We start from the raw sequence: 56420 nt of genomic DNA, 5'->3' as shown, positions 1-56420 counted from the left end.
CCGAACTGTGGCGGTCGTCGGCGCCGGCACCATGGGACAGGGCATCGCCCAGGTCGCCCTCCTCGCAGGTCACCGGGTGCTGATCTACGACATCAACGGCACGCTCGCCGCCGGCGGCGTCGGCATCGTCCAGGACCGCGTCGACCGCATGGCCGCCAAGGGCCGCCTCGATCGCACCGAGGCCGAGGACGCGATCGGCCGGATCGAAGCGGCTTCCGCCCTCGCCGACCTCGCGGGCGCCGCGCTCGTCATCGAGGCCGTCGTCGAGGACGTCGCCGTCAAGCGCGCGCTCTTCGAAGCCCTCGAAGAGGTGGTTTCGCCGGACGCCCTGCTGGCCACCAACACCTCCTCCCTCTCCGTGACCGAGCTCGCCGCCGGCCTCGCGCACCCCGGCCGCTTCCTCGGCCTGCACTTCTTCAACCCGGCCCCGCTGCTCCCGCTCGTCGAGGTGGTCAGCGGTTTCGCGACCGACCCGGCCGCCGCCGAGCGCGCGTACGCCACCGTGCTGGGCTGGGGGAAGACGCCGGTCCGCTGCGCCGACACCCCCGGCTTCATCGTCAACCGGATCGCCCGCCCCTTCTACGCCGAGGCCTTCGCGGTGTACGAGGAGCAGGGCGCCGACCCGGCCACCATCGACGCCGTGCTCCGCGAGAGCGGCGGCTTCAAGATGGGCCCGTTCCAGCTGACCGACCTGATCGGCCAGGACGTCAACGAGGCCGTCACCCGCTCCGTGTGGGAGTCGTTCTTCCGGAGCCCCAAGTTCACCCCGTCCCTCGCGCAGCGCCGGCTGGTCCAGTCGGGCCGCCTGGGCCGCAAGTCGGGGCACGGCTGGTTCCCGTACGGCCCGGACGCCGAGGTTCCGGCCCCGCACACCGCCGCTTCCGAGGAGGCCCCGGAGAAGGTCACCGTGGTCGGCGACCTCGGTCCCGCCGCCGGGCTCGTCGAGCTGCTGGAGGAGGCCGGGATCGCGGTCACCTCCACCGAGCACGGGGGCCCGTACATCCAGCTGCCCGGTGAGGGCCAGCTGGTGCTCGCGGACGGCAAGACCTCGATCGAGTTCGCCGACGTCGTCTACTTCGACCTCGCGCTCGACTACCGCGGGGCCACCCGGATCGCGCTCTCCGCCGGCGAGGACACCAGCGAGCGGACCCTCGCCGAGGCGGTCGGCCTGTTCCAGAAGCTCGGCAAGAAGGTCTCCGTCATCGGCGACGTGCCCGGCATGATCGTGGCCCGTACCGTCGCGATGCTGATCGACCTGACCGCCGACGCCGTCGCGCGCGGCGCGGCCACCGCCGAGGACATCGACACGGCGATGCGGCTCGGCGTCAACTACCCGCTGGGCCCGTCCGAATGGCACGACCGGCTCGGCCGCGACTGGGCGTACGACCTGCTGCACCACCTCGACGAGCGCTGTCCCGGCGGCCGCTACGCGCCCTCGCTGGCGCTGTTCAAACTCGGCTACACAGAGGACGAAGAAGGCGAAGAGGGCGAAGACGGCGCGGCGGAGGAGACTGCATGACCACCGCCAAGCGGGACACCTACACCCCCGAGACGCTCCTGTCCGTCGCCGTCCAGGTATTCAACGAGCGCGGGTACGACGGCACCTCCATGGAGCACCTCTCCAAGGCGGCGGGCATCTCGAAGTCCTCGATCTACCACCACGTGGCGGGCAAGGAGGAGCTCTTGCAGCGCGCCGTCAGCCGCGCGCTCGACGGGCTCTTCGCCGTACTGGAGGAGCCGGGCGCGGTACGCGGCCGGGCGGTCGAGCGGGTCGAGTACGTCACGCGCCGCACGGTCGAGGTCCTGGTCGCGGAGCTCCCGTACGTGACGCTGCTGCTGCGGGTACGGGGCAACACCCGGACCGAGCGCTGGGCCCTGGAGCGCCGCCGCGAGTTCGACCACCAGGTCGCGGAACTGCTGAAGGCCGCGGCGGCGGACGGGGACCTGCGGGCGGACGTGGACATCCGGCTGGCCACCCGCCTGCTGTTCGGCATGGTGAACTCGCTGGTGGAGTGGTACCGCCCGCACCCCGGTACGACCGCGGACCAACTGGCCGACGCGGTGGTCCACATGGCCCTGGACGGCCTGCGGACGGTGCGCGGCTAGCTCCCCGCCATGATCCGTACGATCAGGCCGCATATTTTCTGATGAATTGCTGTGCGAACTCTGTACGATGAGCGAGCTTTCGAACGCGTTCAAGCAGTAACAGAAAATGGGGGGCCGGTGCGCAGTCGCCGTCTTGTAGTTTCCGCTGCCGTTGTCGTCGCGGCCAGCGTTGGTTTCATCCCGGGTCTGGCCCAGGCGGCCGGTCCGGCCGGGGGGCCGTCCGCGCCGGTGGCCAAGGGGGTGTCCGCTCCCGGAGCGGACCTGGCCAAGCTCGGTGCGTCCGACGTCAAGACCTTCCACAGCCCGGTCGAGCGCTCGGTCCGCAAGACCCTGCCGGCCACGCAGGGCAAGAACAAGGCCGCCGCGACCGCGCAGGGCGCGGAGACCGCCGCCGCCGGCAATCCGGAGCTGGGCCTCGTCCTCGACGCGAAGAGCGTCTCCGCGCACGGCATCGAGCTGCGGGCCCAGGTCGTCAGCGCCGCGGGCGCCACGCTCAAGATCACCTACGACTGGGGCGACGGCACGACCGACGGCTCCGACGGCTACCCGGGCCAGGAGGTGTCGCTCAAGCACAGCTACGCCGAGCTCGGTGAGTACAAGGTCAAGGTCACCGTGACGGACTCGGTGAACCAGGCCGAGTCCGTCAACGAGCTGCCGCTCTCCACGGTCGGCTCGGACTTCACCCCGTACGCCCCGACCCGCCTCCTGGACACCCGGGAAGGCATCGGAGCCCCGCGGGGCATGGCCCAGGCGTACTCCTCGACCAAGGTGAAGATCGCCGGCAACGGCAAGATCCCGGCGGGCGTCACGGCCGTCGCCCTGAACGTCACCGCGACCAACACCTCGAACCCCGGTCACGTGACGGTGTTCCCCGGTGGCACCACGCGTCCGACGACGTCCAACGTCAACTTCGTGGCCGCGCAGACCGTCCCGAACATGGTGATCGTGCCGGTCGGCAAGGACGGCACCGTCGAGCTCTACAACGGCAGCTGGACGGCGATCGACCTGATCGCGGACATCACGGGCTACTTCACCCGCACCGCGGCCAGCGGCTACACGCCGATGAACCCGGTCCGCGCCGTGGACACCCGCTCCGGCCAGGGCGCGCCCCAGGGCCAGCTCGGCGGCCGCAAGTCCATGGGCGTGCAGCTGGGCGGCTGGTACGTGCCGGGCAACGCCACCGCCGTGGCGCTGAACGTGACCGCCACCAACCCGCGCGAGGACGGCCACCTCACGGCCTACCCGAGCGGTCAGCAGGCCCCGAACACGTCCAACGTGAACTTCAAGGCCAAGCAGACCGTCGCCAACTCGGTGATCGTCCCCGTCGGTGCCGACGGCAAGGTCAACATCTTCAACGGCGCCTGGGCGGGCACCGACGTCATCGTCGACGTCGTCGGCTACTACAGCCCGGACAGCTCCGGGGCCTTCATGCCCCTCGCGCCGCGCCGCAAGCTCGACACCCGCGCCTGGGGCCACGGCCCGATGTACGCCCGCGGCTACATCTGGATGCCGATCTCCACGGACGAGGAGGGCATCGCGGGGTACGTCCTGAACACGACGGTGACCAACACGAAGCAGGACGGGTTCCTGTCGGTCGCCCCGGACCCGAACCACCCGGAGCAGTACGGCAACGACACCGCGGTCACCCCGGCGCGGCCCACGTCGTCGACCCTCAACTGGACGGCCGGCCAGACCGTCCCGAACCTGGTCCAGGCGAGCTCCGGCGGCGTCAACGGCGTCGTCGACTTCTGGAACCAGAGCTGGGACACCACGGACCTGATCGTCGACATGTTCGGCTACTACGAGACCAAGTAACCGCTTAACCGGCCTCGTACGGAGCCCCGGGACGGCCCTCACGGCCCCTCCCGGGGCTCTTCCGTGCCCGGCGGGGTCCGGGGCGGTTTCCGGGCGGTTCCGGGCCCGCTACTCCTCGGAGATCGCCGGGGAGCCGTTCGGGCCGGGAGCGGAATCGAGCAGATCCGTTTCCTCGAACACCAGCAGGGTGCGGGTCGACAGGACCTCCGGGATGGACTGGAGGCGGGTCAGGACCAGCTCGCGCAGCGTCCGGTTGTCCGGGGTGTGAACCAGCAGCAGGACGTCGAAATCACCGCTGACCAGGGCGATGTGGGCCGCTCCCGGGAGCTCGCGGAGCTTCTCGCGGACCGTGCGCCAGGAGTTCTGGACGATCTTCAGGGTGATGTACGCGGAGGCGCCCTGGCCCGCTCTTTCATGGTTGACGCGGGCCGTGAACCCGCGGATCACGCCATCGTCGATCAGCCGGTTGATCCGGGCGTAGGCGTTCGCGCGCGAGACGTGGACCTGCTCGGCCACCGACCGTATCGACGCGCGGCCGTCCGCCTGGAGCAGACGCATGATCGAACGGTCGATGGGATCAAGGGGGCGCGGCGGGGTCGGAGGGGTCTGTGGGGCCGAAGGCGCACCGCCCGGCGGCACCGGCGCGGAACCCGGCGTGGAACCCGGTGCGGCCATTTGTTCATCCGGCATTGCCCACTGCCTCCCTCTCCTGGACGTCCTGCACCCATCCCAGGGCCCCGGCGCCACTTTGTCCACAGCCTGGAGCCGCCTGTAGCCAAATTGCGCCATCGACCGAACAATCGGTTGGTGAGGCGCCTCACAGCCGAGTCGCCCTGCCCGCTTCCCACGAGGAGGTGTACGCCGCCATGACGGTCCAAGAGCTGCCCGGTGCCGGTGCATCCCACCGCTCCACCCCGCCGCCCGCCTGGAGGCCCCGTACGGATGCCGCCCCGCTGCTCCCGGACCCCGAGCCGTACCGGGTGCTGGGCACGCCGGCCGCCGAGAAGCTCGACCCCGAGCTGATGCGCCGCTGCTACGCCGAGCTGGTGCGCGGCCGCCGGTACAACGCCCAGGCCACCGCCCTCACCCGGCAGGGCCGACTGGCCGTGTACCCCTCCACCGTCGGCCAGGAGGCCTGCGAGATCGCGGCCGCCCTGGTCCTGGAGGAGCAGGACTGGCTCTTCCCGAGCTACCGCGACACCCTCGCGGCCGTGGCACGAGGGCTGGACCCCGTCCAGGCGCTCACCCTGCTGCGCGGCGACTGGCACACCGGGTACGACCCGCGCGAGTACCGGATCGCCCCGCTGAGCACCCCGCTCGCCACCCAGCTGCCGCACGCGGTCGGCCTGGCGCACGCGGCCCGCCTGCGCGGCGACGACGTGGTCGCACTCGCCCTGGTGGGCGACGGCGGCACCAGCGAGGGCGATTTCCACGAGGCGCTGAACTTCGCGGCCGTCTGGCAGGCCCCGGTGGTCTTCCTCGTCCAGAACAACGGCTTCGCGATATCGGTACCGCTGGCCAAGCAGACCGCCGCCCCCACCCTGGCCCACAAGGCCGTCGGGTACGGGATGCCCGGCCGCCTCGTCGACGGCAACGACATCGCCGCCGTGCACGAGGTGCTGTCCGAGGCCGTCCGGCGGGCCCGGGCCGGCGGCGGACCGACGCTGATCGAGGCGGTCACGTACCGCATCGAGGCCCACACGAACGCCGACGACGCGACCCGCTACCGCGGTGACGCCGAGGTCGAGGCATGGAAGGCACACGACCCGGTGGATCTGCTGGAGCGCGAGCTGACCGCCCGCGGAATGCTGGACGAGGCGGGCATCCAGGAGGCCAAGGACGCCGCCGAGGCGATGGCCGCGACCCTGCGCGAGCGGATGAACGCCGAGCCCGTGCTCGACCCGATGGACCTGTTCGAAAACGTCTACGCGGAGCAGACCGGCCGGCTCCGCGAGCAGGCGGAGATGCTGCGCGCCGAGCTCGACGCGGAGGAGCAGTCGTGACCACGGTGGCCGTGAAGCCGGCGACGATGGCGCAGGCCCTGCAGCGGGCCATGCGCGACGCGATGGCGGAGGACCCGACGGTCCACGTCATGGGCGAGGACGTCGGCACGCTGGGCGGGGTCTTCCGGATCACGGACGGCCTCGCGAAGGAGTTCGGCGAGGAGCGCTGCACGGACACCCCGCTCGCGGAGGCCGGGATCCTGGGCGCCGCGGTCGGCATGGCCATGTACGGGCTGCGGCCGGTCGTGGAGATGCAGTTCGACGCGTTCGCGTACCCGGCGTTCGAGCAGCTGATCTCGCACGTGGCGAAGATGCGCAACCGGACGCGCGGCGCGATGCCGCTCCCGATCACCATCCGGGTGCCGTACGGCGGCGGGATCGGCGGGGTGGAGCACCACAGCGACTCCTCCGAGGCGTACTACGTGGCCACCCCCGGCCTGCACGTGGTGACCCCGGCGACCGTCGAGGACGCGTACGGGCTGCTGCGCGCGTCGATCGCGAGCGACGACCCGGTGGTCTTCCTGGAGCCGAAGCGGCTGTACTGGTCGAAGGCGGAGTGGAACCCGGCGACGCCGGCCGCCGTGCCGGGGATCGGGAAGGCACTCGTCCGGCGTACCGGCACGAGCGCCACGCTGATCACGTACGGGCCCTCGCTGCCGGTGTGCCTGGAGGCGGCCGAGGCGGCGCGCGAGGAGGGCTGGGACCTGGAGGTCGTGGACCTGCGCTCGCTCGTCCCGTTCGACGAGGAGACGGTCGTGGCGTCCGTACGCCGCACGGGGCGCGCGGTGGTGGTCCACGAGGCGAACGGCTTCGGCGGACCGGGCGCGGAGCTCGTCGCCCGCATCCAGGAGAAGTGCTTCCACCACCTGGAGGCGCCGGTGCTGCGGGTGACGGGCTTCGACATCCCGTACCCGCCGCCGATGCTGGAGAAGCACCATCTGCCCGGTGTGGACCGGATCCTGGACACCGTGGCCCGCCTGCAGTGGGAGAACTGATGCCGCAGGTAATGGAGTTCAAGCTCCCCGACCTCGGGGAGGGACTGACCGAGGCCGAGATCGTCCGCTGGCTGGTGGCGGTGGGCGACGTCGTCGCCATCGACCAGCCGGTGGTCGAGGTCGAGACGGCCAAGGCGATGGTGGAGGTGCCGTGCCCGTACGGCGGTGTGGTCACCGCCAGGTTCGGGGAGGAGGGCACGGAACTCCCCGTCGGAGCACCGCTGATCACGGTGGCGGTGGGTGCGGGGGCGGCCCCGGAGGCGGAGCCCGAGGATTCCGGCTCGGGCAACGTCCTGGTCGGCTACGGGACGGACCACTCGCGTACGGCGCGTCGGAGGCGGGTGCGACCTGGCTCCGCAGCGCCGGCTGGTGCCGCTGCTCCCGCACCCGCTCCCATCGCGACCGCTCCCCCGGCGACCGCTCCCGTCGCCACCGCTCCCCTTGCGACCGGTCCCGTCGCCGTGATCTCGCCGCTCGTGCGCAAGCTGGCGCGGGACCACGGGATCGACCTGCGCGGGCTGAGCGGATCCGGACCCGAGGGGCTGATCCTGCGCTCGGACGTGGAGGCGGCGCTCCGGGCGCCGGAGCCGGCTCCCGTCGCCGCCCCTGGCGCCCTTGGCGCCCCCGCGGCGGCCGCGCCGGCGGGCGAGCGGGTGCCGCTGAAGGGCCTGCGGGGCGTGGTGGCCGAGAAGCTGTCGCGCAGCCGCCGGGAGATCCCGGACGCCACGTGCTGGGTCGACGCCGATGCGACCGAGCTGATGGCGGCCCGGGCCGCGATGAACGCCGTGGGCGGCCCGAAGATCTCGGTGCTGGCGCTGCTGGCCCGGATCTGCACGGCCGCGCTGGCGAAGTACCCCGAGCTCAACTCGACCGTGGACCTCGCGGCGAACGAGATCGTACGGCTGCCGTCCGTGCACCTGGGCTTCGCGGCGCAGACGGAGCGCGGGCTGGTGGTCCCGGTGGTCCGGGACGCGCAGGCCCGCAACCCGGAGTCGCTGTCGGCGGAGTTCGCCCGTCTGACCGAGCTCGCCCGGGCCGGGAAACTGGCCCCGGCCGACCTCACCGGGGGCACGTTCACCCTGAACAACTACGGGGTGTTCGGTGTGGACGGCTCGACGCCGATCATCAACCACCCGGAGGCGGCCATGCTCGGCGTCGGCCGGATCATGGCGAAGCCGTGGGTCCACCAGGGTGAGCTGGCGGTCCGCCAGGTCGTCCAGCTGTCCCTGACGTTCGACCACCGGGTCTGCGACGGCGGTACGGCGGGCGGCTTCCTCCGCTACGTGGCGGACTGCGTCGAGTCCCCGGCCGTGCTGCTGCGTTCGCTGTAACGGGTGCCGGTCGGGCCTCCCTCCCCGGGTGGGGAGGGAGGCCCGATGAGCGGGGACCGGCCGTTCAGGTGGTCAGCAGGAGCTTGCCCACGTGGGTGCTGGATTCCATCGTGCGGTGGGCCTCGGGCGCTTCGTGCATCGGGAACGACCCGTGGACCACCGGGTTCACCCGGCCCGTGGCCACCAGCGGCCAGACGTGTTCCCGTACGGCGGCGACGATGGCCGCCTTCTCCTCCAGCGGGCGCGCCCGCAGGGAGGTGGCGGTGATGGCCGCCCGCTTCGCCAGCAGCGCGCCCAGGTTGAGCTCCGCCTTCACCCCGCCCTGGAGCCCGATCACCGCGAGCCGGCCGTTCACGGCCAGCGCGTCCAGGTTCCGTGCCAGGTACTTCGCGCCCATGATGTCCAGGATCACGTCCGCCCCGGCGCCGCCCGTCGCGGCCCGCAGCTCCGCCACGAAGTCCTGCTCGCGGTAGTCGATCAGGATGTCCGCGCCCAGCTCCTTGCAGCGGGCCAGTTTCTCCGGGCCGCCCGCGGTCACCGCCACCGTGGCGCCCACCGCCTTCGCCAGCTGGATCGCCATCGTGCCGATGCCGCTGGAGCCGCCGTGCACCAGCAGCGTCTCGCCGGGGCGCAGGCCCGCCACCATGAACACGTTCGACCACACCGTGCAGACCACCTCGGGCAGTGCCGCCGCCGTGACCAGGTCCACGCCGGCCGGGACCGGCAGCAGCTGGCCCGCCGGGACGGCCACGCGCTCCGCGTACCCGCCGCCGCCGAGCAGGGCGCACACCTCGTCGCCCACCGCCCAGCCGGACACCCCCGGGCCGAGGGCGGCGATCCGCCCCGAGCACTCCAGGCCGGGGTAGGGGGAGGCGCCGGGCGGGGGATCGTAGAACCCCTGGCGCTGGAGGATGTCGGCGCGGTTCACGGCGCTCGCCGCGACGTCGACGAGGACCTCGCCCTCGCCGGCCACCGGATCGGGTACCTCGGCCCAGACGAGGGCCTCGGGGCCGCCGGGCTGTTCGATGGTGATCGCATGCATGGCCCGGAGGGTACGCCAACTCCGCGGCGGGTTCGCCAGGCCGTCTCTTCCGGGCCTAGTCCGCCGGCCCCAGCGTCACCTTCGGCGAAGAGGGCGGCGCCGCCCGCACGATGGTGATGAGACGGTCCGTCAGCTGGAGCGGGCTCGCGTGCGGGTCGTCGTACCCGAGCAGCCGGTGGCCGCGCAACACGCTCACCACCAGGTCCTCCATCTCCCGTACGCCCTTGCCGACCTCGGCCTTGCGCACGGGCCGCTCGATCAGGTCCAGTCCGCTGCCCTGGTGGATCAGGTCCTCCATCACCGTGCCCGCGCTCGGGCTCAGCACCGAGAGTCCCAGCAGCCGGCCGGCGGCGCTCGCGCTCGTGATGACGGCATCCGCGCCGGACTGGCGCAGCAGCGGCGCGTTCTCCTCCTCGCGGACCGCCGCGACGATCTTCGCTCCGCGGTTCATCTGCCGCGCCGTCAGCGTGACCAGTACGGCCGTGTCGTCCCGCTGCGTGGCGATGACGATCTGACGGGCCTTCTGGAGCTCGGCGCGGAGCAGGACATCGGAGCGCGTGGCATCGCCGACCACTCCGGTGAAGCCCTCCGCGTTGGCCGTGTCGATCACCTTGGCGCTCGGGTCCACGATGACGACCTGGTCCTTGTGGAGGCCGGTGGCCAGCAGCGTCTGCAGGGCGGAGCGGCCCTTGGTGCCGAAGCCGACGACGACCGTGTGCTCACGCAAGTTCTTCCTCCAGCGGTTCAGCCGCCACTCTTCCCGGGTCTTCTCGGTCAGGACCTCCAGTGTGGTTCCGACCAGGATGATCAGGAACAGCACGCGCAGGGGAGTGATCAGCAGGATGTTGGTCAGTCGTGCGCTGTCGCTGTAGGGGACGATGTCGCCGTAGCCGGTCGTCGACAGGGTCACCGTGGCGTAGTAGACGCAGTCGAGGAAGTCGACCTGCTCGTTGGCGTTGTCGTGGTACCCGTCGCGGTCGAGCCACACGATCAGGACCGTCAGGAACAGCACGAACAGGGCCATCAGCAGGCGTTTGCCGACCTGCCGGAGCGGCTTCTCCACGACGCGCCTGGGCAGTTTGATGCGCCGTGAGACGAGTTTCTCGTCGGCGCCGCGGGCCATCGCGTCGTGGCCGTGAAGTTTCACGTGAAACATCCCCCGGAGACCCACGGCAGATCCAGGATCTCCAGGTCCTGTCCGTCGCGCGCGCCGTGCGGCGGTACGACGGCCAGCCCGTCGGCGGCGGCCACGCCGCGCAGCATCGCGGGACCGTTGTAGCGCAGCGGTACGGCGTGCTCGTCGGTCAGCAGGACGGGCACGAGCCGGGTGTCGTACGGGTGGCCGGGTACGTCGCCCTGCACCGGGACCGTGTACCGGGGCCGCTGGCGGCGGCCGGCCAGGGCGCGCAGCAGCGGTTCGGCGAGGGTCAGCAGCCCGGAGACGGCGGCGAGCGGGTTGCCGGGCAGGCCGACCAGGTGGCGGCCGTCCGTGCGGTCGCCGAGCCGGGCCAGCAGCATGGGGTGCCCGGGGCGTACGGCGACCCCGTCGACCAGCAGCTCGGCGCCGGCCTCCCGCAGGACGGGATGGACGTGGTCGACGGGGCCGGAGGCGGTGCCGCCGGTGGTGATGACCAGGTCGGCGTCCGAGTCGGTGACGGCGGCCAGCAGGGCCTTGGCTCCGGCCGGGTCGTCGCCGAGCCGCCGGGTGGCGGTGACCTCGGCGCCGAGCCGGGTGAGCCAGGGGCCGAGCATGGGGCTGAGGGCGTCCCGGATCAGGCCGTCGTGCGGGCGGCCTTCGGTGAGCAGCTCGTCCCCGAGTACCAGGATCTCGACGCGGGGCCGGGGCCGGGTGGTGAGCTCGTCGTACCCGGCGGCCGCCGCGAGGCCCAGGACGGCGGGGGTGACGAGGGAGCCGGCGGGCAGCAGCAGGTCGCCGGAGCGGCATTCCTGGCCGCGCGGGCGGATGTCCTGGCCGGTGAGGACGGCCCGGTCGGCATGGAGCTGGGTGCCGGACTCGCGCGAGTGCTCGCTGCGGATCACGGCGGTGGTGTCGGCGGGGACCCGGGCGCCGGTGGCGATCCGTACGGCCTCGCCGTCGGCCAGCGGCTCGGGGCGGTCGGAGCCGGCCAGCACCCCGCCGCCGGGGCGGACGGTCCAGGGGCCGGGGCCGGCGACGGCCCAGCCGTCCATGGCGGAACTGTCGAAGGACGGCAGGTCGGTGAGCGCGTCCAGGGACTGGGCCAGCACCTCGCCGAGCGCGTCGGCGAGGGGGACCCGGTGGGTGCGGGGCCGGATGCCGGAGCCCGCGTGGACGGCGGCCTCCCGGGCCTTGGGCCAGGAGGCGGCGCGGTGGCCGCCGCCGGAGGCCTCGGCGGAGCGGGGGTCGCGGCTGACCAGGGCCAGGGCCTCGTCGAGGGCCCGGAGGGCGTGGTCGGCGTCGGTGGGGGTCATCCTGAGCCGTTCTCTCGGGCCTCGGCCTCGGCTTCGGCGGCCCAGCGCAGGGCCAGGTCGGCGGCCTTGCGGGAGGCCTCGGCTACTGCGGTGGCGGGGTCGGCACCGGTGGCTTCGGCCCGGGCGGCCGCGTAGCCGACCAGGAAGGTGGTCAGGGGGGCGGCGGGCCGGGCGACGCCGTGTGCGGCGTCACGGGCGAGGTCGAGCAGGATCTTGGTGTCGACGGGGAGGTCGATGCCCAGCTCGGTCTTGACGGCGGTGATCCATTGGTCCAGCACGCTTCCATGCTCCCTGATCCGGGCTCGGGCGACCGCGAGATCCTCCCAGGTGTCGCAGTCGAAGGAGGCGAGTGGCGCGGAATCCGTCACTTTGGCCAGGTCGAGATCGGCGGTGAGGGCGCGCAGGGGGAGGCCGGAGAGGGTGCCGTGCTCGGTCGCCAGGAGCGCGATCTCGCGGCGCAGGGGTTCGGCCCGGTAGGCGGCGACGAGGGGCTGGTCGCGGCCGGTGGGGTCGCGCAGCAGGGCGCCGTCGCCTCCGGTGGAGTCCAGCAGCGTCCGGACCGTGGCCCGGTCGAGGAACGGCAGGTCGGCGGAGAGGACGAGGACCAGCTCGGCGGTGGTCGCGCGCAGGCCGGCGTCCAGGGCGGCGACGGGTCCGGCGCCGGGCGGGTCCTCCCGGGTCCAGCGGACCGGGCGGGCGGTGGGGCGGCGGCCGCCGACCACGACGGTGGTGGCGGCGTCGGCGCAGGCGTCCAGGACGCGGTCGAGGAGCGCGCGCCCGCCGACGTGGAGGGCGGGTTTGTCCGCGCCGCCGAGTCGTCTCGCGGCGCCGCCGGCCAGGACGATCGCGTCGTAGGTCATACCCCCGAGTATGCGCGGCCCATGTCCCCTGGGGGGAGCTGCACTTACCAGGTGCTCAAACGGGACCGGGGTCCCGGGGCTCGTGCCCCCGGGACCCCGGGTCTCATGTCACATCGGCGCTTACAGGTACGGTCCGGAGCGGATGGCGCCGTGGCCGTCTTCCTCGTCCGTCGGGGCGCCCGGCGGGAGGGCGCGGCGCATCTGTTCCAGCTGGGCCCGCGCGGCCATCTGCTGCGCGAACAACGCCGTCTGGATGCCGTGGAACAGGCCCTCCAGCCAGCCCACCAACTGGGCCTGGGCGATCCGCAGTTCCGCCTCGGAAGGGATCGCCTCCTCGGTGAAGGGGAGCGACAGGCGCTCCAGTTCCTCCACCAGTTCGGGAGCCAGACCGTCCTCCAGCTCCTTCACGGACGCTGCGTGGATGTCCTTCAGACGGACCCGGCTGGCCTCGTCCAGAGGTGCGGCGCGGACCTCTTCCAGAAGTTGCTTGATCATGCTGCCGATCCGCATGACCTTGGCGGGCTGTTCGACCATCTCCGTCACCGGGACCTCGCGCGACTCGTCATCGGCGCCGCCGACCGGCATCCCGTCCTGTCCCACGATCAGGCCGTGCGGGGGGCTGTCCTGCGACCGTTCACTCCTCGGCATCTCCATGCCGTCATTCTCTCGCACACCGTCTTACTCACACGGTGTGCCCCCGTACGGGCGTGATCCACCCTGTACGGGGGCGAGAACGCACAGTGACCGTCAGCCCGCCTCGCGCCGCGCCATGGCGCCGCTGGACTTGGTGACCAGGGCGGCCAACAGGGCCGCGCCCAGCGGGACCACGACGAGCAGCCCGCCGAGGGTCTCCCACGGCACCGCGATCGGCACGTACAGCGCGTCTTTCGCGTCGCCGGCCATCTCCATGAGGTGTTCCGTCTCCCGCCGCTGGACCATCCGCAGGCCGACCGCCGGCAGGATGCCCGCCGCCGAGCCCAGGACCACGCCCATCAGGGCCACCACCCCGCACTGGAAGCCGCTGAGTGTGCGCCGCACCCGCGGAGGGGCGCCGACCGCCGCCAGGGTCTTCAGATCGGCCTCGGCATCGGCCTGCGCGAGTCCGGTGGCGATGCCGGCCGCGCCGATGGTGACCAGGCCCGCGAAGAGGGTCAGAGCCAGCATCGTGATGTCGGCCTGGGCCTGGTAGCCGGCCTCGATGGTGACGGGGGCCTCCACCCCGATCTGGTCGATCCGCGCGGCCACCCGCTGCTTCTGCCGGCTGGTGGCCGTGCCGTCCAGGGTGAAGTACGAGGCGAACGGCAGGGTGGTCAGTCCGGCGCTCTTGGCCGTGCCGGGCGGCAGGACGAGCTCCAGGCCGTACCCCTCGGCGGTGTCGGGAGTCTGATGGACGGCGAAGACCTTGTCCTCCCCCTTCGGGTCGACCCCCGGCTCGAAGACGTCTTGCTTGTTGTCGATCAGGCGGACGGTGACCTTGCCGTCCTTGACGTTGCGCTTGTCGAAGGAGACGCCCTTGCCCTCCTTCAGGGCGGACACCGCGCCCGGATCGGTGACCGCGAGCGCCGCCATCAGCTTCTCGTCGGCGACGACCACGGCGAACTGCACGGAGTGCCGGTTGTACGTGCACCGCGGGTCCTTGCGCAGCGTCTTCTTCTCCGCGGGGCTGAACGAGTCGATCCCGTCCTTGGCCTCGTAGAGCGGGCAGCGCTGCTCCTTGGGCCGCATGATCTCGGCCCGGCCGCAGCCTTCGGGGCCGGTGAAGCGCTCGCAGCCGGGCTTGCCGTACGAGATGTAGTCCACGTCCGCCCGTACGGAGAGCGGGAGTTCCTGTGTCAGGGCCTCGCGGACGGCGGGCATGTCCTTGCTGCGGCCGAGCTCGTGGATCGACACCACCCCGGCGCCGTCCGGGAGATCGGCGATGTACTCGTGGCGGGCCTGGATCTCCGCACTGTGCTGGTACGTGGCCACCGCGACGGTTCCGGCGACGGCGGCCAGTACGGCGGCCACGGCGGGAGCCGTACGGCCCCGGTTGCGTACGGCGTCGCGCAGCGCGAGCCGCGGCGACAGCGGCAGCCAGCGCCCGAGCCGCCCGAACAGGCCGACCAGCACCGGGGTGAGGGCGACGATGCCGAGCTCGGCGATGGCGCTGCCGCCCGCGACGACGGTGGAGCCCATCCGGGAGGCCGTGCCGTAGAGGGCGATCGCGGCGCCGGCGGCGAGGGCGATCAGGCCGAGGACGGGCAGCACCCGGTTGGCCCGGCGGACCCCGCGACGGCCGGTCAGCGAGGCCAGCACGGTCTGCCGGGAGGCCGTGACGGCCGGGGCGACCGCGGCCAGCAGGCCGGTCACGACGGCGAGCAGGGCGATGCCGAGGATCTCCAGGGGGCGCAGCGTGAAGCCGCCGAAGCGGGCGCCGAGATACTCCTCCAGCACCGGCCGCAGCCCCACGGTGAGGGCGATGCCGATGACGGTGCCGGTGACGGCGGCCGCGGCCCCGATGACGAGGCCGCCGGAGAGCACGATGGCCCGGATGTGGCGCCGGTCGCCGCCGTTGGCGCCGACCAGGCCGAGCTGGCGGCGCGAGCGCCGGGCGCCGACCGCGAACGCGGGTCCGGCCAGCAGGCAGATCTCCAGCATCGCGAGGCCGACGACCGTGGCCAGGACGGCCACTTCGGTGGCCGGGAGCCCGTTGTCCGGCTGGTAGTAGCCGAGTTCTTTCTGCTGGACGATGTACGGCACGTCGGACTCGGCGGGCGGGTCGAGCTGCACGGCGCGGGAGACGACCTGCACGCTCTTCGTATTGAGCGCCTTGACCATGTTCCACGTGAAACCATCGCCGCCGATCTTCACCAGGTAGGTGTCGGTGGCGACCACTCCGGGGACCCCGGCGGCCTGGAAGGCCTTGTCGAGCGGGGCCAGCAGGGTGCCGGGCGGGGCGAGGATCTCGGTCTTGTTGAGGTCGGAGGGCAGCTCGTACGCGCCCACGATCCGGTACCAGGTGTCCGAGCCGCGCGCGCGGAACTCGGAGCCCACGAAGAACCCGGACTCCTTCAGGAAGGCGGTCGTGGTGACGACCTCGCCCGCCTCCTGGGCCAGCCGGCCGCGCTTCATCTCGATCATGCCCTTGACCAGCGGGCTGGCCGCGTCGATCTCCCGCAGATCGGTTTCCAACAGGCCGTACCGCGTACGGATCTTGCTGTGCGCCGTACTGTCCTTGAGGGACTGGGCGCCCGCCGGGATCGCGGAGGTCAGGAGCCGGGGATCCTTCTCGGACCGGGGGTTGTACTTGTCGTAGCCGCCGACGGGCGTGGAGTTCCTGCCCTCGACGTCCTGGTAGACGGGCCCGCTCAGCTCCGAGTCCTTCAGCCGGGCGTCGGCCGCGCCGATCGCACGGGAGACCTTCTGCTCGGGGGAGAGCTGGGCGCTGCGCGTGGTGAGGTCGGCGGCGCTCACGCCGACGATCGGCAGGGCGATCATCGCGAGGACGAGGGCGCTGCGGCCCTTGGCGCGCCAGGCGTCGCGGCGGGCGATCCGGATGGCCGCGATCCACCCGTGGTACGAGGACTTCACCGGCCGGCCTGCCCGGAGAGCAGGGAATCGGCCTCGCTGCGCAGGGTCTCGTCGACCACGCTGCCGTCGCGCAGGAAGACCACGCGGTCCGCCCAGGCGGCGAACCGCGGTTCGTGGGTGACGAGGATGCCGGCGGCGCCCGCGTCGCAGCGCGAGCGCAGCAGGGCGAGGACGGATTCGCCGGTCTCGGAGTCGAGCGCGCCGGTGGGCTCGTCCGCGAGGACCAGGCGGCGGTCGCCGACAAGGGCGCGGGCGATGGCCACGCGCTGCTGCTGGCCGCCGGACATCTCGTCGGGGAAGCGGTCGGCGAGCTGCCCGAGGCCCATCTCCTCCAGGGCGGCCAGCGCCGAGACGCGGGCCTTGCGGGCGGAGGTCCCGTCGAGTTCCCGGGGCAGTGCCACGTTCTCGGCGGCGGTGAGGGCCGGGATCAGGTTGTAGTCCTGGAAGACGTACCCGATGCTGCGGCGGCGCAGCGCGGCCAGCTGCTTGCGGCTCGCGGTGGTGATGTCGGTGCCCTCGACGATGACGTGGCCGCTGGTGGGCGTGTCGAGCCCGCCGGCCAGGGTCAGCAGCGTGGACTTGCCGGAACCGGAGGGGCCCATGACGGCGACGAGTTCGCCGGGGTAGACGGACAGGTCGATGCCGCGCAGGGCGTGCACCTCGGTGGCGCCGCTGCCGTGCGTGCGGACGAGCTTTTGGAGCTGGAGCACCGGCCGTTCGGACGGTATGTGGGGTGCGGACTGCTGGTCGGGCATGGAGGTCCCCCCTGGGACGGTGGTGGCTTCAGCCCCGCGGCGTGCGGAAGGCGTGGGACTTCGGTGCGGCGGCGGCCGCGGGGTCGGCGGCGGCGCCGCCGTCTGTGGCCTGGGGCGGGTCGGGAGCGGCTCTCCGGTCGGCCGGCAGGGAGAGCCGTATGAGGCGGGCTTCCGAGTGGTCGAGCCAGCGGGCTTCGGCCTCGGTCTGGAAGATCAGCTGCTCCAGGACCAGCAGCCAGGCCACGTCGTCGCGTTCGCGGGACTTCCCGCTCTCGATCGCGGCGAGCGCCTGCGCCTTGAGCCGGGTGTAGTCCTGCATCGCCTTGATCGTGGCGTGCCGCTGGGCCTGGATGACGGCGCGGATGTCCACGCCGGGGGCGCCCACGGCCATGGCGAGCTTGATGGACAGCTCGTCACGGGGCGGGTTGGTGCGGTCGACGGGGCGCTCGTACCACTGGTGCAGTTCGGCGCGTCCGGAATCGGTGATGGCGTAGAGGGTGTGCCCGGCGGCGTCTTCGCCGCCGGGTGCGACGAGGCCGTCGCGTTCCAGGCGGGCGAGGGTGGTGTACACCTGCCCGACGTTGAGCGGCCAGGTGGAGCCGGTGCGGGATTCGAACTCGGTACGCAGCTGAGAGCCGTACCGAGGACCCCTTTCCAGCAGGGCGAGGAGGCCGTGGCGGATCGACATACTCAGTATGTATACCGAGTATGCAGGCCCGCGCAACCGTCCTGAGGTGTAGGCCGGAAGGGGGACGGGCGGCCCGGCCTCCGGCTGGGGACGGGGGTGCGGGGACGTCAGAGGCCCTTGCGCAGCCGCATCCCGAGGTAGCCCAGACCCAGTCCCATCAGGGCGAATCCGGTGCCGAGCGGCAGTATGTGCGCGGCCAGGTCGGCGGCGCGCTCGTTCGGCCCGGTGCCGATCGCGGTGACCACGGGCGGGGGGCTCGGCGGGGGCGGGGGGACCGGCCGCGGACTGGCCGGCCGGTGGCGCGGGCGTGCCGGGAGGGGGCGGGCGGCGAGCACCGTCTCGGGGTTCGCGGGCTCGGCGGCGGGTCGTCCGGGCCGCTCCCGGCCGACTCCGGCGGCGCTGCCGGCGAGCTCCTCGTACGCCTCGTGCGGTACGTCGGCCACGGGGTCGGCGTCGGGATCGCCGGTCTCCGGCGCGGCGGCGGGAGCCCGGCCGGGGAGGGCCGCGGTGAGGGGCCGGACCGCCGCGACGTGACCGGCCGGGGACGAGGCGGCGGCGGACCAGGCGGACGAGGCGGGGGCGGCGGGAGACAGCGCGGCGGCGGCCACTGCGGCCCCGGCCAGCCAGCGCTGCGCGCGGAGGCGTTGAGTCACGGGGAGCCCCTCCCGTCCCGAGCAGCCGAGATGTTGTGCTCAGGTTCACATAATGGGGCAAAACCGGCATCCCGGGCGGCCCATCAGGGTCGCCCGGGATGCCGGGTGTGTCGTGAAGAGGGCCGCCCGTGTCGTGAGGAGGCCCGCCCGTAGCGCGAGGGGGCCTGCCCGTACCGCGAGAGGGGCGTGCTCCTGCCGCGAGGGGAGCTACTCCGGATTGCCGGTCGACACGGTCAGCGTGTACTCCGTGCCTTCCTTCTCGATCTTGTCCCCGGGGCGCGGGCTCTGGTCCAGCACGGTGTCCTTGCCGTACACGGCCTCGTCCTTGTCGACGATCTTGTACTTGCCGCCGGAGGCCTGGATGCACGCCTTGACCGAGAGCAGGTTCTTGTAGCGCAGGTCGGGCGCCGTGTACTTGGTGGAGTCGGTGTAGTGCTTGCTCGGGTCCTTGCACTTGGCCGCGTCGATCGTGCGCGAGGTGTCCGGACCCTTGAAGCCGCTCTTGGCCGAGCCCGAGGCGGCCGCGGAGGCCCCGGGAGAGGCGGCCGTGTCGCCGGTCTTGCCCTTGTCTCCGTCGCCGTTCATCGAGATCGCCGCGATCAGACCGCCGACGGCCAGGAGCGCCACCACGATCGCCCCGACGATCACCGGCGTGTTCCGCTTGTCACCGCCCCCGCCGGACGGGGTCGTGGAGCCCGCCGGCGAGATGGTGAACGGCGGCGGCGTCTGCGGCGCGTACTGCTGGTGCGAGACCGGCTGCTGCTGCGGCGGGTACGCGTACCCGCCCTGCCCGTGCTGCTGCGGCACCGGCGGCGGGGTGTGCGGCGCGTACGGGGACGGCGCGTACGGCTGCTGCAGGCTCTGCGCCGGCGGCGCCTGGAACCCGGAGTCCACCGGCGGGAACACGGCCGAGCCCACGCCCGCCCCGCTGCCGCCCGCGTGCGTGCCGGGCACGATCGCCGGCGCCCCGGTCTGACCGGCCGACATCACCCGCGCGACCTCGTCGCGCATGGCGGAGGCCGTGGGGAAGCGCTCGTTCGGGTTCTTCTTCAGGGCCCGCGCCACCAGCGCGTCCATCGCCGGGGAGACCGAGCGGTTGATGGAGGACGGAGCGACCGGTTCCTCCTGCACGTGCGCGTACGCGATGGCCAGCGGCGAGTCCGCGTCGAACGGGATCCGGCCGGTCAGCAGCTGGAACAGCATGATGCCGACCGAGTACAGGTCGGACCGGGCGTCGACCCCGCGCCCCAGCGCCTGCTCGGGCGACAGGTACTGGGGGGTGCCGACGACCATGCCGGTCTGCGTCATCGAGGTGACCCCCGACTGCATGGCGCGGGCGATGCCGAAGTCCATCACCTTGACCAGGCCGCGCTTGGTCATCATCACGTTGCCGGGCTTGATGTCGCGGTGGACCAGGCCCATCTCGTGGCTGACCTCCAGGGCGGCCAGCACGTCGGCCGTCACCTTCAGCGCCTTGTCGGCCGGCATCGCCCCGTACTGGCGGATGTCCGCCTCCAGGACCGAGCCGAGGGGCTGGCCCTCCACGTACTCCATGACGATGTACGGCATCACCGCGGCGTCGCCCGCCCCGGGACCGCTGAACGTCACTTCACCCTCGCCGGTATCGAATACCGAGACGATGTTCGTGTGCGACAGTTTCGCAACAGCCTGCGCCTCACGGCGGAAGCGCTCGCGGAAGGACTGCTCCCGCCCGAGATCGCTGTGCAGGGTCTTGATGGCGACCTGCCGGTCGAGCGCCGAGTCGTACGCCAAGTAGACGGACGCCATACCGCCCGCACCCAGCAAGTCCCTTAGCTGGTAACGGCCACCGGCCAGAGAGCCGCCCGCGTACTGGCCCTGAGTGCCGTCCTGGCTCATGACTGTTGCTTCCCCTCGGGATGTGTCCCAACGCCTCTGGCTGAGCGCATGTGGCGCCCAGTCTGCCGGAGGGCAAGCACACGTCAAGCCAGGTGCCCGTTCCGTGACCGCGGGGCCACGGCGCGCCATTGTCCGAACGGTGACCTGTTCCGAGGCTGTAGCGTTCATCGGAGCACCCGAAAAGGACCTACCGCTGAGCGGCGGCCGAGAGAGACGACGGCGAGGACTGATGGCACCCGAACCCGAGGGAAACGGCGCCGGGATGGCCGAGGGTCCTGAGCATTGGGGCGCCGGCGGCCTGGTCGGCGACGGCCGCTACCGGCTCACCCACCGCCTGGGCCGCGGCGGCATGGCGGAGGTGTTCGCCGCCGAGGACGTCCGGCTGGGCCGGACCGTCGCCGTGAAGCTGCTGCGCGCCGACCTGGCGGAGGACCCGGTCTCCAAGGCCCGCTTCACGCGTGAGGCGCAGTCGGTCGCCGGGCTCAACCACCACGCCGTCGTCGCCGTGTACGACTCCGGCGAGGACAAGGTCGGCCCCAATACCGTCCCGTACATCGTCATGGAGCTGGTCGAGGGCCGCACCATCCGTGATCTGCTGATCAGCGCCGAGGCCCCGGGCCCCGAGCAGGCGCTCATCATCACTTCCGGTGTGCTCGAAGCCCTCGCGTACTCGCACCAGCACGGCATCGTGCACCGCGACATCAAGCCCGCGAACGTCATCATCACCGAGACCGGCGCGGTCAAGGTCATGGACTTCGGCATCGCGCGCGCCCTGCACGGCGCCCAGTCGACGATGACCCAGACCGGCATGGTCATGGGCACCCCGCAGTACCTGTCGCCCGAGCAGGCGCTCGGCAAGGCGGTGGACCACCGCTCCGACCTGTACGCGACCGGCTGCCTGCTGTACGAACTGCTCGCGCTGCGGCCCCCGTTCACCGGCGAGACCCCGCTGTCAGTGGTCTACCAGCACGTGCAGGACGCTCCGGTTCCGCCCTCGCAGCTGCCGGAGGGCCACCACATCCCGCAGGAGCTCGACGGGCTCGTCATGCGCTCCCTCGCCAAGGACCCGGACGACCGGTTCCAGAGCGCCGAGGAGATGCGCGGGCTGGTCCAGTACGCGCTCCAGATGCTGCACGACCAGGGTGCGAACACGGGCACCTGGAACACCGGTCCGGTCACCATGGCCCTGCCGCACGGGCGCGGCGGGGCGGCGCAGACCACGGCGATGCCGATGGGCCAGACCGGCGGGCAGCAGCCGTACGCGGCGCACGCCACGACCTCGCAGTTCCAGCAGGCGATGGTGCCGCCGCTGAACCCGGACGACGGCTCGGCCTTCCCCGGCGGGGGCGGGTACGACAACCACGGCCACGGCGGCGGGCAGGGCGGCCACGACGGGTACGGCGGCTACGACGACCGCGGCAGCAGCCGCTGGAAGCTGTGGCTGTTCGCGGTGCTGGCGATCGTCGCGATCGCGGGCGGCGTGGCGTACGCCGTCAACTCGATGTCGGACAAGAACAAGGACGACAGCACTCCGCCCGCCGTCCAGAGTTCTTCGAGCGGCCAGCAGAGCACTCCGTCCGAGCAGCAGAGCCTGCCCTCGCAGGAGGCGCCGTCGACGCGTTCGTCGGAGGAGCACGTACCGTCGCCGAGCCGCAGCAGCAAGTTCACCCCGAGCACCAGCCCGTCCACTTCGCCTTCGACCAGCCCGTCGACCTCGCCGTCGAACAGTCCGTCGAAGTCCCCGTCGAAGTCGTCGTCTCCGTCGAAGAGCGTGAGCCCGCCGGTGGACCCGCCGAATAACCCCCTGGAAGATCAGTAGGGGAGTTCGCAGCTCAGAGGGCGTGCTGATACTCCCTGTCCGGATTTCCGGCCAGGGAGTGCACGGTGACGAACTGGGGCTCGATTCGCATGTAGACGGGGTCGAAGACCGCGCCGTCCACGAAATGCGGACCGGGCCCGAACAGTTCCAGTTCCCGGGTGGTCGGCTCGACGATCCGGGCCGTTCCGGTGAACTGGACGGACCACAGGCGGGGGTCCGCGGAATTGAAGTTGTCGGCGCCGTAGGCCACCACGCTGCCGTTGCACGCCTGGTGGTGGCCGAAGCCCGCGTGCATTCTCAGCACGACGTCGCCGTCCACCACGATGTGGCGGGCGAGGGCGAGGAAGGGCAGCGCGCGCATGCTGGTGGCCACCCTGCCGTACGGCACCCGGCGCAGCAGTTCGATGGCGTGGAGGTCCTCCGGAGACATGCGTCCACTCTCCGGTACAGATGCCTCGGCCGAAAAGAGGAGGCCGCCCCGATGATCGGGGACGTTGGTCCCGAGTGATCGGCCCCTGCGGTGGAACGGGAAGGTCGGGCCCCGCCGCGTGGCCCCGCCGCGTCAGGCCCCGGCGAGCCAGTCCCCGGCGAGCCAGTCCCCGGCGAGTCAGTCCTCGCCGCGTCAGTCCGCGCCGTACGGCCGGGTCGCGCCGTACGAGGGCTCAGGCGCGCTTCTCGGCCTGCAGCCGGGCCACGTACGCCGCGGCCTGGGAGCGGCGCTCCATGCCCAGCTTGGACAGCAGGCTGGAGACGTAGTTCTTGATGGTCTTCTCGGCCAGGTGCAGCCGCTCGCCGATGACGCGGTTGGTCAGGCCCTCGCCGATCAGGTCGAGGATCTTCCGCTCCTGCTCGGTGAGGTTGGCCAGGCGGTCGTCGCCCTTGCCGTTCTTGCCGTCGCGCAGCCGCTCCAGCACCCGCGCCGTGGCGACCGGGTCCAGCAGCGACTTGCCGGCCGCGACGTCCCGTACGGCGCTGAGCAGCTCATTGCCGCGGATCGCCTTGAGCACGTACCCCGAGGCCCCGGCCATGATCGCGTCGAACAGCGCCTCGTCGTCGGCGAACGACGTCAGCATCAGGCATTTGATGTCCTCGTCCTGGGAGCGCACCTCGCGGCAGACCTCGACCCCGCTGCCGTCCGGCAGGCGCACGTCGAGCACGGCCACGTCGGGACGGGTGGCGGGGATGCGGACCAGGGCGTCCGAGGCGGTACCGGCCTCGCCGACGATCTCGATGTCCTCTTCGACCGAAAGGAGCTCATGGACACCCCGACGTACCACTTCATGGTCGTCCAGGAGGAATACCTTGATTTTTCCGTCTTCGCGCACGAACTCAGTTTCACACACTCACCCCTTCCCTGACGTCGTTACCCGGGATAACGTGCCGTTGTTCCGGCCCCCTGCAAGGCTGTGACCAGTGGTTGTTCCCCGCCCGGCGGATTTACTTGGAAATCCAAGCAAAAACGCAGGTCAAGTGGGGTTTCGCAGTTATGCGGCGCACTGGGTAACGTGCATTGCGCAGGGCACTTGCCGGGGCACCTGTCACGCCTGAATCCGTACACGACGCGCACCCACCCTTGTGCGCTGGTACAGATCCGGGTGAGCCGCACTGGACCCCGGAGAACCCGGGAGCCGGACCGACGGAGGAGCAACACGTGACCGTGGAGAGCACTGCCGCGCGCAAGCCGCGACGCAGCAGCGGCACCAAGCGGGCGGCAGGCGCGGCGAGCGCCGCCAAGGCCCCCGCTGCCAAGGCTGTCGCCACCGCGCAGAACGCCGAGCCCCAGCTCGTACAGCTGCTGACGCCCGAGGGAGAACGGGTCAACGCAGCGGACAATCCCGACGCCGCGGAGTTCCTCTCCTTCGTCGAGGACATCACCACCGAGGACCTGCGCGGGCTCTACCGCGACATGGTCCTGACCCGCCGCTTCGACGGCGAGGCGACCGCCCTCCAGCGCCAGGGCGAGCTGGGCCTGTGGGCCTCGCTGCTCGGCCAGGAGGCCGCCCAGATCGGCTCCGGCCGCGCCCTGCGCGACGACGACTACGTGTTCCCGACGTACCGCGAGCACGGTGTGGCGTGGTGCCGCGGCGTCGACCCGACGAACCTGCTCGGCATGTTCCGCGGCGTGAACCACGGCGGCTGGGACCCGAACACCAACAACTTCCACCTGTACACGATCGTGATCGGCTCGCAGACGCTGCACGCGACCGGTTACGCGATGGGTGTGGCCAAGGACGGCGCGGACTCCGCGGTCATCGCCTACTTCGGCGACGGCGCGTCCAGCCAGGGTGACGTCGCCGAGGCGTTCACCTTCTCGGCCGTCTATAACTCCCCCGTGGTGTTCTTCTGCCAGAACAACCAGTGGGCGATCTCCGAGCCGACCGAGCGCCAGATGCGCGTGCCGCTGTACCAGCGCGCCCAGGGCTTCGGCTTCCCGGGCGTCCGCGTGGACGGCAACGACGTCCTGGCCTGCCTCGCGGTCACCCGCTGGGCGCTGGCGCGGGCCCGCGCGGGCGAGGGCCCGACCCTGGTCGAGGCGTTCACGTACCGCATGGGCGCGCACACCACCTCGGACGACCCGACGAAGTACCGGCGGGACGAGGAGACCCAGGCCTGGGAGGCGAAGGACCCGATCCTGCGCCTGAAGACGTACCTGCTGGCGAGCGGCGGGGCCGACGAGGCCTTCTTCGAGGCCCTGGAGGTCGAGAGCGAGGCGCTGGGCAAGCGGGTGCGCGAGGTCGTGCGCGCCATGCCCGACCCGGACACCATGGCGATCTTCGAGAACGTCTACGCGGACGGGCACGCGCTCGTCGACGAGGAGCGCGCCCAGTTCGCCGCCTACCTCGCTTCCTTCGAAGGCGGGGAGTGACCGTCATGGCCGTACAGAAGCTCACCATCGCGAAGGCGCTCAACGATTCGCTGCGCAAGGCCCTGGAGCAGGACCCGAAGGTCCTGATCATGGGCGAGGACGTCGGCAAGCTGGGCGGTGTCTTCCGGATCACCGACGGCTTGCAGAAGGACTTCGGCGAGGAGCGGGTCATCGACACCCCGCTCGCCGAGTCGGGCATCGTCGGCACGGCGATCGGGCTCGCGCTGCGCGGCTACCGCCCTGTGGTCGAGATCCAGTTCGACGGTTTCGTGTTCCCCGCGTACGACCAGATCGTCACGCAGCTCGCGAAGATGCACGCCCGCTCCCTGGGCAAGATCAAGATGCCGGTCGTCATCCGCATCCCCTACGCGGGCGGCATCGGCGCGGTCGAGCACCACTCGGAGTCCCCGGAGACGCTGTTCGCGCACGTCCCGGGCCTGAAGGTGGTCTCGCCCTCGAACGCGAGCGACGCGTACTGGATGCTCCAGCAGGCGATCCTCAGCGACGACCCGGTGATCTTCTTCGAGCCGAAGCGGCGCTACTGGGACAAGGGCGAGGTCGACACCGACGCGATCCCGGACGCCCTGCACGCGGCGCGGGTGGCGCGGGAGGGCTCGGACATCACCCTGGCGGCGTACGGCCCGATGGTGAAGGTCTGCCTGGAGGCGGCGGCCGCGGCGGCCGAGGAGGGCAAGTCGGTGGAGGTCGTGGACCTGCGCTCGATGTCCCCGATCGACTTCGACGGGCTGCAGACCTCCGTGGAGAAGACCCGCCGGCTCGTGGTCGTCCACGAGGCCCCGGTGTTCCTGGGCACGGGCGCGGAGATCGCCGCCCGCATCACGGAGCGGTGCTTCTACCACCTGGAGGCGCCGGTGCTGCGCGTGGGCGGATTCCACGCCCCGTACCCGCCGGCCCGCCTGGAGGACGAGTACCTGCCGGGCCTGGACAGGGTGCTCGACGCCGTCGACCGCTCGCTTGCGTACTGAGGAGAGCGTTCCCGTGACGATCCGCGAATTCAAGATGCCCGATGTGGGCGAGGGCCTCACCGAGGCCGAGATCCTCAAGTGGTACGTCCAGCCGGGTGACACGGTCACCGACGGGCAGGTCGTCTGCGAGGTCGAGACGGCGAAGGCGGCCGTGGAGCTGCCGATCCCGTTCGACGGGGTCGTGCACGCGCTGCTGTTCGAGGAGGGCACCACGGTCGATGTCGGCCAGGTGATCATCTCGGTGCAGACGGGTGCGGCGGAGGCCCCCGCGGCTGCCGCCGCCGTCGAGGCTCCTGTGGCAGCTCAGGCCCCGGCCCCGGCGTCGGCTCCGGCCGAGGCCGCCGAGGAGCCGGCCGCCGCCGCCCGCCAGCCCGTCCTGGTCGGCTACGGGGTCTCCCAGGCCTCGACGAAGCGCCGCCCGCGCAAGGCCGTGCCGGGCGCGGCGGCCGCGCAGAACGGCACCGCCGCGGTGGCCCTGCCGGCCGTACCGGCCCAGCCGGAGGCGGCTCCGGCCGCCGCCGGGCTGAACGGCAACGGCGGCGGCCACGCCGTCGGGGAGCGCCCGCTGGCGAAGCCGCCGGTGCGCAAGCTCGCCAAGGACCTCGGCATCGACCTGGCCTCCGTGGTACCCACCGGGGAGGGCGGGGTCGTGACCCGCGAGGACGTGCACGCCGCCGCGGCGGCCGCGATCGCCCCGCAGGCGGCGCTGCCCGCGCCGGCTCCGGCCGTGTCGGTACCCGTCCAGCCGGAGGCACCGGCGGCCCGGGAGGCCCGGGAGACCCGTATCCCGGTCAAGGGCGTCCGCAAGGTCACCGCCCAGGCGATGGTCGGCTCCGCTTTCACCGCGCCGCACGTCACCGAGTTCATCACCTTCGACGTGACCCGCACGATGAAGCTGGTCCAGGAGCTCAAGGACGATCCGGACCTCGCCGGTCTGCGGATCAACCCGCTGCTGCTCATCGCCAAGGCGGTGCTGGTGGCCATCCGCCGCAACCCGGACGTCAACGCGTCCTGGGACGAGGCGGCCCAGGAGATCGTGCTCAAGCACTACGTCAACCTGGGCATCGCGGCGGCCACCCCGCGCGGTCTGATCGTCCCGAACATCAAGGACGCTCACACCAAGACCCTCGGCGAGCTGTCGACGGCCCTGTCCGAGCTGGTCGCCACGGCCCGCGAAGGCAAGACCTCCCCGGCCGACATGCAGAACGGCACCATCACCATCACCAACGTCGGCGTCTTCGGCGTCGACACCGGTACGCCCATCCTGAACCCCGGCGAGTCCGCGATCCTCGCGGTCGGCGCGATCAAGCTCCAGCCGTGGGTCCACAAGGGCAAGGTGAAGGCGCGCCACGTCACCACCCTGGCGCTGTCGTTCGACCACCGCCTCATCGACGGTGAGCTCGGCTCGAAGTTCCTGGCGGACATCGCGGCCGTCCTGGAACACCCGCGCCGCCTCGTCACCTGGTCGTAGCGGCACCCGGCCGTAGCGGCACCCGGCCGTAGTCCGGCACCCGAAGCCCCCCTCGCCACCGCACCGCGAGGGGGGCTCCGGCGTGGGCGGTCAAAGCCCTGGCCGGGCGCACGGTTCCTCGGCGATGATCACCGACATGAGATTCCGCGCTGCCACCGCAGACCCCGCCGACATCGACCGCGCCCTCTCCTACCCGGCCGACGGGCCCGTCGGGGCCCTGTCCGCCGAGAAGATCCGCGAGGAGCTCGCCGGGAACCAGTTCCGGCCCGAATGGATCTGGTTCGCCGAGGACGAGGACGGCGAGGTCCTGGGCCGCGCGCTGTGGTGGGGCCGCGCCGACAGCGAGCGGCCCATCGCGCTCGACTGCCTCCAGGTACGGGACTCCGTCGCCGACCCGGCCGCGCTCGCCGCCGGGCTGCTCGCCGCCGGGCACGGGGCCTTCGGCAACCGCCCGCTCTACAACATCTCGCTGCCCGGCGACTGGCGGACCCGCCCCGAGCTCGTCGACGCCGCCGCCTGGCGCCGGAAGGCCGCGTACGAGGCGGGGCTGACCCGGGAGATCGAGCGGCTGCGCTACGAGTGGACCCCGGCCGCCGGGACCGCCGAGCCGACCGGCCGGCTGGTCTTCCGCGAGGGCACCGACGAGGAGTTCCTCGACGCCTTCGCCCGGCTGTCCGCGGGCAGCCTGGACGTGCACACCCGCACCGAGCTCCGCTCGATGGACGCCGAGCAACTCGCCCGCGAGGACATCGGGTTCTACCTCGACTGCCCCGGCGAGCGCTCCTGGTGGCGGCTGGCCGAGCTGCCGGACGGCACCCTCGCCGGCCTGGCCGTCCCGTCGGCGACCCCGTACCACCGCAACGTCGGGTACCTGGGCGTCGTCCCGGAACAGCGCGGCCGCGGCCTGATCGACGAGGTGCTGGCGGAGATCACCCGCTTCCACGCGGCCGCCGGCGCCGAGCGCATCACCGCGACCACGGACACCGTCAACGCCCCGATGGCCGCCGCGTTCGACCGCGCCGGCTACGAGGTCACGGAGATCCGGCTGGTCCTGGAGCCGGACGCGTAGCCGTGGGATGGGACCGGTTCGTCGCCAACGGCGACGTCTTCGCGCCGTACTACGACGAGGTGCCCGAGCTCACCGGCGTCCGGCTGCGGTCGGTCCATCTGGACGGCTGGGCTGCGAGCGTCGTCCTGCGCCTCGACCTGCCGAGGTACCCGGACCGCTGGGCCGGCGGCCAACCGGGGGACACCGCGCAGTGCCAGCTCGCCTTCTCGCACGTGGAGGACTTCGAGATGGCGGGCTGGGAGCCTCCCGTCACGGCCGGCATCGCCCTCACCGCCCTGCCCCGGCACCGGCTGGCCGTACGGATCACGGCGCCGGGCGCGGACGTCTCGTTCACGGCGAACGCGTCGGTGTCGGCGGGCACGCTGAGCGTCTTCACCCGCTCCGCGGACGGCGCCGACGACGGCCCGCACCACCGTACGAACGCGTTCTGGAACCGCCGCTACCCGACGGTGCCGCCGACGTACGAGAACACCTACTACGGACGGGCCCTGGGATGAACGCCCGGCCGCGCTGGGCAGCGCTCTACGAGGTCCCGCCCGAGCTGGGCTCCTGCGACCTCTACGACGTCCACATCGACGAGCGGGACACCTCCGTCACCTTCGGTTTCGAGACCGACCGGCTCCCCGACCACCCCCTGCCGGAGTGGGGGGAGCCCGGGAGGGCGTACAACACCCTGTACTTCTCGATGGTGTTCACCGGGGTGCGGGACCTGCGGATCTCGGGGATCCCCGCGGAAGCCGGGCGTACGGTCCGCATCGCCGGGACGCCCCGGGGCCGGCGGCAGGTGGCGGTGGTCAGCGGGACGGGCTCCATCCGCTTCTCGGCGGCCGGTTCGCACGTGAGCCGTGTCCGGGTCGGGCTCCGGGGGGCGCCCTGACACCGGCAGGGGGTAGCCTCCCGGCCGGGGAAGGGGGGCCGGAGTGGCCATCGCCGAGTTGCAGGTGTACTCCGTCGAGGAGGCCGACGTCACGGGCGGCGTGTGCGTGGTCCGCTGCCTCGGCGGGGTCGCGCGCGCCGGGCAGGTCTACGCCGTCGGGGAACTGCGGCTCGGGCTGCGGCGGATCGAGCGCTACGGGCGCACGGTGGCCTTCTTCGACGCGGGGCACGTGGCCAAGGTCCACCTCACCGGCGCCCTGGTCGCGCTGCTCACCCGGGGGCAGGTGCTGACCGCCGTCCCGCCCGGCGGGCACGCGCTGGAGGACATCGAGGCCTGGCTGGCCACCGACCCGCCGCTGCTGGACGAGCCGCATCCGCTGACCCTGCGGACGCTGGCCGTGGGCCGGATGCAGGAGGACCGGCTGCCCGAGGAGACCCGGCTGCGCTGGGGCCGGGTGGCGCTGGCCGCGACGCACCGCAAGGCGGACTGGGAGGGCTCGCACGCGCTGGACCGCGCGGTCGAGGCGGCCGCCGTACGGGGCTACCTGATGGGGCAGTTCGGCCCGGGCCGCGGCGGCGACCCGGCGGCCCTGTGCCGGGACGCGCTGGCACTGATCGACCTGACCCCGGCGGAGGCGGCCGCGGAGGCCCGCACCTGGCGCGACCTGCCGCGACCGCGCATCCAGCACCTGCGGCGCATCAAGCTCCTGCTGCCCTGGATGGCCCTCGTACGGCCCCACCTCGCGGAAGGCGACCCGCTCGCGGCGGCGGTCGACGCCTGGTCGGAGGTCCGTCCGCAGCTGCCGTGACCACGACCGGTTCCGCGACCGCGGAAGCGGAAGCGGCAGTGACTGCGGCAGCGGCTAGCCGGCCTTGGTCGCGTTGCCGAGCACCTTGGTCGGGGTGATGCGCACGACGAGGCGGACGTTCTCGGCCGGGGCATCGGCGTACTCCTTGCCGGCGCCCGGCCCCAGGTACTCCTCCGAGATCCGGACGGCGATCTCGCGACCCGTGTCCTCGGTGACGGTGGCCGTGCCGCGGATCTCGACGTACACGAAGGGGTTGGCCGTGTCGAAGACGGTCAGCCCGACGCGCGCGTCGCGGGAGATGTTCCGCTGCTTGCGGCGCCCCTGCTCGGTGGAGATCAGCACGTCGGTGCCGTCCCGGGTCACCCAGACCACCGAACTCTGCGGACCGCCGTCGGGGTTGAGGGTGGTGAGCACCGCCGGGTGCGGGGAGTCGAGCAGCTTGCGTACCGTGTCGTTCAGCACAATGGTCATGCGGGCGAGGCTAGTTGGGGCCTTCCGGCCCCGTCCAAGGATTCGCCGGTACTGGGGAAAGTCGGGAGGGACCGGCACATCCCCTAGTCCCAGGGGATGTTGAGCCAGGGGCTGCCCGGATCGCTCATCAGCGCCTGGTGGGTGGCGGCCATGTCGGTGTACCAGTGCCCGTACTCCTCCTCGTCGAACTGGAGGCAGCGTCCCAGGATGAAGCCGGCGGAGAGGTCCTCCCAGGAGCGGTAGGAGAGCCGGCAGACCCTCCCGGCCCGCACGACGGCGTCCTCGGCTTCCTGGAGCGTGCACAAGCGGGCACCGAGGCCCCAGCGGGCCATCTGGGAGGCGCGCCCGTAGTCCCAGGCCTCGACGGACCGGACGAACCTGCCCTCGCCGAGGATCCCGTCGGCGCGGAAGCGCTGCTCGTAGCGCGTGATGCGGCCGATGACCCGCTGGACGCCGGCGATCTCCCCTTCCACCTCGGCTGCGGAGCGGGGCCGGGCGACGGTGACGCCTTCGGGGGTGATCCGGGGCTCGGCCGCCCGTTCGGCGTTGGCCCGGAGGGTCGCCTCGGTGGCGTGCCGCCAGTGCTCGATGTCCACCGGCCCGGCGAACTCCTTGGCGAGGGCCGTGCGGATCCGGAGCGTGAACTCCCATACCGCGCTGACCATGTCCGCCGTCAGCAGCCGCTCGGTGCTGACCAGCCATTCCTCGCGGGTGGTGATGCCCCAGTACTCCTTGAGCTTCTCGCGCTCCTTCATGTAGCCCTCGCCGTGGTAGCCCAGGGCGTTCCAGAACAGGCCGTTGCGCACGGAGAGGTGCGCGCCGCAGGCGAGCCCGAACGCGGCGGGGCCGCGCAGCGGGCCGCCGACGTGGAGGCCGTGGACCTTGTTCTGCTCCAGGCCGTACGTGGGGGCCCGGTCCCAGTGCGCGTTCCAGACGGCCCGGTCGCCGGGGGCGGCGGGCAGGAAGGCCTCGCAGGGGCTGCCGGGGTTGACGGCCAGGTAGGGAGGGTCGCCGGGCTCGAAGTTGGCGGCGAACCACGCGAGGCTCTGGCGGGTGAAGACCCCGTCGGCGGTGGGGGCGGGCAGCATGCCCGCCGTGTACGCCACGTAGCAGCGGGCGCGGACCTGCGGGAAGTAGGCGGGTTCGAGCAGCACCGAGGTGGGGTTCGCGTCCACGTAGCCGCGGGCCATGGGGACGAACAGCCAGGCGCCGGCCAGGGCGTCGAAGTAGGCGGGCCAGTCGTTCCTGAGCTTGGCTTCGTACAGCTCTCGTTCGATGACGCTCGGCGCGATCCAGGTCCCCATACGGGAAACCCTAACGGGGCCCTCCGACGCCGGAGACGGCCCGTACGGTCTCGCGCGCACGCTGGGGTCTCCCTCCGGGGCGATCACTCAGGGTGATGCCGTCACGAGGGTGCAGCACTGCCGGCGGAATCGAACGGGGAAGTCATCCATGCAGGTCGTGGCCGTGAGGGGGGTGGATCGGGGCAGGTTTGCGGGATCCGCGGGCCGGTTTCCGGTTGCCGAATGTGACCGGGTGGCGGTGAGTGGACAGGGGCACATCCCCTGCCCCGCCACTCTGAACAGGAGAGACATCTTGCACCGCATCACCCGCTACACCCTCCCCGCCGCCCTGTGCGTGACGCTGCTGTCCGTTTCCCCCGCTCTGGCCGGTGCGGCCGCCGCCCCGACGCAGCCGTCGGCGCCGGCGGCGAAGAAGGCCATCCCCGGTGCCGAGGCGCTGACCGCGCAGGTGGCGTCCCTGGGGGCCGCAGGCAGCGTGATCACGCCTGTCACGAACTTCCTCGGGGAGGTCCTGAAGTCGCCGGACGGGAAGCTCCCGGAGGCGGACCTGGCCGCGCACAAGCAGAAGATCGACGCGGCGCTCAACGGCCTGAAGCAGACCTTCGCGGCGGCCGCCCCGGCCGCCCCCGCGGCCCCCGCCGTGCCCGAGGCCGTGGCCAAGCCTCCGGCGAACGCGCCGGTGACCCCGGTGCTCCTGCCGAAGCCGCCCGCGGACGAGCCCCCCGCGGCGGTGGCGAAGCCCCCGGCGGATGCCGCGAAGCCCCCGGCGGACGCGGCGAAGCCCCCGGCGGATGCCGCGAAGCCCCCGGCGGACGCGGCGAAGCCGCCGGTGGAGGCTGCGAAGCCGCCGGTGGACGCGGCCAAGCCGCCGGTCGAGGTGGCGAAGCCGCCCGTCGAGGCCGCGAAGCCGCCGGTGGAGGCCGCGAAGCCTCCCGTCGAGGCCGCCAAGCCGCCCGTCGAAGCTGCGAAGCCGCCGATGGAAGCCGCCAAGCCGCCCGTCGAAGCTGCGAAGCCGCCCGTAGAGGCCGCGAAGCCGCCGGTCGAGGCCGCCAAGCCGCCGGCGGACGCTGCGAAGCCGCCGGTCGAGGCTGCGAAGCCGCCCGTAGAGGCCGCGAAGCCGCCGGTCGAGGCCGCGAAGCCGCCGGTCGAGGCCGCCAAGCCGCCCGTCGAAGCTGCGAAGCCACCGGTGGAGGCTGCGAAGCCCCCCGTCGAGGTGGCGAAGCCTCCGGCCGAAGCGGCCAAGCCGCCGGCCGTGGTCGCGCAGCCCGTCACGCTCCCGGCCGTCGCCCCGCTCGTCGCCGCGAAGCACAAGGCCGTGGACCGCGCCCGCGTGGACCTCGTCATCGCCGCCGTCGACCACCTCAAGGCCTCCGTCGACGAAGTCGCCAAGGCGGCCGGTCCCTGCGGCTGCACCACCGACGCCAAGGCCAAGGCCAACGACGTCGTGAACGACCTCGGCACCACCGTGGTCGCCCTGTTCACCGGCCTCGGCCTGCCCGGCATGCCGGCGGCCGCCCCCGCCCCGGCGGAATAGGCCCCACCCCCCGCCCCCGGCGTCCCTCCGGCGCCGGGGGCGGACGGGCGCCCCGTACGACCCCCCGTGCGACCGCGCGACCGTGCGGACACCCTTGACGCGCCCCGCCGCCCGGTGGACGCTCCCGGGTCTCGCATACGAACGGTGTCAGCTGGGGGGCCGGTCATGCCGGAGCAGTCTGTCCAGACGGTGGGGGAGCTACGCGCGCAGCTCGTATCGCGGCGAGCGCGCTGGTCCGTCATCGAACATCTCGCCGACGAGGAGCCCGTACCCCGGCCCTCCCTCGGCCTGGAACCCGGGTCGAACCTCACGCCCGCCGAGCAGATCGGCGCCATCGACCTGCGGGCCCTCATCGGCCACGAGAGCGCCAATCCGCACCTCACCCGCCGCCGGGCCGCCCACGGCCTGCTGCCCGACACGCCGCCGGAGGGGCGCGGAGCCCGCCCGGCCGCCGTCGACTGGCGCATCCGCTGGGGCTGGCCCTGGATCACCAAGGTCAAGGACCAGGACCCGTGCGGCTCCTGCTGGGCCTTCGGGGCCGCGGGACTCGTCGAGTCCATGGCCCGCATCGAGCACAACGTGTGGGCGAAGCGCTCCGAGGGGGACGTCCACGACGGTCTGAAGTTCACCTGCGGCCAGGGCTCCAACCCCGAGACCGCCCTCGACTGGGTCAAGGACAACGGCGGCCTCGCCGATCCCGACTGCTGGCCCTACTCCCCGCCCCCGTCCACCGTCCCGGCCGACCGCCGCGACGCCTGGCGCGCCGAGTACACGCCCAGCTGGGACCGGTCCGGCCGGACCGTCCGGATCACCGACTACGTCCGCCTCGGCGACGTCGGGCAGCAGAAGGTCTGGCTCGACACCGTCGGCCCGCTGACCGCCTGCTTCGACGTGTACGACGACTTCTTCGGCCTCGGCTCCGGCGTCTACCACCGCACGAGCGAGCGCCTCGCGGGCGGCCACTGCGTGCTGATCGTCGGCTACGACGACGCCGCGGGCTGCTGGCTGTTCAAGAACTCCTGGGGGACGGGCTACCACGTCGGCGGGTACGGGCGCATCGCCTACGGCGAGGTCAACATCGACTACTGGGCCAAGTGCGGCCTGCGCGGCACCAACATCGACCCGTGGAGCAAGCGCCGCCTGCACGCGGGCAACGTCTACGAGAGCGGCAACGGCCGCGCCCACCGCAATTTCGAGCTGTGCGCCACCGCCGGCGGCGGCCGCCTCCAGCACTGGTGGCGCGAGGGCGACGCCCCCTTCCCGTGGGCCCGCGCGCGGTCGTACGCGAACGACGCCTCCGGCCAGCCCGCCTTCACCGGGACCACGTACAACCGGAACATGGAGTCCCTGCACGTGACCACCGGCGGCCGGTTGCGCCACTGGTACTACGAGCAGTCCGCGGGCGTCTGGCGCGACGGCGGCGCCTTCGGGCCGGGCGACGCCGCGATCGGCTCGACCCCGGCGTTCATCCAGAGCGACTACGGCAAGCCGGGCAACTTCGAGGCGGTCGTCCGCACGGCCGACGGCCGCCTGAACCACTGGTGGCGGATCAACGGCGCCCCCTGGACCTGGAACGACGGCGGCCGCTTCGCCTCCGCCATCGCCCACTTCGGACCCGCCCTGGTCCAGACCCGCAGCCGTCACCTCGACCTCGTCGCCACCCGTACGGACGGCCGGATGCAGCTGTGGTGGCGCGACGACCCGAACGGCTTCGCCTGGCGCCCCGGGGAGGTCTTCGGCAGCGCGATCACCTCCGCGCCCTGCCTGATCGAGGCCCAGTACGGGGCGGCCGACGAGGACACCGCCGGGAACTACGAGCTCTGCGCGGTCGGCGCCGACGGGCGCGTAGAGCACTGGTGGCGCGGCAACGCCTCCGGCTCCCCCTGGAGCCGCAGCGCCGTCTTCGGCCACGACGCCCTCTCCGTCACCGGGATGCTCCAGGGCAGTTTCGGGTTCAACCTGGAGGTCATCGTCCTGCGCACGGACCGGCAGCTACAGCACTACTGGCGGGACATGGCGGGCTGGCACGAGGGGCCGGTGATCGGCCCCGTCTGAGCCGGGAGGTCTCGCGGGTGGAGGTACGCCAGATAGCCCTCGGCGCCGGTGAGTCGTACGAGCTGCGGCTCACCGGGCGCGGGGCGCGCGGGTACGTGTGGACCTGGCAGGTCACCGGGGACGCGGATGCCGTCTCCGTCAGCGATGTCAGCGGTGTCAGCGGGCCCGGATCGCCCGTGGAGGTCCTGCCCGGCGCCCCGCTGGAGCGGACGTACGTCGTCCGGGGCCGCTGCCCGGGCGGGCGGGCCCGGATCCGCTTCGCGCAGATCCGGCCGCCCTACCCGCAGGAGGCCCCGTACGACGAGTTCGTCCTGGAGGTGGAGGTCACGGGCGCGGCCCCAGGGGGCGACCCCGGTCGAGCGGCCCACGGCGGCCCCGGGAGCTGAGCGCCCAGTGCTGTACGGCCTCCAGCGGGCCCCGCTCGAAGCGGCGCAGCCAGAGCCGCGACGCGGCGACCAGGACGAGGCCGACCCCCGCCCACAGGCCCATCACCCACCAGGGCCCGCTCCCGCCCAGCCGGTCGGCGAGCCCGAACCCGATGCCGTAGCAGAGCAGCATGCAGAGCAGGTTCTGGCCGACGTAGCAGGACAGGGCGGTGCGCCCGACCGAGCCGAGGGCCCCGGCCCCCGGGACCCGGAAGCGGTCCAGGGCGCAGCCGATCAGGCCGATGTACCCGACGGCGATCAGCGGCGCGATCCCGTAGCGCCCCAAGGCGAAGAAGTCGGGTCCGCCCAGCGCGGCGGCGGCGCCCAGCGGCAGCCCGAGGCCGAGCCCCCACCCGGCCATCCGGACCCGGATCCGGCGCCCGTCGGCGCTCGCCGCGAAGGCGCCCGCGCGGTGCAGCCGGACGCCGAGGAGGAAGAGGCAGACGAGGAGTCCGAAGGTGAAGACGGGTTCGATGCGCAGGGCGAGGGCGTGGTCGAGCCGGAAGGAGACCTGGTCGAGGTAGCCGCCGTGGGCGTACAGCCGGGCCGCGGCGGGATCCGGGGTCTTGGGCCCGGAGTCCGCCTTGGCCAGGTCCCCGAGCGTCACGAGGCCGATCAGGGCCAGGTGCAGTCCGCCCGCGGTCCACAGCGCGACCGTCCGCACCTTCTCGGAGCGGGCCAGCAGCCGGGCCACCAGCAGGGCGGTGACGGCGTACCCCATCAGCACGTCCCAGGCGAAGACCAGGACGAAGTGGACGGTCCCCTCCAGGAAGAGGAACGCGGCCCGCCGCGGGTAGCGCCCGGGCCAGGGCTCGCCGCGGCGCGCGGCGGAGTCGTACTGGATGGCCAGGCCCACCCCGAACAGGATCGTCAGCAGGGAGAGGAACTTCCCGTCGGCGAGGAAGCGGAAGAGGCTCTCGGCGATGTGCGCGGCGGAGGGGTCGGCGACGGGGTCGGGCGCGTTCAGGCCGCCCTGGAGCACGCCCCACTCGGAGCCGGGGGAGGCGAAGATCCAGACGTTGGTCATGAGCGTGCCGAGGATGGCGGCACCGCGCAGGACGTCGAGGAGGGGCAGCCGGGTCGCGGTCACCCCGGGGGCGGCGAGGGTGGTGTGGGCCATGACTTCAGCGTCCCGGCGCGCGCGGCCCGATGCGTCCTGCGGCCGGACGAGGCCCGGGTACACCCTTCGATGCAGCGGTACGGGGCGGCCGTCCACATCCCGGACGGGGTGACCCGTGCACCCTTCATGTATCTATCCTGTGCGCATGCCGTCAGCCGCACCCCCCGTCCAAGCCGCCGCCACCGCCGCCGAGCGCGTGTACCGACACGTCAAACAGGCCGTGCTGGTGGACCGCCGGTACGAGGGCGGCACCCTCCTCACCGAGGGCGAACTCGCCGACGCCGTCGGGGTGTCCCGTACGCCGGTCCGCGAGGCGCTGCTGCGGCTGGAGACCGAGGGGCTGCTGAAGCTGTACCCGAAGAAGGGCGCGCTGGTGCTGCCGGTCTCCGCGCAGGAGATCGCCGACGTCATCGAAACCCGGCTGCTGGTCGAGGAGTTCACCGTACGCAGGGCCGTGCCGGCGCCGCCCGGCCTGCTGGAGCGGCTCGCCGGGCTGCTGGAGGAGCAGCGCCGGCACGCCGCCGAGGGCGACCTCGCGGCGATGATGGCCGCCGACCGGGGCTTCCACGCCGAGATCGTGCGCAGCGCCGGCAACCAGATCCTGAGCCGGCTGTACGACCAGCTCCGCGACCGGCAACTGCGCATGGGCGTGGCCCTGCTGCACGCGCACCCCGAGCGGGTGGAGCGGACGCTGGCCGAGCACGCGGAGATCCTCCGGGCGCTGCGGGCCGGGGACGCGGAGACGGCGGCCGCGGCCGTACGGGGTCACGTGGGCCGGGTCGAGGCGCTGGTGCGGGGGACGGGCCGGTGAGCGGGAACGGCGTCTTCCGCGATCCCCCGGGCGGCCGGAAGGCGGTGGCCGTCTGGTCCATCGGCGTCGCCGTCTACTTCGTCGCGGTGATCTTCCGTACGAGCCTGGGCGTGGCCGGGCTGGAGGCGGCGGACCGCTTCCACGTCAACGCCTCGGCCCTCTCGACGTTCTCCATCCTCCAACTCCTGGTGTACGCGGGCATGCAGGTGCCCGTGGGGCTGATGGTGGACCGGCTCGGCACCAAGAAGGTGCTGACGCTGGGCGCGGTCCTCTTCACGGCCGGCCAGATCGGCTTCGCGCTCTCGCCCTCGTACGGGATGGCCCTCGCGGCCCGCGCCCTGCTGGGCTGCGGCGACGCGATGACCTTCATATCCGTCCTGCGGCTGGGCACCCGGTGGTTCCCGGCCCGGCGCGGCCCGCTGATGGCGCAGCTGGCGGGGCTGGTCGGCATGGCCGGCAACCTGGTCTCCACGCTGGTGCTGGCCCCCGTCCTGCACGGGGTCGGCTGGGTCCAGGCCTTCGCGGGCAGCGCGGCGGCGGGCGTGGTGGTCCTGATCCCCCTGACGCTCTTCCTCCGGGACCACCCGGAAGGCCACGGACCCTCGTCGGCGGGGGCCGGGGGCCCGGGCTTCGTACGCCGCCAGATCCGGGACTCCTGGAAGGAGCCCGGCACCCGCCTGGGCCTGTGGGTGCACTTCACGACGCAGTTCCCGGCGATGGTGTTCCTGCTGCTGTGGGGCATGCCGTTCCTGGTCGAGGACCAGGGGCTGGTGCGGACCACCGCGGCGGGGCTGCTGACGCTGGTGGTGGCCTCGAACATGGGCTTCGGCCTCGTCTACGGCCAGCTGATAGGCCGCCGCCAGTCGGCGAGGATCCCGCTGGCCCTGGGCACGGTGGCGCTCACGGCGTTGCTGTGGGCCGCGACCCTGGCCTACCCCGGCCCGCACGCCCCGATGTGGCTCCTCGTCACCTTGTGCGTCGTCCTGGGCACGTGCGGTCCGGCGTCGATGATCGGCTTCGACTTCGCCCGCCCGGCGAACCCGCCGGAGCGCCAGGGCACCGCGTCGGGCCTGACGAACATGGGCGGCTTCCTGGCCTCGATGACCACCCTGCTGGCGGTCGGCCTCCTCCTGGACGCCACCGGCGACAACTACCGGATCGCCTTCTCGTCGGTCTTCGTGGTGGAGCTCCTGGGCCTCACCCAGATCCTCCGCCTGCGCCCGGCGGCCCTGACCCGCGAGCGCACCCGCCTGACGGCTGCCCCGGCAGCATCCGCTTCCCCGGGCGCGTCCGCGTCCGCTTCCGCGGAGCCGGCCGTGGCCGCGTCCGCGGACCCGGCCGAATCCCCGCGGCCGGCACCCGCGTAGGCCCGGAACGGGTAACGCGGGCAACGCGGGCAACGCGGGCAACGCGGGCGCCGTGGCGGCCCGTGCGGAACCTCATGGACACCGCCCGTTCCGTACGGCTCCCGCCCCGGCGCCGGGCGGGAGGGACCCCCGTACCCTCCGGCCCGCCGGCGACGGTGGCGTCGTCGTGCGGCGGCCACCGGCTGCCGACTCTACGGACGGACCGCGGCCCCCGGATGTGCCGTGCGCGCAGGGCTCGTTGATCTTGCGCGCACGCGCCTCTCCGACCGCCCGCTGCCGGAACTCCGTGGGACTGAGCCCGTACGCTTCCCGGAACGTCCTGCTGAACACGGTGGGGTTGGTGAACCCCCACCGCCTCGCCACGGTGTGGACGGGGCTGGTGAGGAGCCCCGGGTCCGCGAGTTCGGCCCGGCACCGCTCCAGCCGCCGCTGCCGGATCGCGGCCGCGACGGTCTGCCCCTGTTCCCGGAACACCAGCTGGAGCCACCGCAGCGAGATGCCGTGCCGGGCGGCGACCGCGGACGGTGTCAGCTGGGGGTCGCCGAGGTTGTGGTCGATGAACGCGTTGATCCGCTCCAGCAGCGCGCGGTTGCGCGCCTCCGCGGGCAGCTCGTCCTCGGCGCCCAGCATCCCGGCGAGGCAGGCGCCGACGAGGTCGAGGGCGACCGTGCCCAGCCGGTTCAGCTCCGCCGGCCCGCAGTCCGCGCCGTGCGCCGCCAGCGAGCGCAGGTACCGGGCGAGGATCGCCCCCAGGCCGTGGTTGCCGGGGATGCGCTGCGCGAGCAGCCGCTCGACCCGGGCGCCCCGCAGGGGCATCGCGTCGCGCGGGAAGGACAAGGTCACGGCCCGGATCAGGCCCCCGTCCCCGGGCAGTGCCAGCGACTCCATGGGCAGCGAGGTGTCCCAGAGGACCATGTCACCGCTGAACAGACCCGAATCGCGGCGGTTCTGCGCGAGCGACATGGTTCCGTCGGTGACGAGCCCGAGCTGGTACTGCTCGGGGTCGCTGCGCCGGACGTGGGCGGCCGTGCGCAGCGAGTGCAGCGAACTGAAGTCGAAGGCGGACACCTGCACACCGCCGAGGTCCAGCACGGAGGCCTCGGCCCAGAAGCTGCCCGGCTGCCCGCTCCGGATCGCGAGGGAGACGAGTTCCTGCGCGATGACGTCGGTGAACCAATCGAGTCGTTCCGCCTCCGGCACGGCGCCGGACGACAATCTGGACCACACCTCTGGAACCTCCTGCTGCTGCGGCCGTCCCGCCCGTGACAGGGACGAGAAACCGCGCACTCCGGTTCTCAGGAGGCCGAGGAGGCCGAGGGGTCGGCCCGCCCGGCGCTACGGCGTGACGGCGAAGTGGGCCAGGATCGCGTCCGCCAGCTCGGCGTCGCCCTCGACCTTCACCCGGTCCGCGACGGCGCCCGCGCGGACCCGCCCGGCCGCGAGGCGGACGTACGTCTCCCAGTCGGTCGTCAGCGTCACGGCCGGCCCCAGCGAGGGCGTCCCGTCCACCGACCCGCGTCCCTGCGCGTCCACGCGTACGGTCCGCATGAACTCCACCGGGCCGTGCACGTCGATCACGACCGCCGAGTTCGCCGGCGCCCCGGCCAGCTTCGCGACCACCTTCGGCAGCCCGGCCAGCAGGATGTCCCGCGCCACGTACGCCCCCGGCGAGTCCCAGTTCCCGGGCACGCCCAGCGCCGCCCGCAGGTCCTGCTCGTGGATCCACACGTCGAACGCCCGCAGCCGCAGTGCCATTTCCAGGGTCACCTGGTCGCCCAGCGGCCCCCGCACCATGGTGTCCGGATCCCGCTTCTCGTTCCGCAGCTGACGCGACCGTCGGATGATCGTGTATTCGAGCTCCGAGGTCATCTCCGGCGCGGTGTGGTGCCGCCGGACGTCGACCTGGACCTCCATGTACCGGCTGAACTCGTCGACCACGTGCCGCAGGTCCCTCGCGACGGTGTGGATCGGCCGCGGATCCCCCAGCTGCTCGCACTCGATGCCGATGATGTGTGACACCACATCACGGACGGACCAGCCGGGGCACGGGGTCGCCCGGTTCCACTCGCCCTCCGCCAGGGGGAGGACCAGCTCGGATATCGCCTCGATGGAGTGGGTCCACGCGTCGGCATAGGGCTGGAGGCTGGGATGCGGCTGGACGGTCAACGGGACCCCTCGCGTGCTGTTCAGTGGCGCGTTTTCTGGAAGCGTGTGGACTGCTTCCAAAACTACGCTGCCGGTGAGCGCCCCGGCAGTGCTTTCGTGTGACGATCGTAGGCCCGAGTTGACGGCTTGAATGCCAGGACGGTGGTACTGTGCGCGCCTCGCTGATCCAAATCGCGGTGTCCGACGGGGAGTCGGTCACCTCACGCCGAGCCCGAGTGGCCGATCTCGTACGGGAGCAGTCCGGCTCGGACCTGGTCGTGCTGCCCGAACTGTGGACGGTGGGCGCCTTCGCCTACGAGCAGTTCGAGACCGAGGCCGAGCCGCTGGACGGCCCGACGTACGAGGCGATGTCGAAGGCGGCGAGCGACGCCGGGGTCTGGCTGCACGCAGGCTCGGTCGTGGAGCGCGCGGGCGACGGATCCCTCTACAACACCGCCCTCGTCCTGTCCCCGTCCGGTGAGCTGGCCGCCACGTACCGCAAGATCCACCGCTTCGGCTTCGACCAGGGCGAGGCCGTCCTGATGTCGGCCGGGGAATCCCTGACCACGGTGACCCTGCCGGAGCAGGTCCTCGGCATCGCCACCTGTTACGACCTGCGCTTCCCGGAGCTCTTCCGCGGCCTGGTCGACGCCGGGGCCACCACGATGGTCGTGGCCGCGGGCTGGCCGGCCCGCCGCCGGGCCCACTGGACCCTGCTCAACCGGGCGCGGGCCGTCGAGGACCAGTCGTACGTGCTCGCCTGCGGGCTGGCCGGAACGCACGCCGGCGTCGAACAGGCCGGGCACAGCCTGGTCGTCGACCCCTGGGGCGAGGTCCTGGCCGAGGCGGGACCCGGCGAGGACGTCCTCACCGTCGACCTGGACCCGGCGAAGGTGGCCGAGACCCGGGAGCAGTTCCCGGCCCTGAAGGACCGTCGCATGCACTGACCGTCGCCCCCCGGGCCCCGGCGTCCGGAAGGCACCGGTTGACGCCGGGGTTTACGGGCAGAGGGGAGGAGCGGGCGGCGCCGGACGCCGGTCGCGCGACGAGGAGACGAGGAGGCGGGTGCGCCGTGACGGATGACGCAGGGGACGTGCTGGAGGCCGCCCTGGAGCCGCACGAGCCCGCCGCCGCGGAGATCGAGGCCCGTCGGCGCGTCCGGGACCGGGCCACCGGCATGACCCACCACGAGGCGCGGGGCGCACTGGAGGCCGTGCTCGCCGACGCCGACGCCGACGCCGGCGACCTGGAGTCCGCGGACGCGGCCGTCCGCGCCGAGGCCGCCGAGTGGCAGCGCATCACCGACCTCCTGCTGGACCACGGAGGCCCGTACACGCCGGACACCGACGCCTACGTCCAGGGCCAGCTCACGGCCCGGGAGCACCATCGGGACCGGCCCCGCCCTCCCGCTCCTTCTCCGCCAGCCGGATGACGCACACGGCGACCGCGATCAGCAGCGCCGCGTCCGCGTCCTCCCGGATCACGTCCACGGCGTACGTCTCGCGGATCCGGTACCACTGGCGGGAGATCAGCGCGAGGAGCTCACCCTCGTACTCGATCTTGAACTCACGGTCCAGGAGCCGTCCGCTCACGTCCAGTTCGGTGCCCTCGACCAGCGTGACGAGGTAGTGGCCCCGCAGCAGGGAGAGCCGCTTGCGGCGGATCACGGCGAGCCGGCGCTCGTCGCGCTCCAGCGTCATCGCGTCGCGCAGGCTGAACAGCTTCTCCCGCAGCGTGATCAGGATCTGCCCGTCCGGGCTCTTCAGCTCCAGCGTGTCCCTCACGCGCAGCGCCTTGCCGTCGACGAGGAAGGCGTGCCTCCCGTCCTCGTCCTCGATCCAGTAGTCGTCCCCGAGGGCCAGCATTTTGTCCCGAACCAGGTATTTCATGCCCGGATCGATGCCCGCGATAGGTTGCCGCCATGCCCCTGCTCTATGTGACCGACCTGGCGTACCCGGCGCGCGGCCGCCGCTACTGCGACGAGGACATCCTCCTCACCTCCCGGCTGCGCGAGCACTTCCCGCTCGCCCTGTGCCATCCGCTGGACGCGGCGGCCATGATGGCGGACTTCGACGCGGTGATCGTCCGCAACAGCGGGCCGGTCCTGCACTACCAGGAGGCGTACGACGCCTTCCGCGCGGCGGCCCTCGCCGCCGGCACCCGCGTCTACAACCCGCTCACCGGCCGCGGCGACATGGCCGGCAAGCAGTACCTCCTCGACCTGACCGCCTCAGGCCACCCCGTCATCCCCACGATCGACGACCCCGCCGACCTCGCGCTGCTCCCGTCGGCGCCCTCGTACGCGGTCAAGCCCAAGCAGGGCGCGGACTCCATAGGCCTGACCTTCACCGCGCACCCGGCCGGCCCGGCGGGGGTGAACCTCATCCAGCCGCGCATCGACTTCGCGTACGAGGTCTCCTTCTACTTCGTCGACGACGCCTTCCAGTACGCCCTCCACGCCCCGGACCCGGCCCGCCGCTGGGAGCTGAAGCCGTACGAGGCCACGGCGGCCGACCTCGACTTCGCCCGCGGCTTCATCGCGTGGAACACGCTGTCGCACGGCATCCAGCGGGTGGACGCCTGCCGCGCCCCCTCCGGCGAGCTCCTCCTCGTCGAGCTGGAGGACCTGAACCCGTACCTCTCCCTTGACCTGGTGTCCCCGGAGACGCAGGAGGCCTTCATCACCGCTCTGACAGAATCCCTCCACTCCTTCCTCACCGTCTGACGGCACGTCCGATGTCAGAGGGGGATGCCACGCTTCCCCCATGGACAAGCACACGTTCTGGAAGCTGATCGCTACGGCCCGTACGGAGGCCGGTCCGGACCAGGTGGCGGCGCGCGCCTCGCAGTTGCTGGCGCGCTGCCCCGAGGCCGAGATAGCCGCCGCCCAGCAGGTGCTGTGGGACCTGCTGGCGGAGTCCTACCGCAGCCCCCTGTGGGCCGCGGCGTACGTGATCAACGGCGGCTGCTCGGACGACGGCTTCGACTACTTCCGCGGCTGGCTCCTGACCCAGGGCGAGGAGGCCTTCGCCCGGGCCCTGGCCGACCCCGACTCCCTCGCGGACCACCCCGCGGTCCGCGAGGCGGCGGCGCAGGGCCTGGAGCTGTGGGACGAGGAGGCCCTCTCGATCGCCTGGGCGGCGTACGAATCGGCCACGGGCCGCGAGCTCCCGGCGGACTCCTTCACGATCAGCTACCCCGCACTGGACCCGACCTGGGACTTCGACTTCGACGACACCGCGGAGACCTCCACCCGCCTCCCCCGCCTGAGCGCCCTCTTCGACTAGGCCGTGTCCGGGCGGGACGGCCGTGAGGGGGCGTTCGCGGGCGGATGGCAAGCTTGAAGGATGAACGATGCTGCCCCGGCGCACACCCCCGCGCCCCGCCGTGCCCGTCTCCGTGCTCCCGAGCTGGTCGGGAAGGGGGGCTGGCTGAATACGGGCGGGAAGGATCTGAGCCTCGCCGAACTGCGCGGCCGGGTCGTCATCCTCGATTTTTGGACCTTCTGCTGCATCAACTGCCTGCACGTCCTGGATGAGCTGCGCGAGCTGGAGGAGAAGCACCGCGACACCGTCGTGATCATCGGGGTCCACTCGCCGAAGTTCGTGCACGAGGCCGAGCACGCGGCCGTCGTGGACGCCGTCGAGCGGTACGAGGTGCACCACCCCGTGCTCGACGATCCCGAGCTGGCCACCTGGAAGCAGTACGCCGTACGGGCCTGGCCGACGCTCGTCGTCATCGACCCCGAGGGCTACATCGTCGCGCAGCACGCCGGCGAGGGGCACGCGCACGCCATCGCGCGGCTCGTGGAGGAGCTCGAAGCCGAGCACGCGGCCAAGGGCACGCTGCGCCGCGGTGACGGGCCGTACGTGGCGCCCGAGCCGGTCGCGACCGACCTCCGCTTCCCCGGCAAGGCGCTCGTGCTGCCGGGCGGGAACCTGCTCGTGTCGGACTCGACGCGGCACCAGCTCGTGGAGCTGGCCCCCGACGGCGAGAGCGTCGTACGGCGCATCGGCAGCGGCGAGCGCGGCTTCACCCCCGACGCCTTCAGCGAGCCGCAGGGACTGGCGCTGCTTCCCGACGGGTCCGTGATCGTCGCCGACACCGTCAACCACGCCCTGCGCCGCTTCGACCCCGCGACGGGCGCCGTCGAGACCGTCGCCGGCACCGGCCGGCAGTGGTGGCAGGGCTCCCCGACCTCCGGTCCGGCCCTGGAGGTGGACCTGTCCTCGCCGTGGGACGTCGCCTGGTGGCAGGGCAAGGTGTGGATCGCCATGGCGGGCGTGCACCAGCTGTGGACCTGGGACCCGCAGACGGGGACCGTCGCGGTCTCCGCCGGGACGACCAGCGAGGGCCTGCACGACGGCCCCGCCCTGGAGGCCTGGCTCGCCCAGCCGTCCGGGCTCGCGGCCGCCGGGGACCGGCTGTGGATCGCCGACTCCGAGAACAGCGCCCTGCGGTACGTGGAACCCGCGGGCGAGGGGGCCGACGGGGCGGAGGGGGCCGAGGGGTACGTCGTACGGACCGCCGTCGGGACCGGCCTGTTCGACTTCGGCCACCGGGACGGCGACGCCGCCCAGGCCCTGCTCCAGCACCCGCTCGGGGTGACCGCGCTGCCGGACGGCTCGGTCGCGGTGTGCGACACGTACAACCACGCGCTGCGCCGTTTCGACCCGGCGACCGGGCAGGTCTCCACCCTGGCCACCGACCTGCGGGAGCCCAGCGACGCGGTGCTGGTCGGCGAGGACATCCTGGTCGTCGAGTCCGCCCGGCACCGGCTGACCCGGCTGCGGCTGCCGGAGGAGGCGGTACGGGTCGACGCCGTCGCCCACCGCACGCAGCGGGCCGCCACGGAGGTCGCCCCGGGCACGCTCCGGCTCGACGTGGTGTTCCAGGCGCCGACCGGCCAGAAGCTCGACACCCGCTATGGGCCGTCGACGCGGCTGATGGTGTCCTCGACCCCGCCGGAGCTGCTGGTGGGCGGCGAGGGGACCGGGACGGACCTGTTCCGGGAGCTGGCCCTGAACCCGGAGGTCACGGAGGGCGTGCTGCACGTCTCGGCGATGGCGGCCTCGTGCGACGACGACCCGGCGAACGAGTACCCGGCCTGTCACGTGCACCAGCAGGACTGGGGCGTGCCGGTGACCGTCACGGCCGGCGGCGCCACGCGGCTGCCGCTCGTCCTCGCCGGGATGGACGCCTAGGGGCAACCGGCTGGACGACGTCGTACGGCCGGGGCCCGCGTGGGGTCCCGGCCGTAGGGCATTGGATCAGCCTTCGCGCCCGCCGTCGTCCTCGTCCTGGCCCTGGCCCTGATCCTCGTCCTGGTCGCGGTCCTCGTCCTGGCCCTGGTCCTTCGGCTTGCCGTGGTCCTGGTGCTCGCCGTGCTCTTCGTCCTGGCCCTGGTCCTCGGGCTTGCCCTGGTCCGCGTCCTGGCCGTGGTCCTCGGGCTTGGCGTGGTCCGCGTCCTGGCCGTGGTCTTCGGGCTTGGCGTGGTCGGCCTCTTGGCCGTGCTCCTCGGGCTTGCCGTGCTCCTTGGGCTTGTCCTTGCCCTTCTCCACGTCGGCGACCAGCAGGTTCGGGTCGATGCCCGTGAGGAAGGCGCCGCTGGTGACGAAGACCTTGTGGTGGCGGACCGCCACGGACGTGGGTCCGGACAGCCCGTCCTTACCGGTCAGCACGATGGTGTGGGTGCCGTCGGGCCGGACCAGGGCGAGCTCGCTCGCGGTGGTGTTCAGCGCGGCGAGCACCGTCTCGCCGTGTCCGGCGAACGCGAAGTCGTCGATCCCCGTCAGCCCGGTGGCGTGCCTCCTGATCCGCCCCGCGGACCCGTCCCGGTCGACCGGGATCCGCAGCAGCGTGGCCCGGTCGAAGTTCGACACCCAGACCGCGTGGTCGCGCACCTTGATGCCGTTCGCGCCGATGAACGTGGTCGGCTCCAGCGCCGTGCCGGTGGCCCAGGCGGTCACCTCGGGCTCGTCGTCCAGGGAGATGCGCCACACCGTGCCGAGGACGGAGTCCGCGGCGTAGAGCAGGCCGAGGTGCTCGTCGAGGGCGAGGCCGTTCACGAAGCCCTTCGGTGACATGGCGACGAGCTTGGAGACCTTGCGGTCGGGCGTGATCCGGTAGATGCCGGTCTCGGCCGTTCCGGTGTTGTAGCCGACGTAGAGCGTGCCGTCATGGGTGCGGACGATCCCGGACACGACGGCGACGCCGAGCAGCGGCGTCTGGGGGTCCGCGACGTCGGGCAGGGTCGCGAGGACCCGCTTGCCGCCGTTCCGGTCCACGCGGACCACCTGGCGGGCGAGGGCGAGGGTCAGATCGGCGGAGCCGTCGGGCTCCAGGGCGATGTTCTCCGGCGTCTGGCCGGCCTCGAAGTCGAAGTGCGCGACGATCCTCGGGTCCTTGAGGGACAGCGACGCGTCCGGGGATTGCGGCGGCTTCGGAGTGGCGGCCGCGGGGGCGGCCACGAGCAGCGCGAGGGCGACGCCCACGGCGCCCGCGATGCGCGGCATGAGGAAGAGGCGGAACAGGCGGAGCACGGGACTCTCCTTGTCGGCCGGGAAGGACGGAACCCCAGCACAACATGACGGAGTGTCACCATCGGTTCATCACACCGCGTGGCCGCCCAAGATCGACCCGCCCGGCCGAATCCCGCAGCCGAATCCGCAGTCGAGTCCCGCAGTCGAGTCCCGGGCCGCCGCCGCGCGCCGCCACCCCGGTCGAGGGAAGCGGCGCGGGTGGCCGAACGACGGGCGTCAGCCCTCCAGGAACGCCACCAGCGCGTTCGCGAGCAGGTACGGGTCGTCCGCACCGCACAGTTCGCGGGCACTGTGCATCGACAGGATCGCGACGCCGATGTCCACCGTCTGGATCCCGTGCCGGGCGGCCGTGATCGGGCCGATCGTCGTCCCGCACGGCATCGAGTTGTTCGAGACGAACGTCTGCCACGGCACGCCGGCCCGCTCGCACGCCGCCGCGAACACCGCGCGCCCGCTGCCGTCCGTCGCGTACCGCTGGTTGACGTTGACCTTCAGGATCGGGCCGCCGTTGGCGCGCGGGTGGTGCGAGGGGTCGTGCCGCTCCGCGTAGTTGGGGTGCACGGCGTGGCCGGTGTCCGAGGACAGGCAGATGGTGCCCGCGAAGGCCCGCGCGCGGTCCTCGTACGTGCCCCCACGTGCGAAGACGGAACGTTCCAGCACGTTCCCCAGCAGCGGCCCGTCCGCGCCCGTGTCCGACTGCGAGCCGTTCTCCTCGTGGTCGAACGCGGCCAGCACCGGGATGTGGTCCAGCTTGTCGGCGGTCGAGGCGGCGGCCAGCGCCGCGACGCCCGCGTGCACCGAGATCAGGTTGTCCATGCGCGGGCCGGCCACGAGCTCGTGGTCGCGCCCCAGGTACGACGGCGGCTCGATCGAGTGGACCATCAGGTCCCAGCCGGCCACCGAGCCCTGCGGCAGGCCCTCTTCCTCCTCCAGGAAGGCGATGAGGTCGCCCTCCTGGGCGTCACCCAGACCCCAGATGGGCTGCATGTGGCGCTGCTTGTCGAGCTTGAGGCCTTCGCTGTTGACCGACCGGTCCAGGTGCACGGCCAGCTGCGGGACGCGCAGCAGCGCGCGGTCCACGTTCACCAGCCGCTCGCTGCCGTCGCGCAGGGTCAGCCGGCCCGCCAGGCCCAGGTCCCGGTCCAGCCAGGTGTTGAGCAGCGTGCCGCCGTAGATCTCGACCGCGAGCTGCCGCCAGCCCTGTGAGCCGGTGTCGGGCAGCGGCTTGACCCGCAGGTTGGGGGAGTCGGTGTGCGCGCCGACGATGCGGAACGGCATGTGCGCCGTCGCGTCCTCGGGGACGAACCAGGCGATGAGCGCGCCGCCGCGCAGGACGAACCGGCCTCCGGTGCCCGAGTCCCAGGCGTCCGTCTCCGACAACTGCCTGAAGCCTGCCTTTTCCAGCCGCTCGGCCGCGTTGGCCACGGCGTGGTACGGCGACGGACTGGCCGTCAAAAAGGTCATCAGATCGTCGGTGTGGCCGCGGTCGAAGCGGGCGGGAGAGCTCATGTGGTTCACCTTAACGACGGTCGTGTTCGCCATGGTCGGACTGCGGCGGATAGCCGAAACGCCGGTACCGCGGGCTGTGTGGTCCACTTCCCGGCGGCTCTTCAGCCCGGCGGGCGCTCGAATCTGCGCTGCAGCTGCCTGCGCTCGCCCCGGCGGATGCGCGGGAGCATCTCCGGGGTCGTCGCGGAGCGCTGCGCGCGTCTCTTGCGTCCGGCGCAGAAGATACAGGCCTCACCGGGCGGTGCGTCCGGGTCGATGGGCGCCCCGGGGTGCTCGGAGCAGCCGGAGGCGTTGCGCGGCCGGGACAGCTCGCGGGCCACGATGAACGCCCGGTGGAGGTCGTCCGCTATCCGGACGAACTCTTCCGCGGGAGAGGAGAAGCCCAGGTGGAAGCGGCGGTCCTCGACCGTGCGGAGGTGATCGCGCAGGGACTGCAGCGTGTACGGGGGGTCCGGCACGGGGTAGCCCAGCCGGCGCTGCTCCCCCGCGGGCGGGGCGGCGGCCGCCGCGCGGGCGCCCTGGGCGCGCAGCCCGAGGCGGCGCCGGTCGTTGCAGATCAGGCAGCGGCCCCAGCCGTCGGGCGCCTCGGGGTCCAGGGCCCCGTTGGGGTGCTCGGAGCAGCCGGTGTAGCTCTTGGCGGGTGCGAGCCCGGCCGCGGTCTGGAAGGCGGTGTAGAGGGCGTCGGCGACGGCCTCGTACTCGGCGGGGTGGGCGCCGTCGTACAGCTCCCGCAGATGGTCGCCGAGGCTGCCCAGGGCGGCCTGCAGCTCCTTGAGGGCGTACGGCCGCCCGGTCGGGACGGAGTACCCCCTGCTGTGGCTGTGCTGCTCTGCCGGACTCATGTCTACGAGCGTGCCACGAACCACCGACAACCTGTGAATGCCGACGGCCGGGCCCCCTGGGAGGGCCCGGCCGGCGGCTGGATGACGGTGGAGGCTAGAACGCGGCCTCGTCGAGCTCCATCAGGGAGTTGTCGACGGTCTCGGCCAGCGCGCGGGCGACCGAGACGTTCGGCAGCACCTGCGAGGCGAAGAACTTCGCCGCCGCGATCTTGCCGGTGTAGAAGGGGACGTCCTTCGCGGGGGCGCCGGCGGCCAGCTTCTCGGCGGCCACGGCCGCGCCCTTGAGCAGCAGGTAGCCGACGACCACGTCACCGGAGGCCATCAGCAGGCGGGTGGTGTTCTGGCCGACCTTGTAGATGTTCTTGACGTCCTCGCCGGTGGCGGTGAGGTCGACGATCATCTGGCCGACGATGGCCTCCAGGTCGACCGCGGCCTTGGCGAGCGCGTCGCGGGCGCCGGCCAGCTCCTCGCCGCCGACGGCCTCGGCCAGGAACTTCTTGATCGTCTCGGAGAGGACGTTCAGCGAGGCACCCTGGTCGCGGACGATCTTCCGGAAGAAGAAGTCCTGGCCCTGGATCGCCGTGGTGCCCTCGTAGAGGGTGTCGATCTTGGCGTCCCGGATGTACTGCTCGATCGGGTATTCCTGAAGGTAACCGGAACCGCCGAAGGTCTGCAGCGACTGCGCGAGCTGCTCGTACGAGCGCTCCGAGCCGTAGCCCTTCACGATCGGCAGGAGCAGGTCGTTCAGGCCGATCTCGGCGGAGGCGTCCTCGCCCGCGGCCTGCTTGAGCTGGATCGCGTCCTGGACGGAGGCGGTGTACAGCACCAGGGCGCGCATGCCCTCGGCGTACGCCTTCTGCGTCATCAGCGAGCGGCGCACGTCCGGGTGGTGCGTGATGGTGACCTTGGGGGCCGTCTTGTCCATGAAGTTGGCCAGGTCCGGACCCTGCACGCGCTCCTTGGCGTACTCCAGGGCGTTCAGGTAGCCGGTCGAGAGCGTCGCGATGGCCTTCGTGCCGACCATCATGCGGGCGAACTCGATGATCATGAACATCTGGCGGATGCCGTCGTGCTTGTCGCCGATCAGCCAGCCCTTGGCGGGGTGCTGGTCGCCGAAGGTCATCTCGCACGTGTTGGAGGCCTTGAGGCCCATCTTGTGCTCGACGTTCGTCGCGTAGACGCCGTTGCGCTCGCCCAGCTCGCCGGTCTCCCAGTCGAAGTGGAACTTCGGGACGAGGAAGAGGGACAGGCCCTTGGTGCCCGGGCCGTGGCCCTCGGGGCGGGCGAGGACGTAGTGGAGGATGTTCTCCTCCATGTCGTGCTCACCGGACGTGATGAAGCGCTTCACGCCCTCGATGTGCCAGGAGCCGTCCTCCTGCTGGATCGCCTTGGTGCGGCCGGCGCCCACGTCCGAACCGGCGTCCGGCTCGGTGAGGACCATGGTGGAGCCCCAGCGCTTCTCGACCGCTATCTGGGCGACCTTCTTCTGCGCCTCGTTGCCCTCTTCGAAGAGGATGCCGGCGAACGCCGGGCCGGAGGAGTACATCCAGATGGCCGGGTTCGAGCCGAGCAGCAGCTCCGCGTAGGCCCAGATGAGGGAGCGGGGCGAGGTGGTGCCGCCGATCTCCTCGGGCAGGCCGAGGCGCCAGTACTCGGAGTCCATGAAGGCTTCGTAGCTCTTCTTGAAGGACGCCGGGACCGGCGCGGTGTTGGTGGCCGGGTCGAAGACCGGCGGGTTGCGGTCGGCGTCCGCGAAGGATTCGGCCAGCTCGTTCTCGGCGAGGCGGGCGATCTCGGACAGGACGCTCTTGGCGGTCTCGGTGTCCATCTCACCGAACGGTCCGGTGCCGTACAGCTTGTCGCGGCCGAGCACCTCGAAGAGGTTGAACTCGATGTCGCGGAGATTCGACTTGTAGTGCCCCATGGCGACGGCTCCGTTAAGGCTCGGGAAGACAGGTTCCTCGTACATACCAATCGGTAACGTCATGATGCTACCCACCGGTAATAAGACGCAACCCCTGATGTGGCGACTGTGACCAGGGTCAAGCCGCGCTCCAGCCGGCGGCCGGCCCGGAACCCTGGCGGGAATGCGCGTCCACGGGGTCGGGGGCGCTCGGTAGGCTTCGCCCTATGTACGGCTACGACCAGAACGTGAGCGCAGGGCAGCAGTACGCCGCCCCGCAGCAGATGGCCGGCGGGTACGGCGAGCAGCCGCTGTACCCCGAGCCCTCGCCGCCGTCGCTCGCCGACGCGGTGCGGGCCTTCACGACCGGGTCGCTGTCCGCCGAGGACTTCCAGCAGATCTTCGCCACGTCGAAGGTCTACTGCCCGCGCGGTGAGACCCCGGGCTTCCTGGCGCTGCACAACACGCAGCAGCCGGTGATCCCCATGTTCACCACGCTCAAGGAGCTCCGCCGGTACGCCGGCAAGGAGTCCAAGTACTTCGTCATCACGGGCGCCGAGGTGATCGACCTGCTGCCGACCGGCTACGGCTTCGTCCTCGACATGGAGGGCGACCACCGCATGGTCTTCGACGCGAAGGCCGTGGAGCAGATGGTCGACTACGCGATGCGCCGCATGTACGGCTGACCGAGGCCGTAGCCGGGGGGATCGTGCTGCGACGGCCGGGGGGCGGATCGTGCTGCGAGTGCATTTCACGGCGGAGGACCTGCTCAACGTCACCTTCGCGAGCGAGCCGCTGCCGCTGGTGGAGCTGTCGATGGCGCTGATCGCCTGGCAGCGCGTGGACGAGCAGGCCGTTTTCGGCCGCTGGCGCAGCCGGATCAGCCGGGAGTTACCGGACCGGGCGCGCCCGCTGCTCGATCTGCTGCGGCCGGACGGCGACAATCCTCAGTTCGTCGAGCCCGTCGCGCGGAGCCTGGAGGAGGGGCTGGCCGCCGTCCGGGAGGCGGGCCCCCTGCTGACCGCGGACCAGCTGCACCGTACCGCCGCCCGCGCCCCCGGCCGGGCGTCCTGGCTGCGCGCGCTGTGGGGTCAGGACCGCGAGGCGTGGGACCTGCTGGACGGCGCGATCCGCTGCGCGTACGAGGTGGTCGTGGCCCCGCGGTGGCCGCAGATCCGCCAGTCCTTCCGGGCGGACGTCGCCTGGCGCACCCGGCTCCTGGCCGCCCACGGCATCAAGGCGTGCCTGGCGAGCGTGCATCCGGCGGCGGCCTGGTCGGACACCGCCTTCGAGGTGGGCCTGCCACCGGACTACGAGGTCCGGCTCGGCGGCCGCGGCCTGGTGCTGATGCCCTCGGCGTTCTGGACGGGGCGCCCGCTGCTGGCCGACCTGCCGGACGGGTCGCACGTCCTGCACTACCCGGCGATGACCCCGCTGCCGCTGGTCGGACCGGGCCGGGCGGAAGGTGCGCTGGACGCCCTGCTGGGCCGCACCCGGGCGGCCGTGCTCCAGCTGCTGGTCGAGCAGCGGACCACGAGCGAGCTGGCCCGGGACCTGGACATCAGCCTGCCGTCGGTCTCGGAGCACACGCGCACGCTGCGCGCGGCCGGTCTCATCACCACGGAGCGGGACGGCAAGGCGGTCCTCCACTCGGCCACCGGGCTGGGCGTGGACCTGCTGCACAGCGGCGGCTGACCACGGATCCTTTCGGGCACGCCCGAAAGGATCGCGGCCGACGCCGGGGGTCCCGAACATCGGTGCTGCGGGGGAGGACACGGGGGCCCCGCTCCACCGATCGGACCAGGGAGACGCGATGTCACGCATTTCGATCCGCACGAAGCTCGCCGCGCTGGCGGCCACCGGGGTCATGGCGCTGGGTACGGGGGTCCTGGCGGCGGCGCCGGCGTCGGCCTCGGACCAGGACTTCTACGGCTGCCGGTCCGGTGACGCCTGCATCTGGGGGGCCGGCGCGGCGCTCGGCACCGGCCCGACCAACTCCTTCGGGCGGGCGGGGACCTACAACCTGAGCAACCAGGACAACTACCACTACGTGAAGAACAACCAGACCGACGGCTGGAAGTTCAAGCTGTGCACCGGGTGGAACGGCACGGGCACCTGTTACACGATGGGTCAGGACGAGCTCTGGTGGGTGAACCTGACACCTATCAACTCGGTCGTCGTCACGCCGTGACCGCATAGGTGCAGGTGAGAGGCGTAGGGCCCCGGGGGGAATTCCCTCGGGGCCCCTCCTGTTCTGTGGGGGCGTGGCAGAAAGTTCGAGTTTCAACTAAACTCGACGCAGAAGGAGGCTCCGACCATGCCTGCAGTGACTGTGGAGAACCCGTTGACGCTCCCCCGCGTCGCCGAGCCCGCTCAGGAGACCGCCGCCCGCAAGGTGCTGGCCGTCACGACCGCCCCGGGTGGGTTCGAGGGCGAGGGGTTCCCGGTGCGCCGCGCGTTCGCCGGGATCAACTACCAGCACCTCGACCCGTTCATCATGATGGACCAGATGGGCGAGGTGGAGTACGCGCCGGGCGAGCCCAAGGGCACGCCCTGGCACCCCCACCGCGGCTTCGAGACCGTCACGTACCTGATCGACGGAACCTTCGTCCACCAGGACAGCAACGGCGGCGGCGGAGTCATCAACGGCGGTGACACCCAGTGGATGACGGCGGGCTCCGGCCTCCTGCACATCGAGGCCCCGCCGGAGTCCCTCGTCGTGTCCGGCGGGCTCTTCCACGGCCTCCAGCTGTGGGTGAACCTCCCCGCCTCCGACAAGATGATGCCCCCGCGCTACCAGGACATCGGCGGCGGCCAGGTCCAGCTGCTGTCCACCCCCGACGGCGGCGCCCTGCTCCGCGTGATCGCCGGTGACCTGGACGGCCACGCCGGTCCCGGCATCACCCACACCCCGATCACGATGATCCACGCGACCGTCACCCCGGGCGCGCAGGTCACCCTCCCGTGGCGTGAGGACTTCAACGCCCTCGCGTACGTCATGGCGGGCCGCGGCAGCGTCGGCACCGACCGGCGGCCCATCCACACCGGGCAGACGGCGGTCTTCGGCGAGGGCGGCTCGATCACGGTGCGGGCGGACGAGGCCCAGGACTCGAACACCCCGGACCTGGAGGTCGTCATCCTCGGCGGACGTCCCATCCGGGAGCCGATGGCGCACTACGGGCCGTTCGTCATGAACAGCCGGCAGGAGCTCCAGCAGGCCTTCGACGACTTCCAGGCGGGCCGGCTGGGGACCATCCCCACCACCGCCCGGGAGCGCACGAAGTCGGCGGACCAGCACTCCTGACCACCCCGCAGGACCTTCGCCGGTCCTAGCGGCGCAGTGCCTCCGCCGGTTGCGTACGGGAGGCCCGCCACGCCGGGTACAGGCCGGCCAGGACCCCGGTGACCAGACCGATCAGCGGCGCCGCGGCGACGGTGAGCGGCGACATCACCGGGGTCCAGTCGCGCAGCGCCGCCACCCCGACCACGGTCAGGGTGCCCAGTGTGGTGCCCACCAGCCCGCCCACCGCCCCCTGCGCGGCGGACTCGGCCAGGAACTGGGCGGTGATGTGCCGCCCGCGCGCCCCCAGGGCCCGGCGCAACCCGATCTCCCCGGTCCGCTCCAGCACCGCGACGAGCGTGGTGTTGGCGATCCCGACCGCCCCGATGACCAGGCAGATCGCCGCCAGCAGCAGGAACAGCTGGTCCAGGTCCGAAGTCACCCCCGCCCGCAGCGCCTTCGGGTCCGGCGGCGGCGCGGGCGTCAGCCAGTCGGGATGGTCCGGGCGCAGGGCGAGCGGCAGTTCCGCGGCCACCTGGCGGGCCGCCCCCAGCTCGGTCACCACCAGCATCCGCGCCCGCTGCGCGTTCTCCGGCGGCCCCCACAGCCTCTCGGCGGTGCCCCGGGGCACGATCACCGACAGCAGCAGGTCCGGCTTGCGGTCCGCGCCGCTCGCGATGCCGATCACCGTGAACGGGTGCTCGCCGATGAACACCGCGGGGCGGCTCTCCAGCGTCGTGATGCCGAGCCGCGCCGCCATCGCCGAGCCCACCACCGCGACCTGCTCGGCGCGCCCGTCGTGGAAGGCGTCGTACGCCCGCCCGGAGCCCAGCGTCAGTCCGGCGGCGCGCAGCATCCCCGGGGAGGCGGCGACGACGGGGATCCGCTCGCCGGCCGCCCCCGCGACCGGGGCGGACCGTACGGTGGTGCCGCCCAGCGGCACCGGCCAGAACACCCCTGCCGCGCGTACCCCGTTGAGGGAGCCCGCGCGGGTGTCCGCGTCCCGGGGGAAGGCGAGGGGCACCTGCTGCGCGAGCTTGGGGTCGGCGCCGCCCGCGGTGTCCTGGAC

52 protein-coding genes (2 of these 52 only partly in view) are annotated in these 56420 nt (G+C 72.4%); 28 read left to right on the top strand and 24 right to left on the bottom strand.

The features are described from left to right. The 3 genes from ADK52_RS00530 to ADK52_RS39195 form a co-directional block, all read left to right on the top strand. Positions 1-1519 carry the 3' portion of a 3-hydroxyacyl-CoA dehydrogenase gene (locus ADK52_RS00530; protein ID WP_053687811.1) on the top strand. It extends 20 nt beyond the left edge of the window, so 1519 of the gene's 1539 nt are visible here — the last part of the coding sequence; its start codon lies off the left edge, out of view; it ends in the stop codon at positions 1517-1519. Further along, complete coding sequence (locus ADK52_RS00525; protein ID WP_030153098.1) at positions 1516-2106, top strand: TetR/AcrR family transcriptional regulator; 591 nt, start codon at positions 1516-1518, stop codon at positions 2104-2106. Before ADK52_RS00530 ends, ADK52_RS00525 begins: the two co-directional genes overlap by 4 nt. A 240-nt stretch (positions 2107-2346) precedes the next feature. Then, positions 2347-3921: a PKD domain-containing protein gene (locus ADK52_RS39195; RefSeq protein ID WP_063783737.1), complete on the top strand. Its 1575-nt coding sequence runs from the start codon at positions 2347-2349 to the stop codon at positions 3919-3921. Positions 3922-4029: 108 nt separating this feature from the next. On the opposite strand, the gene ADK52_RS00515 is transcribed toward ADK52_RS39195, so the two are convergent. Then, entirely contained in the window at positions 4030-4611 is a 582-nt protein-coding gene (locus ADK52_RS00515) for an Lrp/AsnC family transcriptional regulator (protein WP_078987760.1), read from the bottom strand. A 176-nt stretch (positions 4612-4787) separates the two neighbouring features. Here ADK52_RS00515 and pdhA (ADK52_RS00510) point away from each other — a divergent pair, with 176 nt between their 5' ends. The 3 genes from pdhA (ADK52_RS00510) to ADK52_RS00500 are packed head-to-tail and all read left to right on the top strand — an operon-like array spanning position 4788 to position 8250. After that, on the top strand, positions 4788-5924 hold the full coding sequence (gene pdhA / locus ADK52_RS00510) for a pyruvate dehydrogenase (acetyl-transferring) E1 component subunit alpha (RefSeq protein ID WP_053687917.1): 1137 nt from the start codon (positions 4788-4790) through the stop codon (positions 5922-5924). 26 nt (positions 5925-5950) lie between these two features. Further along, a complete protein-coding gene (locus ADK52_RS00505; protein WP_234343255.1) occupies positions 5951-6919 on the top strand; it encodes an alpha-ketoacid dehydrogenase subunit beta in 969 nt (322 codons plus the stop codon). Further along, positions 6919-8250, top strand: a complete 1332-nt coding sequence (locus tag ADK52_RS00500) for a dihydrolipoamide acetyltransferase family protein (protein WP_053687809.1) — start codon at positions 6919-6921, stop codon at positions 8248-8250. Before ADK52_RS00505 ends, ADK52_RS00500 begins: the two co-directional genes overlap by 1 nt. 64 nt (positions 8251-8314) lie before the next feature. Here ADK52_RS00500 and ADK52_RS00495 read toward each other — a convergent pair whose 3' ends face one another. From ADK52_RS00495 to ADK52_RS00450, 10 genes are all read right to left on the bottom strand, one after another. Continuing rightward, positions 8315-9292 (bottom strand): NAD(P)H-quinone oxidoreductase, encoded by a 978-nt coding sequence (locus ADK52_RS00495; protein ID WP_053687808.1) that lies wholly within the window; start codon positions 9290-9292, stop codon positions 8315-8317. A gap of 55 nt (positions 9293-9347) precedes the next feature. Beyond that, positions 9348-10448: a potassium channel family protein gene (locus ADK52_RS00490; protein WP_053687807.1), complete on the bottom strand. Its 1101-nt coding sequence runs from the start codon at positions 10446-10448 to the stop codon at positions 9348-9350. Beyond that, entirely contained in the window at positions 10436-11743 is a 1308-nt protein-coding gene (locus tag ADK52_RS00485; protein WP_078987758.1) for a molybdopterin molybdotransferase MoeA, read from the bottom strand. The genes ADK52_RS00490 and ADK52_RS00485 overlap by 13 nt, the downstream gene beginning before the upstream one ends. Continuing rightward, positions 11740-12603 (bottom strand): NTP transferase domain-containing protein, encoded by an 864-nt coding sequence (locus tag ADK52_RS00480; protein WP_053687806.1) that lies wholly within the window; start codon positions 12601-12603, stop codon positions 11740-11742. The genes ADK52_RS00485 and ADK52_RS00480 overlap by 4 nt, the downstream gene beginning before the upstream one ends. 120 nt (positions 12604-12723) lie before the next feature. Next, positions 12724-13257, bottom strand: a complete 534-nt coding sequence (locus ADK52_RS00475; protein WP_030153082.1) for a bacterial proteasome activator family protein — start codon at positions 13255-13257, stop codon at positions 12724-12726. 93 nt (positions 13258-13350) lie between these two features. Next, a complete protein-coding gene (locus ADK52_RS00470) occupies positions 13351-16173 on the bottom strand; it encodes an ABC transporter permease (RefSeq protein ID WP_053687805.1) in 2823 nt (940 codons plus the stop codon). Further along, the gene (locus ADK52_RS00465) at positions 16170-16928 is read right to left on the bottom strand and encodes an ABC transporter ATP-binding protein (RefSeq protein WP_053687804.1); all 759 of its coding nucleotides are present in this window, start codon (positions 16926-16928) and stop codon (positions 16170-16172) included. Before ADK52_RS00465 ends, ADK52_RS00470 begins: the two co-directional genes overlap by 4 nt. A gap of 28 nt (positions 16929-16956) precedes the next feature. After that, positions 16957-17616, bottom strand: coding sequence for a PadR family transcriptional regulator (locus tag ADK52_RS00460; RefSeq protein WP_053687803.1), 660 nt, complete (start codon positions 17614-17616; stop codon positions 16957-16959). 107 nt (positions 17617-17723) lie between these two features. Beyond that, complete coding sequence (locus ADK52_RS00455; RefSeq protein WP_053687802.1) at positions 17724-18269, bottom strand: hypothetical protein; 546 nt, start codon at positions 18267-18269, stop codon at positions 17724-17726. Between the two features lie 207 nt (positions 18270-18476). Then, a complete protein-coding gene (locus ADK52_RS00450) occupies positions 18477-20147 on the bottom strand; it encodes a protein kinase domain-containing protein (RefSeq protein WP_053687801.1) in 1671 nt (556 codons plus the stop codon). Between the two features lie 229 nt (positions 20148-20376). On the opposite strand from ADK52_RS00450, the gene ADK52_RS00445 reads away from it, so the two are divergent. Continuing rightward, positions 20377-21966: a protein kinase domain-containing protein gene (locus tag ADK52_RS00445; RefSeq protein ID WP_078987756.1), complete on the top strand. Its 1590-nt coding sequence runs from the start codon at positions 20377-20379 to the stop codon at positions 21964-21966. Between the two features lie 13 nt (positions 21967-21979). On the opposite strand, the gene ADK52_RS00440 is transcribed toward ADK52_RS00445, so the two are convergent. Together ADK52_RS00440 and ADK52_RS00435 are read right to left on the bottom strand one after the other, a co-directional pair. Continuing rightward, positions 21980-22396 (bottom strand): pyridoxamine 5'-phosphate oxidase family protein, encoded by a 417-nt coding sequence (locus ADK52_RS00440; RefSeq protein WP_053687800.1) that lies wholly within the window; start codon positions 22394-22396, stop codon positions 21980-21982. 232 nt (positions 22397-22628) lie between these two features. Continuing rightward, positions 22629-23291, bottom strand: coding sequence for a response regulator (locus ADK52_RS00435; protein ID WP_053687799.1), 663 nt, complete (start codon positions 23289-23291; stop codon positions 22629-22631). A 326-nt stretch (positions 23292-23617) separates the two neighbouring features. Here ADK52_RS00435 and pdhA (ADK52_RS00430) point away from each other — a divergent pair, with 326 nt between their 5' ends. The 7 genes from pdhA (ADK52_RS00430) (at position 23618) to ADK52_RS00400 (ending at position 30043) form a co-directional block, all read left to right on the top strand. Continuing rightward, positions 23618-24832, top strand: a complete 1215-nt coding sequence (gene pdhA, locus ADK52_RS00430; RefSeq protein ID WP_053687798.1) for a pyruvate dehydrogenase (acetyl-transferring) E1 component subunit alpha — start codon at positions 23618-23620, stop codon at positions 24830-24832. 5 nt (positions 24833-24837) lie between these two features. Beyond that, positions 24838-25818 (top strand): alpha-ketoacid dehydrogenase subunit beta, encoded by a 981-nt coding sequence (locus ADK52_RS00425; protein WP_053687797.1) that lies wholly within the window; start codon positions 24838-24840, stop codon positions 25816-25818. 34 nt (positions 25819-25852) lie between these two features. Further along, positions 25853-27289 carry a dihydrolipoamide acetyltransferase family protein gene (locus tag ADK52_RS00420; RefSeq protein WP_053687914.1) on the top strand — a complete coding sequence of 479 codons (1437 nt, stop codon included), beginning with the start codon at positions 25853-25855 and terminating at the stop codon, positions 27287-27289. Positions 27290-27425: 136 nt separating this feature from the next. Continuing rightward, positions 27426-28358, top strand: coding sequence for a GNAT family N-acetyltransferase (locus ADK52_RS00415; protein WP_053687913.1), 933 nt, complete (start codon positions 27426-27428; stop codon positions 28356-28358). A 2-nt stretch (positions 28359-28360) separates the two neighbouring features. Beyond that, positions 28361-28855: a hypothetical protein gene (locus ADK52_RS42075; protein ID WP_053687796.1), complete on the top strand. Its 495-nt coding sequence runs from the start codon at positions 28361-28363 to the stop codon at positions 28853-28855. Continuing rightward, on the top strand, positions 28852-29235 hold the full coding sequence (locus tag ADK52_RS42070) for an Imm50 family immunity protein (RefSeq protein WP_053687795.1): 384 nt from the start codon (positions 28852-28854) through the stop codon (positions 29233-29235). Before ADK52_RS42075 ends, ADK52_RS42070 begins: the two co-directional genes overlap by 4 nt. Positions 29236-29278: 43 nt before the next feature. Further along, positions 29279-30043 carry a hypothetical protein gene (locus ADK52_RS00400; protein ID WP_053687794.1) on the top strand — a complete coding sequence of 255 codons (765 nt, stop codon included), beginning with the start codon at positions 29279-29281 and terminating at the stop codon, positions 30041-30043. A gap of 54 nt (positions 30044-30097) precedes the next feature. Here the strand turns inward: ADK52_RS00400 and ADK52_RS00395 are convergent, their stop codons facing one another. Beyond that, positions 30098-30514, bottom strand: a complete 417-nt coding sequence (locus ADK52_RS00395; RefSeq protein ID WP_053687793.1) for a PPOX class F420-dependent oxidoreductase — start codon at positions 30512-30514, stop codon at positions 30098-30100. Between the two features lie 83 nt (positions 30515-30597). After that, entirely contained in the window at positions 30598-31818 is a 1221-nt protein-coding gene (locus tag ADK52_RS00390) for a DUF1266 domain-containing protein (RefSeq protein ID WP_053687792.1), read from the bottom strand. Between the two features lie 292 nt (positions 31819-32110). Here ADK52_RS00390 and ADK52_RS00385 point away from each other — a divergent pair, with 292 nt between their 5' ends. From ADK52_RS00385 to ADK52_RS00375, 3 genes are all read left to right on the top strand, one after another. After that, the gene (locus ADK52_RS00385) at positions 32111-33352 is read left to right on the top strand and encodes a hypothetical protein (RefSeq protein WP_053687791.1); all 1242 of its coding nucleotides are present in this window, start codon (positions 32111-32113) and stop codon (positions 33350-33352) included. A 165-nt stretch (positions 33353-33517) separates the two neighbouring features. Further along, entirely contained in the window at positions 33518-35407 is a 1890-nt protein-coding gene (locus ADK52_RS00380; RefSeq protein WP_053687790.1) for a C1 family peptidase, read from the top strand. A 17-nt stretch (positions 35408-35424) separates the two neighbouring features. Further along, entirely contained in the window at positions 35425-35793 is a 369-nt protein-coding gene (locus ADK52_RS00375; RefSeq protein ID WP_053687789.1) for a protease inhibitor I42 family protein, read from the top strand. On the opposite strand, the gene ADK52_RS00370 is transcribed toward ADK52_RS00375, so the two are convergent. Continuing rightward, positions 35732-36952 carry a DUF418 domain-containing protein gene (locus tag ADK52_RS00370; RefSeq protein WP_053687788.1) on the bottom strand — a complete coding sequence of 407 codons (1221 nt, stop codon included), beginning with the start codon at positions 36950-36952 and terminating at the stop codon, positions 35732-35734. The genes ADK52_RS00375 and ADK52_RS00370 overlap by 62 nt on opposite strands. Positions 36953-37097: 145 nt before the next feature. Here ADK52_RS00370 and ADK52_RS00365 point away from each other — a divergent pair, with 145 nt between their 5' ends. Together ADK52_RS00365 and ADK52_RS00360 are read left to right on the top strand one after the other, a co-directional pair. Beyond that, positions 37098-37763 (top strand): GntR family transcriptional regulator, encoded by a 666-nt coding sequence (locus tag ADK52_RS00365; protein WP_199828429.1) that lies wholly within the window; start codon positions 37098-37100, stop codon positions 37761-37763. Next, positions 37760-39130, top strand: coding sequence for an MFS transporter (locus ADK52_RS00360; RefSeq protein WP_078987754.1), 1371 nt, complete (start codon positions 37760-37762; stop codon positions 39128-39130). Before ADK52_RS00365 ends, ADK52_RS00360 begins: the two co-directional genes overlap by 4 nt. Before the next feature lie 72 nt (positions 39131-39202). On the opposite strand, the gene ADK52_RS00355 is transcribed toward ADK52_RS00360, so the two are convergent. Together ADK52_RS00355 and ADK52_RS00350 are read right to left on the bottom strand one after the other, a co-directional pair. Next, positions 39203-40357, bottom strand: a complete 1155-nt coding sequence (locus ADK52_RS00355) for a helix-turn-helix domain-containing protein (protein WP_078987752.1) — start codon at positions 40355-40357, stop codon at positions 39203-39205. Between the two features lie 108 nt (positions 40358-40465). After that, on the bottom strand, positions 40466-41296 hold the full coding sequence (locus ADK52_RS00350) for a maleylpyruvate isomerase family mycothiol-dependent enzyme (RefSeq protein WP_053687786.1): 831 nt from the start codon (positions 41294-41296) through the stop codon (positions 40466-40468). 149 nt (positions 41297-41445) lie between these two features. Between ADK52_RS00350 and ADK52_RS00345 the strand changes: the two genes are divergently transcribed. Beyond that, on the top strand, positions 41446-42222 hold the full coding sequence (locus ADK52_RS00345) for a carbon-nitrogen family hydrolase (RefSeq protein WP_053687785.1): 777 nt from the start codon (positions 41446-41448) through the stop codon (positions 42220-42222). 125 nt (positions 42223-42347) lie between these two features. After that, complete coding sequence (locus tag ADK52_RS00340) at positions 42348-42707, top strand: hypothetical protein (RefSeq protein ID WP_053687784.1); 360 nt, start codon at positions 42348-42350, stop codon at positions 42705-42707. On the opposite strand, the gene ADK52_RS00335 is transcribed toward ADK52_RS00340, so the two are convergent. Then, positions 42643-43164 (bottom strand): LURP-one-related/scramblase family protein, encoded by a 522-nt coding sequence (locus ADK52_RS00335; protein ID WP_053687783.1) that lies wholly within the window; start codon positions 43162-43164, stop codon positions 42643-42645. The genes ADK52_RS00340 and ADK52_RS00335 overlap by 65 nt on opposite strands. A 32-nt stretch (positions 43165-43196) precedes the next feature. Here ADK52_RS00335 and ADK52_RS00330 point away from each other — a divergent pair, with 32 nt between their 5' ends. Genes ADK52_RS00330 through ADK52_RS00320 form a run of 3 tightly spaced genes read left to right on the top strand, consistent with a single transcriptional unit; the run spans position 43197 to position 46479 of the window. After that, positions 43197-44000 carry a hypothetical protein gene (locus tag ADK52_RS00330; RefSeq protein ID WP_053687782.1) on the top strand — a complete coding sequence of 268 codons (804 nt, stop codon included), beginning with the start codon at positions 43197-43199 and terminating at the stop codon, positions 43998-44000. 40 nt (positions 44001-44040) lie between these two features. Beyond that, positions 44041-44562, top strand: coding sequence for a DUF4240 domain-containing protein (locus ADK52_RS00325; RefSeq protein WP_053687781.1), 522 nt, complete (start codon positions 44041-44043; stop codon positions 44560-44562). Positions 44563-44622: 60 nt separating this feature from the next. After that, positions 44623-46479 (top strand): NHL domain-containing thioredoxin family protein, encoded by a 1857-nt coding sequence (locus tag ADK52_RS00320; protein WP_053687780.1) that lies wholly within the window; start codon positions 44623-44625, stop codon positions 46477-46479. Positions 46480-46545: 66 nt separating this feature from the next. Here ADK52_RS00320 and ADK52_RS00315 read toward each other — a convergent pair whose 3' ends face one another. The 4 genes from ADK52_RS00315 to ADK52_RS00300 all read right to left on the bottom strand — a co-directional run bounded on the left by ADK52_RS00315 (position 46546) and on the right by ADK52_RS00300 (position 52092). Continuing rightward, a complete protein-coding gene (locus ADK52_RS00315; protein ID WP_063783735.1) occupies positions 46546-47817 on the bottom strand; it encodes a hypothetical protein in 1272 nt (423 codons plus the stop codon). A gap of 216 nt (positions 47818-48033) precedes the next feature. Beyond that, positions 48034-49326 carry a M18 family aminopeptidase gene (locus tag ADK52_RS00310; RefSeq protein WP_053687779.1) on the bottom strand — a complete coding sequence of 431 codons (1293 nt, stop codon included), beginning with the start codon at positions 49324-49326 and terminating at the stop codon, positions 48034-48036. A gap of 101 nt (positions 49327-49427) precedes the next feature. Next, the gene (locus tag ADK52_RS00305; protein ID WP_053687778.1) at positions 49428-50168 is read right to left on the bottom strand and encodes a hypothetical protein; all 741 of its coding nucleotides are present in this window, start codon (positions 50166-50168) and stop codon (positions 49428-49430) included. Between the two features lie 94 nt (positions 50169-50262). Further along, positions 50263-52092: an acyl-CoA dehydrogenase gene (locus ADK52_RS00300; protein ID WP_053687777.1), complete on the bottom strand. Its 1830-nt coding sequence runs from the start codon at positions 52090-52092 to the stop codon at positions 50263-50265. Positions 52093-52298: 206 nt separating this feature from the next. Between ADK52_RS00300 and ADK52_RS00295 the strand changes: the two genes are divergently transcribed. The 4 genes from ADK52_RS00295 to ADK52_RS00280 all read left to right on the top strand — a co-directional run bounded on the left by ADK52_RS00295 (position 52299) and on the right by ADK52_RS00280 (position 55375). Then, the gene (locus ADK52_RS00295) at positions 52299-52757 is read left to right on the top strand and encodes an SseB family protein (RefSeq protein WP_030153025.1); all 459 of its coding nucleotides are present in this window, start codon (positions 52299-52301) and stop codon (positions 52755-52757) included. Positions 52758-52806: 49 nt separating this feature from the next. Beyond that, positions 52807-53766, top strand: coding sequence for an ArsR/SmtB family transcription factor (locus ADK52_RS00290; RefSeq protein ID WP_053687776.1), 960 nt, complete (start codon positions 52807-52809; stop codon positions 53764-53766). Positions 53767-53884: 118 nt separating this feature from the next. Then, positions 53885-54262: a hypothetical protein gene (locus ADK52_RS00285; protein ID WP_053687775.1), complete on the top strand. Its 378-nt coding sequence runs from the start codon at positions 53885-53887 to the stop codon at positions 54260-54262. Between the two features lie 126 nt (positions 54263-54388). Further along, positions 54389-55375 (top strand): pirin family protein, encoded by a 987-nt coding sequence (locus ADK52_RS00280; RefSeq protein WP_053687774.1) that lies wholly within the window; start codon positions 54389-54391, stop codon positions 55373-55375. A gap of 25 nt (positions 55376-55400) precedes the next feature. On the opposite strand, the gene ADK52_RS00275 is transcribed toward ADK52_RS00280, so the two are convergent. After that, a protein-coding gene (locus tag ADK52_RS00275) for an ABC transporter permease (protein WP_078987749.1) crosses the window boundary here: on the bottom strand, positions 55401-56420 show its 3' portion. It continues 330 nt past the right edge of the window; 1020 of the gene's 1350 nt are visible here — the last part of the coding sequence; the start codon falls outside the window, past its right edge; its stop codon occupies positions 55401-55403.

This window comes from Streptomyces sp. WM6372 (assembly GCF_001279655.1).
GTDB lineage: Bacteria > Actinomycetota > Actinomycetes > Streptomycetales > Streptomycetaceae > Streptomyces.
Note: the sequence above shows the minus strand (reverse complement) of the source record. Positions and strands in the feature narration are given on the sequence as shown.

What these genes read in the sequence shown, in the direction of transcription:
- ADK52_RS00525 (WP_030153098.1), top strand. Translation starts at nt 1,516, where the DNA reads ATGACCACCGCCAAGCGGGACACCTACACCCCCGAGACGCTCCTGTCC.
- ADK52_RS00515 (WP_078987760.1), bottom strand. Translation starts at nt 4,611, where the DNA reads ATGCCGGATGAACAAATGGCCGCACCGGGTTCCACGCCGGGTTCCGCG.
- pdhA (WP_053687917.1), top strand. Translation starts at nt 4,788, where the DNA reads ATGACGGTCCAAGAGCTGCCCGGTGCCGGTGCATCCCACCGCTCCACC.
- ADK52_RS00505 (WP_234343255.1), top strand. Translation starts at nt 5,951, where the DNA reads ATGGCGCAGGCCCTGCAGCGGGCCATGCGCGACGCGATGGCGGAGGAC.
- ADK52_RS00500 (WP_053687809.1), top strand. Translation starts at nt 6,919, where the DNA reads ATGCCGCAGGTAATGGAGTTCAAGCTCCCCGACCTCGGGGAGGGACTG.
- ADK52_RS00495 (WP_053687808.1), bottom strand. Translation starts at nt 9,292, where the DNA reads ATGCATGCGATCACCATCGAACAGCCCGGCGGCCCCGAGGCCCTCGTC.
- ADK52_RS00490 (WP_053687807.1), bottom strand. Translation starts at nt 10,448, where the DNA reads ATGTTTCACGTGAAACTTCACGGCCACGACGCGATGGCCCGCGGCGCC.
- ADK52_RS00485 (WP_078987758.1), bottom strand. Translation starts at nt 11,743, where the DNA reads ATGACCCCCACCGACGCCGACCACGCCCTCCGGGCCCTCGACGAGGCC.
- ADK52_RS00480 (WP_053687806.1), bottom strand. Translation starts at nt 12,603, where the DNA reads ATGACCTACGACGCGATCGTCCTGGCCGGCGGCGCCGCGAGACGACTC.
- ADK52_RS00475 (WP_030153082.1), bottom strand. Translation starts at nt 13,257, where the DNA reads ATGGAGATGCCGAGGAGTGAACGGTCGCAGGACAGCCCCCCGCACGGC.
- ADK52_RS00465 (WP_053687804.1), bottom strand. Translation starts at nt 16,928, where the DNA reads ATGCCCGACCAGCAGTCCGCACCCCACATACCGTCCGAACGGCCGGTG.
- ADK52_RS00460 (WP_053687803.1), bottom strand. Translation starts at nt 17,616, where the DNA reads ATGTCGATCCGCCACGGCCTCCTCGCCCTGCTGGAAAGGGGTCCTCGG.
- ADK52_RS00450 (WP_053687801.1), bottom strand. Translation starts at nt 20,147, where the DNA reads ATGAGCCAGGACGGCACTCAGGGCCAGTACGCGGGCGGCTCTCTGGCC.
- ADK52_RS00445 (WP_078987756.1), top strand. Translation starts at nt 20,377, where the DNA reads ATGGCACCCGAACCCGAGGGAAACGGCGCCGGGATGGCCGAGGGTCCT.
- ADK52_RS00440 (WP_053687800.1), bottom strand. Translation starts at nt 22,396, where the DNA reads ATGTCTCCGGAGGACCTCCACGCCATCGAACTGCTGCGCCGGGTGCCG.
- ADK52_RS00425 (WP_053687797.1), top strand. Translation starts at nt 24,838, where the DNA reads ATGGCCGTACAGAAGCTCACCATCGCGAAGGCGCTCAACGATTCGCTG.
- ADK52_RS00420 (WP_053687914.1), top strand. Translation starts at nt 25,853, where the DNA reads ATGCCCGATGTGGGCGAGGGCCTCACCGAGGCCGAGATCCTCAAGTGG.
- ADK52_RS00415 (WP_053687913.1), top strand. Translation starts at nt 27,426, where the DNA reads ATGAGATTCCGCGCTGCCACCGCAGACCCCGCCGACATCGACCGCGCC.
- ADK52_RS42070 (WP_053687795.1), top strand. Translation starts at nt 28,852, where the DNA reads ATGAACGCCCGGCCGCGCTGGGCAGCGCTCTACGAGGTCCCGCCCGAG.
- ADK52_RS00395 (WP_053687793.1), bottom strand. Translation starts at nt 30,514, where the DNA reads ATGACCATTGTGCTGAACGACACGGTACGCAAGCTGCTCGACTCCCCG.
- ADK52_RS00390 (WP_053687792.1), bottom strand. Translation starts at nt 31,818, where the DNA reads ATGGGGACCTGGATCGCGCCGAGCGTCATCGAACGAGAGCTGTACGAA.
- ADK52_RS00380 (WP_053687790.1), top strand. Translation starts at nt 33,518, where the DNA reads ATGCCGGAGCAGTCTGTCCAGACGGTGGGGGAGCTACGCGCGCAGCTC.
- ADK52_RS00370 (WP_053687788.1), bottom strand. Translation starts at nt 36,952, where the DNA reads ATGGCCCACACCACCCTCGCCGCCCCCGGGGTGACCGCGACCCGGCTG.
- ADK52_RS00365 (WP_199828429.1), top strand. Translation starts at nt 37,098, where the DNA reads ATGCCGTCAGCCGCACCCCCCGTCCAAGCCGCCGCCACCGCCGCCGAG.
- ADK52_RS00335 (WP_053687783.1), bottom strand. Translation starts at nt 43,164, where the DNA reads ATGAAATACCTGGTTCGGGACAAAATGCTGGCCCTCGGGGACGACTAC.
- ADK52_RS00330 (WP_053687782.1), top strand. Translation starts at nt 43,197, where the DNA reads ATGCCCCTGCTCTATGTGACCGACCTGGCGTACCCGGCGCGCGGCCGC.
- ADK52_RS00325 (WP_053687781.1), top strand. Translation starts at nt 44,041, where the DNA reads ATGGACAAGCACACGTTCTGGAAGCTGATCGCTACGGCCCGTACGGAG.
- ADK52_RS00320 (WP_053687780.1), top strand. Translation starts at nt 44,623, where the DNA reads ATGAACGATGCTGCCCCGGCGCACACCCCCGCGCCCCGCCGTGCCCGT.
- ADK52_RS00310 (WP_053687779.1), bottom strand. Translation starts at nt 49,326, where the DNA reads ATGAGCTCTCCCGCCCGCTTCGACCGCGGCCACACCGACGATCTGATG.
- ADK52_RS00305 (WP_053687778.1), bottom strand. Translation starts at nt 50,168, where the DNA reads ATGAGTCCGGCAGAGCAGCACAGCCACAGCAGGGGGTACTCCGTCCCG.
- ADK52_RS00300 (WP_053687777.1), bottom strand. Translation starts at nt 52,092, where the DNA reads ATGGGGCACTACAAGTCGAATCTCCGCGACATCGAGTTCAACCTCTTC.
- ADK52_RS00295 (WP_030153025.1), top strand. Translation starts at nt 52,299, where the DNA reads ATGTACGGCTACGACCAGAACGTGAGCGCAGGGCAGCAGTACGCCGCC.
- ADK52_RS00285 (WP_053687775.1), top strand. Translation starts at nt 53,885, where the DNA reads ATGTCACGCATTTCGATCCGCACGAAGCTCGCCGCGCTGGCGGCCACC.
- ADK52_RS00280 (WP_053687774.1), top strand. Translation starts at nt 54,389, where the DNA reads ATGCCTGCAGTGACTGTGGAGAACCCGTTGACGCTCCCCCGCGTCGCC.